Source organism: Streptomyces sp. NPDC043680 (genome assembly GCF_056436685.1).
In genome coordinates this window covers 1-54,847 of the sequence record NZ_JBWKCE010000008.1, presented here as the reverse complement: position 1 = coordinate 54,847, position 54,847 = coordinate 1, and the positions used below count along the sequence as shown (strand labels likewise).

Annotated in this window: 58 protein-coding genes, 1 tRNA gene and 2 pseudogenes (1 of these 61 cut by a window edge); 39 read left to right on the top strand and 22 right to left on the bottom strand. The window is 72.8% G+C overall.

Annotation, left to right across the window (positions count from 1 at the left end; all coding sequences use genetic code 11):
* Window positions 1–1,351, top strand: the 3' portion of a protein-coding gene (locus tag AC0666_RS18265; protein ID WP_478707928.1) for a VanW family protein. Its footprint begins 431 nt before the window's first position; 1,351 of the gene's 1,782 nt are visible here — the last part of the coding sequence; its start codon lies beyond the left edge, outside the window; it ends in the stop codon at window positions 1,349–1,351.
* A gap of 110 nt (window positions 1,352–1,461) precedes the next feature.
* On the opposite strand, the gene AC0666_RS18260 is transcribed toward AC0666_RS18265, so the two are convergent.
* Window positions 1,462–1,677 (bottom strand): acyl-CoA carboxylase subunit epsilon, encoded by a 216-nt coding sequence (locus AC0666_RS18260; RefSeq protein ID WP_468580803.1) that lies wholly within the window; start codon window positions 1,675–1,677, stop codon window positions 1,462–1,464.
* Window positions 1,674–2,918, bottom strand: coding sequence for a cytochrome P450 (locus AC0666_RS18255; protein ID WP_468969084.1), 1,245 nt, complete (start codon window positions 2,916–2,918; stop codon window positions 1,674–1,676). The genes AC0666_RS18260 and AC0666_RS18255 overlap by 4 nt, the downstream gene beginning before the upstream one ends.
* 206 nt (window positions 2,919–3,124) lie before the next feature.
* Here AC0666_RS18255 and AC0666_RS18250 point away from each other — a divergent pair, with 206 nt between their 5' ends.
* The 4 genes from AC0666_RS18250 to AC0666_RS18235 all read left to right on the top strand — a co-directional run bounded on the left by AC0666_RS18250 (window position 3,125) and on the right by AC0666_RS18235 (window position 6,961).
* Window positions 3,125–4,174: a type III polyketide synthase gene (locus AC0666_RS18250; protein WP_468969087.1), complete on the top strand. Its 1,050-nt coding sequence runs from the start codon at window positions 3,125–3,127 to the stop codon at window positions 4,172–4,174.
* Window positions 4,175–4,202: 28 nt separating this feature from the next.
* Window positions 4,203–5,420 carry a cytochrome P450 gene (locus AC0666_RS18245; protein ID WP_468580799.1) on the top strand — a complete coding sequence of 406 codons (1,218 nt, stop codon included), beginning with the start codon at window positions 4,203–4,205 and terminating at the stop codon, window positions 5,418–5,420.
* The gene (locus AC0666_RS18240) at window positions 5,417–5,953 is read left to right on the top strand and encodes a cupin domain-containing protein (protein ID WP_361716734.1); all 537 of its coding nucleotides are present in this window, start codon (window positions 5,417–5,419) and stop codon (window positions 5,951–5,953) included. Before AC0666_RS18245 ends, AC0666_RS18240 begins: the two co-directional genes overlap by 4 nt.
* Window positions 5,954–6,022: 69 nt before the next feature.
* On the top strand, window positions 6,023–6,961 hold the full coding sequence (locus AC0666_RS18235; protein WP_468969091.1) for a hypothetical protein: 939 nt from the start codon (window positions 6,023–6,025) through the stop codon (window positions 6,959–6,961).
* A gap of 4 nt (window positions 6,962–6,965) precedes the next feature.
* On the opposite strand, the gene AC0666_RS18230 is transcribed toward AC0666_RS18235, so the two are convergent.
* The 3 genes from AC0666_RS18230 to AC0666_RS18220 form a co-directional block, all read right to left on the bottom strand.
* Window positions 6,966–8,372: a DHA2 family efflux MFS transporter permease subunit gene (locus AC0666_RS18230; RefSeq protein ID WP_478707993.1), complete on the bottom strand. Its 1,407-nt coding sequence runs from the start codon at window positions 8,370–8,372 to the stop codon at window positions 6,966–6,968.
* Window positions 8,373–8,688: 316 nt separating this feature from the next.
* A complete protein-coding gene (locus AC0666_RS18225) occupies window positions 8,689–9,756 on the bottom strand; it encodes an NUDIX hydrolase (protein WP_478707927.1) in 1,068 nt (355 codons plus the stop codon).
* A gap of 101 nt (window positions 9,757–9,857) precedes the next feature.
* Window positions 9,858–10,493: a LysE/ArgO family amino acid transporter gene (locus AC0666_RS18220; RefSeq protein ID WP_478707926.1), complete on the bottom strand. Its 636-nt coding sequence runs from the start codon at window positions 10,491–10,493 to the stop codon at window positions 9,858–9,860.
* Between the two features lie 80 nt (window positions 10,494–10,573).
* On the opposite strand from AC0666_RS18220, the gene AC0666_RS18215 reads away from it, so the two are divergent.
* The 7 genes from AC0666_RS18215 (at window position 10,574) to AC0666_RS18185 (ending at window position 17,858) form a co-directional block, all read left to right on the top strand.
* Window positions 10,574–11,494, top strand: a complete 921-nt coding sequence (locus AC0666_RS18215; protein ID WP_468969100.1) for a LysR family transcriptional regulator ArgP — start codon at window positions 10,574–10,576, stop codon at window positions 11,492–11,494.
* A gap of 23 nt (window positions 11,495–11,517) precedes the next feature.
* A complete protein-coding gene (locus AC0666_RS18210; RefSeq protein WP_469155643.1) occupies window positions 11,518–11,913 on the top strand; it encodes a TOBE domain-containing protein in 396 nt (131 codons plus the stop codon).
* A 111-nt stretch (window positions 11,914–12,024) separates the two neighbouring features.
* Complete coding sequence (corA, locus tag AC0666_RS18205) at window positions 12,025–13,107, top strand: magnesium/cobalt transporter CorA (RefSeq protein WP_468969104.1); 1,083 nt, start codon at window positions 12,025–12,027, stop codon at window positions 13,105–13,107.
* A gap of 61 nt (window positions 13,108–13,168) precedes the next feature.
* Window positions 13,169–13,774, top strand: coding sequence for a GNAT family N-acetyltransferase (locus AC0666_RS18200; RefSeq protein WP_468969107.1), 606 nt, complete (start codon window positions 13,169–13,171; stop codon window positions 13,772–13,774).
* Window positions 13,775–13,938: 164 nt separating this feature from the next.
* Window positions 13,939–14,772, top strand: a complete 834-nt coding sequence (locus AC0666_RS18195) for a chitosanase (RefSeq protein WP_478707992.1) — start codon at window positions 13,939–13,941, stop codon at window positions 14,770–14,772.
* A gap of 292 nt (window positions 14,773–15,064) precedes the next feature.
* Window positions 15,065–15,418: a DUF805 domain-containing protein gene (locus AC0666_RS18190; RefSeq protein ID WP_468580786.1), complete on the top strand. Its 354-nt coding sequence runs from the start codon at window positions 15,065–15,067 to the stop codon at window positions 15,416–15,418.
* Between the two features lie 220 nt (window positions 15,419–15,638).
* Complete coding sequence (locus AC0666_RS18185; protein ID WP_468580785.1) at window positions 15,639–17,858, top strand: NADP-dependent isocitrate dehydrogenase; 2,220 nt, start codon at window positions 15,639–15,641, stop codon at window positions 17,856–17,858.
* A 98-nt stretch (window positions 17,859–17,956) separates the two neighbouring features.
* Here AC0666_RS18185 and AC0666_RS18180 read toward each other — a convergent pair whose 3' ends face one another.
* Window positions 17,957–18,415 (bottom strand): hypothetical protein, encoded by a 459-nt coding sequence (locus AC0666_RS18180; protein ID WP_468580783.1) that lies wholly within the window; start codon window positions 18,413–18,415, stop codon window positions 17,957–17,959.
* A gap of 253 nt (window positions 18,416–18,668) precedes the next feature.
* Between AC0666_RS18180 and AC0666_RS18175 the strand changes: the two genes are divergently transcribed.
* Window positions 18,669–20,384, top strand: coding sequence for a glycoside hydrolase family 71 protein (locus tag AC0666_RS18175; RefSeq protein WP_468969112.1), 1,716 nt, complete (start codon window positions 18,669–18,671; stop codon window positions 20,382–20,384).
* 105 nt (window positions 20,385–20,489) lie between these two features.
* Window positions 20,490–21,665, top strand: coding sequence for an aminotransferase class V-fold PLP-dependent enzyme (locus tag AC0666_RS18170; protein WP_468969115.1), 1,176 nt, complete (start codon window positions 20,490–20,492; stop codon window positions 21,663–21,665).
* Between the two features lie 4 nt (window positions 21,666–21,669).
* Here AC0666_RS18170 and cobF read toward each other — a convergent pair whose 3' ends face one another.
* Window positions 21,670–22,422, bottom strand: coding sequence for a precorrin-6A synthase (deacetylating) (gene cobF, locus AC0666_RS18165; RefSeq protein ID WP_468580780.1), 753 nt, complete (start codon window positions 22,420–22,422; stop codon window positions 21,670–21,672).
* Window positions 22,423–22,440: 18 nt separating this feature from the next.
* On the opposite strand from cobF, the gene AC0666_RS18160 reads away from it, so the two are divergent.
* Genes AC0666_RS18160 through AC0666_RS18145 form a run of 4 tightly spaced genes read left to right on the top strand, consistent with a single transcriptional unit; the run spans window position 22,441 to window position 25,767 of the window.
* Complete coding sequence (locus AC0666_RS18160) at window positions 22,441–23,196, top strand: (Fe-S)-binding protein (protein ID WP_478707925.1); 756 nt, start codon at window positions 22,441–22,443, stop codon at window positions 23,194–23,196.
* Complete coding sequence (locus tag AC0666_RS18155; RefSeq protein ID WP_478707924.1) at window positions 23,193–24,734, top strand: lactate utilization protein B; 1,542 nt, start codon at window positions 23,193–23,195, stop codon at window positions 24,732–24,734. Before AC0666_RS18160 ends, AC0666_RS18155 begins: the two co-directional genes overlap by 4 nt.
* A complete protein-coding gene (locus AC0666_RS18150) occupies window positions 24,731–25,372 on the top strand; it encodes a LutC/YkgG family protein (RefSeq protein WP_468969124.1) in 642 nt (213 codons plus the stop codon). The genes AC0666_RS18155 and AC0666_RS18150 overlap by 4 nt, the downstream gene beginning before the upstream one ends.
* A gap of 5 nt (window positions 25,373–25,377) precedes the next feature.
* Entirely contained in the window at window positions 25,378–25,767 is a 390-nt protein-coding gene (locus AC0666_RS18145; RefSeq protein ID WP_468580775.1) for a VOC family protein, read from the top strand.
* Between the two features lie 9 nt (window positions 25,768–25,776).
* On the opposite strand, the gene AC0666_RS18140 is transcribed toward AC0666_RS18145, so the two are convergent.
* Window positions 25,777–26,340 (bottom strand): DUF309 domain-containing protein, encoded by a 564-nt coding sequence (locus tag AC0666_RS18140; RefSeq protein WP_468969127.1) that lies wholly within the window; start codon window positions 26,338–26,340, stop codon window positions 25,777–25,779.
* 117 nt (window positions 26,341–26,457) lie between these two features.
* Between AC0666_RS18140 and AC0666_RS18135 the strand changes: the two genes are divergently transcribed.
* Window positions 26,458–26,534, top strand: a tRNA-Pro gene (locus AC0666_RS18135).
* Window positions 26,535–27,463: 929 nt separating this feature from the next.
* The gene (locus AC0666_RS18130; protein WP_478707923.1) at window positions 27,464–28,525 is read left to right on the top strand and encodes an NAD-dependent epimerase/dehydratase family protein; all 1,062 of its coding nucleotides are present in this window, start codon (window positions 27,464–27,466) and stop codon (window positions 28,523–28,525) included.
* 44 nt (window positions 28,526–28,569) lie between these two features.
* On the opposite strand, the gene AC0666_RS18125 is transcribed toward AC0666_RS18130, so the two are convergent.
* Together AC0666_RS18125 and AC0666_RS18120 are read right to left on the bottom strand one after the other, a co-directional pair.
* Window positions 28,570–29,688, bottom strand: a complete 1,119-nt coding sequence (locus AC0666_RS18125) for a sensor histidine kinase (protein WP_468969132.1) — start codon at window positions 29,686–29,688, stop codon at window positions 28,570–28,572.
* Window positions 29,685–30,425: a response regulator transcription factor gene (locus tag AC0666_RS18120; protein ID WP_468969133.1), complete on the bottom strand. Its 741-nt coding sequence runs from the start codon at window positions 30,423–30,425 to the stop codon at window positions 29,685–29,687. Before AC0666_RS18120 ends, AC0666_RS18125 begins: the two co-directional genes overlap by 4 nt.
* Window positions 30,426–30,541: 116 nt before the next feature.
* Between AC0666_RS18120 and AC0666_RS18115 the strand changes: the two genes are divergently transcribed.
* The 6 genes from AC0666_RS18115 to AC0666_RS18090 are packed head-to-tail and all read left to right on the top strand — an operon-like array spanning window position 30,542 to window position 35,969.
* Window positions 30,542–31,264, top strand: a complete 723-nt coding sequence (locus AC0666_RS18115; protein WP_468969136.1) for a glycosyltransferase family 2 protein — start codon at window positions 30,542–30,544, stop codon at window positions 31,262–31,264.
* A complete protein-coding gene (locus AC0666_RS18110) occupies window positions 31,261–31,890 on the top strand; it encodes a TIGR04282 family arsenosugar biosynthesis glycosyltransferase (RefSeq protein WP_478707922.1) in 630 nt (209 codons plus the stop codon). The genes AC0666_RS18115 and AC0666_RS18110 overlap by 4 nt, the downstream gene beginning before the upstream one ends.
* A complete protein-coding gene (locus AC0666_RS18105) occupies window positions 31,887–32,606 on the top strand; it encodes a class I SAM-dependent methyltransferase (RefSeq protein ID WP_468969142.1) in 720 nt (239 codons plus the stop codon). Before AC0666_RS18110 ends, AC0666_RS18105 begins: the two co-directional genes overlap by 4 nt.
* Entirely contained in the window at window positions 32,603–34,018 is a 1,416-nt protein-coding gene (locus tag AC0666_RS18100; RefSeq protein WP_468969145.1) for a glycosyltransferase family 87 protein, read from the top strand. The genes AC0666_RS18105 and AC0666_RS18100 overlap by 4 nt, the downstream gene beginning before the upstream one ends.
* A 32-nt stretch (window positions 34,019–34,050) precedes the next feature.
* On the top strand, window positions 34,051–35,418 hold the full coding sequence (locus tag AC0666_RS18095; protein WP_478707921.1) for a molybdopterin-dependent oxidoreductase: 1,368 nt from the start codon (window positions 34,051–34,053) through the stop codon (window positions 35,416–35,418).
* On the top strand, window positions 35,415–35,969 hold the full coding sequence (locus AC0666_RS18090; RefSeq protein ID WP_468969150.1) for a hypothetical protein: 555 nt from the start codon (window positions 35,415–35,417) through the stop codon (window positions 35,967–35,969). Before AC0666_RS18095 ends, AC0666_RS18090 begins: the two co-directional genes overlap by 4 nt.
* A gap of 6 nt (window positions 35,970–35,975) precedes the next feature.
* On the opposite strand, the gene AC0666_RS18085 is transcribed toward AC0666_RS18090, so the two are convergent.
* Complete coding sequence (locus tag AC0666_RS18085) at window positions 35,976–36,629, bottom strand: DUF1326 domain-containing protein (protein WP_468580760.1); 654 nt, start codon at window positions 36,627–36,629, stop codon at window positions 35,976–35,978.
* 217 nt (window positions 36,630–36,846) lie between these two features.
* Here AC0666_RS18085 and AC0666_RS18080 point away from each other — a divergent pair, with 217 nt between their 5' ends.
* The gene (locus tag AC0666_RS18080) at window positions 36,847–37,659 is read left to right on the top strand and encodes a DUF2182 domain-containing protein (protein WP_468969153.1); all 813 of its coding nucleotides are present in this window, start codon (window positions 36,847–36,849) and stop codon (window positions 37,657–37,659) included.
* Window positions 37,660–37,788: 129 nt separating this feature from the next.
* Here AC0666_RS18080 and AC0666_RS18075 read toward each other — a convergent pair whose 3' ends face one another.
* Complete coding sequence (locus AC0666_RS18075) at window positions 37,789–38,193, bottom strand: MerR family transcriptional regulator (protein ID WP_468969597.1); 405 nt, start codon at window positions 38,191–38,193, stop codon at window positions 37,789–37,791.
* Between the two features lie 418 nt (window positions 38,194–38,611).
* Here AC0666_RS18075 and AC0666_RS18070 point away from each other — a divergent pair, with 418 nt between their 5' ends.
* From AC0666_RS18070 to AC0666_RS18050, 5 genes and pseudogenes are all read left to right on the top strand, one after another.
* Window positions 38,612–40,123 (top strand): SulP family inorganic anion transporter, encoded by a 1,512-nt coding sequence (locus tag AC0666_RS18070; RefSeq protein WP_478707920.1) that lies wholly within the window; start codon window positions 38,612–38,614, stop codon window positions 40,121–40,123.
* Window positions 40,124–40,339: 216 nt separating this feature from the next.
* Complete coding sequence (locus AC0666_RS18065) at window positions 40,340–40,522, top strand: hypothetical protein (RefSeq protein ID WP_468969158.1); 183 nt, start codon at window positions 40,340–40,342, stop codon at window positions 40,520–40,522.
* 35 nt (window positions 40,523–40,557) lie between these two features.
* Window positions 40,558–40,716: pseudogene (locus tag AC0666_RS18060) on the top strand (TfoX/Sxy family protein); the annotation flags it as partial.
* A gap of 329 nt (window positions 40,717–41,045) precedes the next feature.
* Window positions 41,046–41,606, top strand: a complete 561-nt coding sequence (locus AC0666_RS18055; protein WP_478707919.1) for a DM13 domain-containing protein — start codon at window positions 41,046–41,048, stop codon at window positions 41,604–41,606.
* Window positions 41,555–41,878: a DNA-3-methyladenine glycosylase I gene (locus tag AC0666_RS18050; protein ID WP_478707918.1), complete on the top strand. Its 324-nt coding sequence runs from the start codon at window positions 41,555–41,557 to the stop codon at window positions 41,876–41,878. The genes AC0666_RS18055 and AC0666_RS18050 overlap by 52 nt, the downstream gene beginning before the upstream one ends.
* A gap of 44 nt (window positions 41,879–41,922) precedes the next feature.
* On the opposite strand, the gene AC0666_RS18045 is transcribed toward AC0666_RS18050, so the two are convergent.
* The 6 genes and pseudogenes from AC0666_RS18045 to AC0666_RS18020 all read right to left on the bottom strand — a co-directional run.
* On the bottom strand, window positions 41,923–42,681 hold the full coding sequence (locus AC0666_RS18045; protein ID WP_468969163.1) for an MBL fold metallo-hydrolase: 759 nt from the start codon (window positions 42,679–42,681) through the stop codon (window positions 41,923–41,925).
* Window positions 42,682–42,755: 74 nt separating this feature from the next.
* Window positions 42,756–43,733, bottom strand: a complete 978-nt coding sequence (locus AC0666_RS18040) for a GlxA family transcriptional regulator (protein WP_478707917.1) — start codon at window positions 43,731–43,733, stop codon at window positions 42,756–42,758.
* A 165-nt stretch (window positions 43,734–43,898) separates the two neighbouring features.
* Window positions 43,899–44,126, bottom strand: a complete 228-nt coding sequence (locus AC0666_RS18035; protein WP_478707916.1) for a hypothetical protein — start codon at window positions 44,124–44,126, stop codon at window positions 43,899–43,901.
* A complete protein-coding gene (locus AC0666_RS18030) occupies window positions 44,126–44,419 on the bottom strand; it encodes a phosphatase PAP2 family protein (protein WP_478707915.1) in 294 nt (97 codons plus the stop codon). Before AC0666_RS18030 ends, AC0666_RS18035 begins: the two co-directional genes overlap by 1 nt.
* On the bottom strand, window positions 44,377–44,811 hold the full coding sequence (locus AC0666_RS18025; protein ID WP_478707914.1) for a hypothetical protein: 435 nt from the start codon (window positions 44,809–44,811) through the stop codon (window positions 44,377–44,379). Before AC0666_RS18025 ends, AC0666_RS18030 begins: the two co-directional genes overlap by 43 nt.
* 313 nt (window positions 44,812–45,124) lie before the next feature.
* A pseudogene (locus tag AC0666_RS18020) lies at window positions 45,125–45,537 on the bottom strand (DNA cytosine methyltransferase); the annotation flags it as partial.
* Window positions 45,538–46,004: 467 nt separating this feature from the next.
* Here AC0666_RS18020 and AC0666_RS18015 point away from each other — a divergent pair.
* The 5 genes from AC0666_RS18015 (at window position 46,005) to AC0666_RS17995 (ending at window position 49,772) form a co-directional block, all read left to right on the top strand.
* Window positions 46,005–47,642 (top strand): sensor histidine kinase, encoded by a 1,638-nt coding sequence (locus AC0666_RS18015; protein WP_478707913.1) that lies wholly within the window; start codon window positions 46,005–46,007, stop codon window positions 47,640–47,642.
* On the top strand, window positions 47,639–48,046 hold the full coding sequence (locus AC0666_RS18010) for a roadblock/LC7 domain-containing protein (RefSeq protein ID WP_356848723.1): 408 nt from the start codon (window positions 47,639–47,641) through the stop codon (window positions 48,044–48,046). Before AC0666_RS18015 ends, AC0666_RS18010 begins: the two co-directional genes overlap by 4 nt.
* Window positions 48,043–48,402: a DUF742 domain-containing protein gene (locus AC0666_RS18005; protein WP_468580750.1), complete on the top strand. Its 360-nt coding sequence runs from the start codon at window positions 48,043–48,045 to the stop codon at window positions 48,400–48,402. The genes AC0666_RS18010 and AC0666_RS18005 overlap by 4 nt, the downstream gene beginning before the upstream one ends.
* A complete protein-coding gene (locus tag AC0666_RS18000) occupies window positions 48,383–49,003 on the top strand; it encodes a GTP-binding protein (RefSeq protein ID WP_361716803.1) in 621 nt (206 codons plus the stop codon). Before AC0666_RS18005 ends, AC0666_RS18000 begins: the two co-directional genes overlap by 20 nt.
* A 214-nt stretch (window positions 49,004–49,217) precedes the next feature.
* Complete coding sequence (locus tag AC0666_RS17995; RefSeq protein ID WP_478707912.1) at window positions 49,218–49,772, top strand: DUF6434 domain-containing protein; 555 nt, start codon at window positions 49,218–49,220, stop codon at window positions 49,770–49,772.
* A 22-nt stretch (window positions 49,773–49,794) separates the two neighbouring features.
* On the opposite strand, the gene AC0666_RS17990 is transcribed toward AC0666_RS17995, so the two are convergent.
* Entirely contained in the window at window positions 49,795–51,027 is a 1,233-nt protein-coding gene (locus AC0666_RS17990) for an MFS transporter (RefSeq protein WP_478707911.1), read from the bottom strand.
* 54 nt (window positions 51,028–51,081) lie between these two features.
* Between AC0666_RS17990 and AC0666_RS17985 the strand changes: the two genes are divergently transcribed.
* A complete protein-coding gene (locus AC0666_RS17985; protein WP_478707910.1) occupies window positions 51,082–51,837 on the top strand; it encodes a helix-turn-helix domain-containing protein in 756 nt (251 codons plus the stop codon).
* 6 nt (window positions 51,838–51,843) lie between these two features.
* Here AC0666_RS17985 and AC0666_RS17980 read toward each other — a convergent pair whose 3' ends face one another.
* Complete coding sequence (locus AC0666_RS17980; protein ID WP_468969192.1) at window positions 51,844–52,413, bottom strand: dihydrofolate reductase family protein; 570 nt, start codon at window positions 52,411–52,413, stop codon at window positions 51,844–51,846.
* A gap of 27 nt (window positions 52,414–52,440) precedes the next feature.
* Between AC0666_RS17980 and AC0666_RS17975 the strand changes: the two genes are divergently transcribed.
* Complete coding sequence (locus AC0666_RS17975; protein WP_468969195.1) at window positions 52,441–53,496, top strand: enoyl-CoA hydratase/isomerase family protein; 1,056 nt, start codon at window positions 52,441–52,443, stop codon at window positions 53,494–53,496.
* Window positions 53,497–53,589: 93 nt separating this feature from the next.
* Here AC0666_RS17975 and AC0666_RS17970 read toward each other — a convergent pair whose 3' ends face one another.
* On the bottom strand, window positions 53,590–54,513 hold the full coding sequence (locus AC0666_RS17970) for an SDR family oxidoreductase (RefSeq protein ID WP_478707909.1): 924 nt from the start codon (window positions 54,511–54,513) through the stop codon (window positions 53,590–53,592).
* Between the two features lie 85 nt (window positions 54,514–54,598).
* Window positions 54,599–54,847, bottom strand: a 249-nt coding sequence (locus tag AC0666_RS17965; protein ID WP_478707908.1) for a putative Ig domain-containing protein, incomplete at its 5' end; no start/stop codon positions are given.

Below are 54,847 nucleotides of genomic sequence, written 5' to 3'. Positions count from 1 at the left end.
CCGGCTCGCCGCCGGACGCCCGGCCCGCGACGGCTCCCTCACCTTCGAGGACGGCGCCGCCAAGGCGACCGCGCCGGTCACCGGTGTCTCCGTACGCGCCGACCGGGTGGCGGACACCGTCCGCGCCGCCTACCTGCGCCCGCAGAGCGGCCCGGTCACCGTGCCGGTGGAGCAGCAGGCCCCGGCCGTGGGCCCGCAGGAGACCGACCGGGCCCTCAAGGAGTTCGGCGAGCCGGCCATGTCCGGCCCGGTCGGCCTGACCCTGGGCGGCCGGCGGATCACCCTGTCCCCGGCGGTACTGGGCCGGCACCTGGAGGTCGAGCCCGACGACCACGGCCGCCTCGTGCCGCGGCTCGACTCCAAGGGGCTGCTGGCCGACCCCGCAGTCGCCCGGCAGGTCGACCGGGTCACCCGGCCCTCGCGCGGCGCCACCTTCCGCATCGGCTCCGCCAATCAGGCGGTGGTCGCCGAGGACGGGCGCACCGGAGTGCAGGTCAGCGACAAGGCCCTCGGCAAGGCCGTCCTGCCGCTGCTGACGCGGTCGGGCGCCGCCCGTACCGCCCAGCTCCCCGTGACGACGGTCCAGCCGAAGCTGACGGCGGAGAACGCGCGCCGCCTCGGCATCAAGGAGAAGGTGTCCTCCTTCACCGTCAACTTCCCGGCCGCGCCGTACCGCACCACCAACATCGCGCGCGCCGTCCAGCTGATCAACGGCTCCGTCGTCCTCCCGGGCGAGACCTGGAGCTTCAACAAGACGGTCGGCGAGCGCACCAAGGAGAACGGCTTCGTCGACGGGATCATGATCAACGACGGCCAGTACGTGAAGTCGCCCGGCGGCGGTGTCTCGGCAGTCGCCACGACCATGTACAACGCCGCGTTCTTCGCGGGCGTCAAGCCGCTGGAGCACGGAGCCCACTCGTTCTACATCGAGCGCTACCCCGAGGGCCGCGAGGCCACCGTCGCCTGGGGCACGCTCGACCTGCGCTGGCAGAACGACTCCGGCCACGCGATCTACGTCCAGGCCCGGTCCACCGACACCTCGGTGACCATCACCCTGCTCGGCACGAAGAAGTACGAAGAGATACGGGCCACCAAGGGGCCGCGCACCAAGGTCACCCCGCCGGGCAAGCGCACGGGCTCCGGTCCCACCTGCGAGGTGCAGACTCCCCTCGAAGGGTTCGACGTCACCGTCGATCGGATCTTCCTCCAGGGCGGCCGGGAGGTGAAGCGGGAGACCTACCCCACGCACTACACCCCGCGCGACGAGGTCGCCTGCGACGCGCAGACGCCGCAGGCCTCTCCCGCTCCCACGCCCCCGGCAGCACCGACCCAGGCGCCGGCCGGAGCCTGACCCGGGGCCCGGCCCGTCCGGCCGGAGGCCTGCGCACCACGCGGCGCCCTGCACTCGCGCAGTTGCTGCGCGAGCGCAGGGCGCCGCTGTAACCGTCGGCGGTGCTCCCGCTAGTGCCTGTGAGATCCCGGCCGGGCACGCCAGGAGTGGGCGGGAAAGCGGATCAGGGCGGGCAGGTTCCGGTCCCAGTGGGCGCGGTGGTGCCGGGAGGAGCGCTCACCGCCGTGGGTGGTGCGCGCCATCACGAACAGGGCGGCCGTGAGGGCCGCCAGTTCCATGTGGTCCGGGCTGCCCTTCACGACCTTGATCCGGTGCCGGCCTATCACCAGGTCACCGGCAGGGACTTGGGCCCGCGGATCAGGGCGCCCGGCTGCCACTCGATCCGCTCCGGCGGCACGGCCAGCGCCAGCCTGGGGTAGCGGTCGATCAGCGTACTGACCATGAGCTCGGACTCCATCCGGGCCAGCATCGAGCCGACGCAGTGGTGGGGGCCGTTACCGAAGGCCATGTGGGCGATGGGGCCGCGGTCGAAGTCCAGCTTGTCCGGGTCCGGGAACACGTCGGGGTCGCGGTTGGCCGCGAGGTACGAGGAGTAGACGGTCTCCCCGGCGCGCACGGTCACGCCGCCGATCTCGACGTCCCGGGTGGCGACCCTCGGCAGACCCACTCCGCTGCGGTGCGGGATGTAGCGCAGCAGCTCGTCGACGGCCTGCGGGATCATGTCGGGCTCGGCGCGCAGCCGTGCGAGGTGCTGCGGGTGGGTCAGCAGCAGGAACACCATGTTGGCGCTGTTGTTGCGGACCGCGTGCGCGCCGCTCACCAGGATGGCGGTGGCCAGCGAGACGGCTTCCGCCTCGGTGATCTCGCCGGCGTCGGCGGCGTCGACGAGCACCCCGGCGAGGTCGTCGCTCCGGTGCTCGCGGCGGTGGGCGAGCAGCTCGACGACGCACTCGCGGACGGTCTTGAGGGCGTCGGTGCTCTTCGCGGGGGCCGGACCCGGGGTCATGATCACGTTTGCCCAGGAGGTCATGTCCCTGCGCATGTCCTGCGGCATCCCCAGCAGGTCCGCGACGGCCGCCAGCGGCAGGGGGCCGTGCAGGTGCTCGACCAGGTCCGCCGGGGCCCCCTGCTGCTCCATCCCGTCCAGCAGGCTGTCGACGGTCCGCTGCACCGACGGCCGCAGCTTCTGCATGCTCTTGCCCGTGAACGCCCGCGCCACCACCCGGCGCATGTCGTTCAGGCGCGGCGGGTCGGCGTAGTTCAAGGAGGCCTGCTGCGAGGCGATCGCGTGCGGGGAGGAGGCGGTGATCGTTTTGCCGACCAGCTCCTGCCTGCTGAACCGGGGGTCGGTGGTGGCCGCCTTGACATCGGCATAGCGCGCCATCAGCCAGGCGCTGCCCTCGCCGTACGGCAGCCGGATCCGGGCGGCCCGTTTCTCGCGCAGCCGGTCCTGGAGGAAGGGGTCGAACTCCAGGGCCTCAAGGTCCTCCAGGCTCCAGAAGTGCACCGTTTCGTCCGAGGCCGGATCCATCTCCGGCTTGAGGGCCGTATGCGGGTCTGACGTCATGGTTCATCTCCCTGCGTGGATGTCACCCCCCGGAGCGCGATTTCGCGGGGAAATCGGCTGATTCATCCCTTCCCTCCCGCCGCTCGCTCCGCAGCCTCCGCCGGGCAGCGTCACCGGATTGGCGCATGTCCCCCAACGCCGTAGTCCCGCGCGCGCATCGGCCGCAGGTCGATGAGGCTGTGTCAGACACGAAAGGAGAGCCACCCATGGCGACTCTGTGCAGGCCAACGGTGTGCGTGCCCGAGCACGTGATCACGATGGAGCAGACCCTCGATCTGGCGCGGTCCGTGCACGCGGATCATCCACAGCTCGACCTGGCGCTGCGGCTGATCCGGAACACCGGCGTCGCGAAGCGGCACATCGTGCGTCCCATCGAGGAAACCCTCAAGCACCCCGGTTTCGAATCGCGCAACGCCGTCTACGAGACCGAGGCCAAGGCGCGGGTCCCGGCGGTGGTGCGACAGGCGCTGGAGGACGCGCAGCTGAGGGCGCAGGACATCGACATGATCATCTACGTGTCGTGCACCGGCTTCATGATGCCGTCGCTGACCGCGTGGATGATCAACACGCTGGGCTTCCGCACGGACACCAAGCAGCTGCCCATCGCCCAGCTGGGCTGCGCTGCGGGCGGAGCGGCGGTCAACCGGGCCCACGACTTCTGCACCGCCTACCCGGAGGCGAACGCGCTGATCGTCTCCTGCGAGTTCTGCTCCCTGTGCTACCAGCCGAGCGACCTGGAGGTCGGCAACCTGCTGTCCAACGGCCTGTTCGGCGACGGCGTGGGGGCGGCGGTCGTGCGCGGCAAGGGCGGCACCGGGATGGAGCTGCACCGCAACAGCTCGTACATCATCCCCCAGACGGAGGACTGGATCATGTACGACGTCAAGTCCACCGGATTCCACTTCAAGCTCGACCGGCGGGTCCCCGGCACCATGGAGCCCCTCGCCCCGTCCCTCAAGGACCTGGCCAAGGCCCACGGGTGGGACGCGGCAGCCCTGGATTTCTACATCATCCACGCGGGTGGACCACGCATCCTGGACGACCTGAGCAAGTACCTCGGTGTGGCACCCGAGGCATTCCGCTTCAGTCGGGCCACACTGACCGAGTACGGCAACATCGCCAGCGCCGTGGTCCTGGACGCACTGCGCCGACTCTTCGACGAGAACGGCACCGCCGATGCCGCGCGGGGCCTGCTGGCCGGCTTCGGCCCGGGAATCACCGCAGAAATCTCACTGGGCAGCTGGACCTCGGAATGAGGGACCGGGTGAGGGAGGAATCCGAAGAATGCTGAAGGACGGCCCCGCAACCGCAAGGCCACCCGTCACGCACTGGCCCACCCCGGCCCTGGACGGGGTCGACTTCGACCCCGTCCTGGCCGAGCTGATGCGGGCGGGGCCGGTTACGCGCATCAAACTTCCGAACGGAAGCGGCTGGGCGTGGCTCATCTGCCGCTTCGAAGACGTACGGATGGTGGCCAACGATCCCCGGTTCAGCCGAAAGCTGGTCGTCGAGCACGACGTCACCCGGCTGGCCCCCCACTTCATTCCGGCGCCGGGTGCGGTGGGCTTCGAGGACCCGCCCGACCACACCCGGCTGCGCCGCACCGTCGCCGCCGCCTTCACCACCAGCGGCGTCGAGCGTCTGCGCACCCGGGCGCAGGAGATGCTCGACGGTCTCGTCGACGGGATCCTGCGCGACGGCCCCCCGGTCGACCTGACCGAGCGTCTGCTCGCCCCCTTCCCGCTCGCCGTGGTCTGCGAACTGATGGGCGTACCCGAGGACGACCGGCCCATGGTCCACGAATGGACCACGCTGATCCTCTCCTCGGCCCAGGGAGCACAGCGCAGCGAGCAGGCCAAGAACGACATGTGCGCCTACCTCGGCGGACGGCTGCGCGCCGGGGACACCGCCGGCGGCGAGAGCGTCATCGGCCTCCTGGTCAAGGCCGTCGAGGCCGGTGAGGTCACCGAGGAGGAGGCCACCGGGTTGGCGCTGCTCATCCAGATCGGCGGAGAGGCCGTCACCAACAACGTGGGCAACATGGTCTACATCCTGCTCACCCGGCCGGACCTGCTGGAACACATGCGGAGCAACCCCGGCGTGCGCCCGTCGGCGCTCAACGAACTGCTCCGCTACATCCCCCACCGCAACGCGGTCGGGCTCTCCCGGATCGCCCTTGAGGACGTCACGGTCGCCGGACACCTCATCCGGAAGGGCGAAGCGGTGTACGTCTCCTACCTCGCCGCCAACCGCGACCCGGACGTCTTCCCCGACCCCCACGAACTGCACCTCGACCGCAGCCCCAACCCGCACGTCTCCTTCGGATACGGGCCCCACTTCTGCCCCGGCAACATGCTGGCCCGCCTCGAATCCGAACTCATGGTGGACGCGCTGCTCGACCGCTTCACGGACCTGCGGTTCGCCGTCCCGGCGAGCGAACTGCGCTGGCGGCCGGGAGCACTCATCCGCGGGCCGGAAGGTCTGCCCGTGACCTGGTCATGACCGCGCACATCGCCCGCGACGGGCTGCTCGTCCCACCGGGTCACGGCCGCACCCTGCACACCGAAGCCCAGCAGGTCACCTTCAAGGTCACCGGGGAGCACTCCACGGTGGCCTCCAGCTTCGAGGTCGTCGTACCGCCCGGGTTCGACGTCGGAGCACACCTGCACACACGCAGTGAGGAGCTGTTCTACGTCCTGGAAGGCGAACTCGACGTCATGGCCTTCGAACCGCGCGTCCGCAGCGGGGACGACTGGCGGCACTGGGAGGCACTCGACGGGCGCCGGGTCGTCCGCGCCACTCCCGGCACCGTCATCGTGGTCCCGCCGGGCTGCCCGCACGCGTTCGCCAACCGCACCGGCGAACCCGCGCGGATGTTCTTCCAGGCCTCCCCGCCCCCCGACCACGAGCGGTACTTCGAAGAGCTGCTGGAGCTGCTCGACGCGGGGACCACCCCCGACCCCCTGGCGATCTCGCAACTGCGGGCCCGCTACGACATCGAACAGCTCACGCCGCTGCGCCACGGGCTGTCCTGACCACCACCCACGCACCACGCACGAAGCACCACATCCACACCCCCCACACCATTGCTCGGGAGACAATCGATGCTGCGCACTCGCCGCACACTCCGCACCGCCACCTACACCCTGGCCGGCACCCTCGCCGCCGCCTCGCTCGCGGCGGGCCCGGCCCAGGCCGCCGAACCCCTGCCGTCCCACTGGTGCTACGTCAACGGCGTCGAGGCCCGGCCCGGCCAGGAGGTGAGGGGCACCGACGGCGACGACACGATCCTGTGCGAGAACGACGTCGAGAACGCGATCATCTACGGCGGGGCCGGCAACGACAACATCCGGGTCAAGGGCATGCTCATCGACTCCCAGGTACTCGGCGGCGAGGGCGAGGACACGCTCCAGGTCAACAACCTCTACCCGCGCAACGGCAACTCGTCGGTGCGCGGCGGTGCGGGCGACGACACCATCATCACCGCCCTCGTCGTGGGCACGGCGGCGCACGGAGCCACCGTCTACGGCGACCACGGCAACGACTCGATCACCACCGGCAGTGTGCTCGGCGAGCCCGGCGAGTACCAGCGCGGCGGCGGCCAGGTCTTCGGCAACGACGGCAGCGACCTGATCCGCACGGGCAACGTCGACCTCGGCGGCCGGGTCCTCGGCGGCAGCGAGAACGACGTCATCGAGCCCAAGTCGGTGGGCGCGGAGTCCGCGGGCATCGTCCAGGGCGGTCCCGGCAACGACACGGTCCGCGGCCAGAACGACAGCGTCCTGACGATCGGACCCGGCTACGGCCAGGTCGACGGCGGACTCGGGACCAACTCCTGCAAGCTGAAGCACTTCTCCACCGGCGACCGCGTCCGCAGCTCGGTCGCGAACTGCCCGCTGGCAGCCCCGGCGACCGACGCCGCCCCCGCGGCGCCGTCCGGTGCCAAGCCCGCGAAGCCGGCTACGCCGTCGAAGCCCGCGAAGCCGGCTGCACCCTCGAAGCCGGCCGCTCACTCGCGCCCGGCGCAGCCCTCCCACCCGTAGCCCGTCAGGCTCCTGACGGCCGGCCGCCCCGGCCCCCCGCTGCACCGCGGGTGTGCTCCATCGACAGGCCGGCGGGAAGCAGGAACCAGGTCAGCACGGCCCCGGCGGTGAAGATGGCCGCCGAGGCCGTGAAGACCGTGTGGTAGCTCTCCAGGACAGCCCGCGCCACGAGTTCCGGCGCGGGCTGTCTGCCTGCCAGGGCGCGGCCGACGGTGCCGGCGGCCAGCGTGCTCATGAGCGCGGTGCCGACCGAGCCGCCGATCTGCCGCATGGCGTTGACCGTCGCGGAACCGACGCCCGCGTCGCGCGGGTCGATGCCCGCCGTGCCGAGGTTCATGGCGGCTGCCGTGATCAGGCCCATGCCCAGGCCCGTCGCGACCTGCCCGGGCAGGACGTCGACCACGTACGGCCCGGTGGCGGACAGCCGGCTCATCCACGCCATCCCGCAGGCCGCGAGCAGCATGCCGACGACGATGCGCGGCCGCCCGCCCACCTTGCCCAGCAGCCCCAGGTTGCTGCCGATCGCGCTGAGCATCGTGCAGCCGGACATCGGCATGAAGGCCAGGCCGGTCCTGGCGGGGCTGTAGCCGCGGGTGTGCTGCAGGTAGTACGTCAGGAAGAGGAACACCCCGAACATGCCGACGCCGGTGACGAACACGGACGCCAGCGCCGTCGCCCGGACCCGGTCGAGCACGATCCGCAGCGGCAGCAGCGGGTGCGGGCTCTGGCGCTGCCACCAGGTGAACGCCACGAGCAGGCCGGCCCCGGTGCTCAACAGGCCCAGCGTGTGCACCGACTGCCAGCCGCGCGGGCCGGCCGTGGCAAGACCGTAGACCAGGCAGAACAGCCCCGACGAGGCGAGCACCGTGCCGGGCAGGTCCAGCCGCGGCGGGGCGGCGGCAGCCTGCCGGCGCAGGAGCAGCAGCCCGCCGGCGACGGCGACGGCAGCGAAGAGCACGTTGACGTACAACGTCGAGCGCCAGCCCAGATGCTCGGTCAGCACGCCGCCCAGCAACAGCCCCACGGCCCCCCCGGAGGCGGCCAGCGACCCGAACACCCCGAAGGCCTTGCCGCGTTCGGCGGGTGCGGAGAACGTGGTGGTGAGCAGCGAGAGCGCGGCCGGGGCCAGCAGGGCCGCGAACACGCCCTGCAGCGCCCGGGCCGTGACGAGGATCCCGAAGGTGGCCGCGGCGCCGCCGACGGCGGAGGACACGGCGAATCCGAGCTGGCCCACGAGGAAGGCCCGGCGGCGTCCGATCAGGTCGGCGAGCCGCCCGCCGAACAGCAGGAGGCTGCCGAAGGCGATGGCGTACGAGGTCACCACCCACTGGCGCTGCTGGTCGGAGAAGCCGAGACCGGCCTGGATGGAGGGCAGCGCGATGTTCACGATGGTGGCGTCGAGGACGACCATGAGCTGGGCGAGGCCGATGACGGCGAGGATCCACCAGCGGCGCGGATCAGGCGGCGCCGCGGCGGGCGCGGGGGCTGCGGACGTGGTGCCGGCGCCAGGGGCCGGTCCGGTCGGTTCTGCGGACACGGTGGGACTCCATGGGTTCCGCTCGATGGGGCAGGGGACGTCTGACTCGACGATGCGTGAGACGGGCCCCGCGCCTGCGCACCACGCCACGAGGGCGTCCGGATGGACCAGTGCAGTGACCTTCCTTCCCCGGCCCCGCGGGGATCAGGGCGCTGCGGTTCCACGGCTGTAGGGCTCCAAAGCTCCACGGCTAGAGGGCTCCACGGCTCCCGGTCCCCACCGCGCGGCCGGCGTGCAGTTCCAGCGGACCCGTGCCCCGGGCGCGGGCGCGCAGGCAGGCCGTGATCTGCCGGCGCAGCGAGGGTTTGACCACGCCCCGCAGGTGCCCGGGGTCCACCGCCCGCCAGCGGAGCAGCTCGGTGGGGTTCAGGCGGATCCGGGCCAGGGTCGGCGCGTCCAGGACCCCGCCGTCGTACAGGAAGCGGATCCGCGCCGGGTAGCCGGGCTTGTGGGCCCAGTTGACGCCGAGCAGCCGGCCTGGTTCGAGGTCCAGGCCGAGTTCCTCGCGCACCTCGCGACGGGCCGCGGCGCGCGGGGTCTCGCCGAGATCGCTGTCGACGCCCCCGCCCGGCAGGTTCCAGCGGCCCGGCTTACCGTACGCGGGCTCCACCAGCACGACCGCGCCCGCCGCGTCGGTGCACAGCACGCTCGCGGCGGTGACGGCCTTGGGGCGGGCGGCCCGGTGGCTCGCGGAGTCGAAGGCACCGGCGTGTTCGAGGGCTGCCCGGCGCGCGGGGTCCAAGCCGGCCGGGGAGCCGGGCTGGGGGACGCCCTCCACGAGGTGCGCGACCGAGCCGGCGTACAGGGCGCTCAGGGCGGCGCGCAACCGCGGCGCGAGCCGGGCGGGCAGGACCGCGTACGCCTCGTCCGGCGCGAGCCAGTCGGCGGAGGCGACCTTGCCCTCCGTGCAGGAGAGCGCGGCGATCTGCGCGGGTGGGAGCGGCCCCACCAGGTGGACGTGCTCGATCCGGGCCCGCCCGAGCGGCCCCGGCCCGCGCGAGTCCACCGCGAGCAGCCGGCCGACCGGGACGCTGAGGTGCAGCTCCTCCTCCAGCACACGGGCCAGCCCCGTCTCCGGGGTCTCGGTCTCGTCGACCGGGCCGCCGGGAAGCCGGCGGTCCGCCCGGCCCGAGGGCGTCAGGACGAGCACCCGCCCGCGGAGGTCGAGGACGACCGCGGTGGCCGCGACGAGCGGGCCGGGCCGGGCGGAGCGGTACGCGTGTACGGCGTCGGCGTCGGCGAAGGGGCGGTCGGACACGGCGGCTCCCGGGGGTCGTGCGGGGGACGGCTTGCGCGGATGCGGTGTGCCGTACTCCCCGGGCATGACACCGCGCCGGCCCCGCTGGAGGCGGCGCGGTGTCATGCCCGGGCCAGGAGCATCCCGCCCATGGTGACCATGGTCCCCGCGACGAGCCCGTCCAGCACGCGCCAGGCCGAAGGACGCGCCAGCAGGCCGCTGAGCAGCCGGGCCCCGTAGCCGAGGGAGCCGAACCAGGTCAGGCTGGCCAGCCCGGCGCCGATCCCGAAAGCCCAGCGCAGGTCGCCGCGGTCGGCGGCGAGGGAGCCGAGCAGCAGGACGGTGTCCAGGTAGACGTGCGGGTTGAGCCAGGTCATGGCCAGGCAGGTCAGAACGGCGCGGCGGCGGGAGGCGGCCCCGCTTCCCGCCCCGCTTCCCCCGGTGTCGAGGGCTGCGCCGGGCACGGGCCGCAGCACGCGCCGGGCGGCGAGCACTCCGTAGCAGACCAGGAACCCGCCGCCGGCGATCCCGACCACGGTCAGGGCCGCGGGCCAGGCGGTGACGAAGGCGCCGACGCCGGCGACGCCGAGGGCGATGAGGACCGCGTCGGAGAGGGCGCAGATGGCGACCACGGCGAGGACGGCGTGCCGGCGTGCGCCCTGGCGGAGGACGAAGGCGTTCTGCGCGCCGATGGCGACGATGAGGGAAAGGCCGGTGCCGAAGCCGGCGAGGGCCGCCGTGAAGATGCCGTGGGTCATGGCTCCGACCGTAGACAGGCAGGCTGGTTCAGTACAGCTAAAGATTTTTACGTACCATTAGCTCCCGTGATGGTGACGTGATGGACGACCTTCCCCTGGACCAGGTGCGGACCCTGCTGGCCGTGGTGGACGAGGGCACCTTCGATGCCGCTGCCGCGGCCCTGCACGTGACGCCGTCGGCGGTCAGCCAGCGCGTGAAGGCACTGGAGCAGCGGACCGGGCGGGTCCTGCTGATGCGGACGAAGCCGGTCCGCGCGACGGAGTCCGGGCAGGTGGTGGTGCGGTTCGCCCGACAGCTGGCCCGACTGGAGCGGGACGCCCGGGCCGAGCTGGGCATGGCGCAGGACGGGGGCGGCCCGGTACGGCTGCCGATCGCCGTGAACGCGGATTCCTTGGCGACGTGGTTCCTGCCGGCGCTGACCCGGGTGCCGCAGGATCCGCCGGTCGCCTTCGAGCTGCGCCGGGAGGACGAGTCGCATACGACGGCGCTGCTGCGGGAGGGCCGGGTGATGGCGGCCGTCACCTCCTCGCCGGACCCGGTGGCGGGCTGCAGCGTACGGCGGCTGGGCCTGGCGCGGTACCTGCCCGTGGCGAGCCCCGGCTTCGCGGCCCGCTACCTGGGGGAGGGGACGGAGCTGGAGTGGGGGCTGCGGAAGGCGCCGGTCATCGTCTTCGACCGGCGGGACGTGCTGCAGGACTCCTTCGTCCGGTCGCTGACGGGGGACCCGGAGGCGGCGGCCTCGCCCCTGCGCCACCACGTGCCGACGTCGGAGGGCTTCCGTGATGCGGTGGCGGCGGGTCTCGGCTGGGGCCTCGTACCGCAGCCGCAGGCGGAACCGCTGCTGCGGGCGGGCGCCCTGGTGCTGCTGGTGCCGGGCCGGCCGCTGGACGTACCGCTGTACTGGCAGCAGTGGAAGCTGGACTCGCCCGCACTGTCGAGGGCGGCGCAGGTGATCGCGCAGGCCGCGGCCGAGGCGCTCCGCCAGGACGACTCCGGCTGACAGGGCACCACTAGGCTTCCCCCATGGAGTCCTACACGATCGGTCAGGCGGCGCGGCTGCTCGGGGTGAGCGTCGACACGGCTCGGCGCTGGGCCGATGCGGAAAGGTTCCCCACCCGCCGCGAGGGTACGCGGCGCATGGTGGACGGGCCCGACCTGGCCGCGTTCTGCGTGGAAGCCGCGCAGGAAGGCGCAGCCGAGGCCGAGGAGCCCCCGTACACCTCGGCGCGCAACGCCTTCCCGGGGATCGTCACCGCGGTGAAGCTCGGCACCGTCGACGCCCAGGTGGAGATCCAGGCCGGACCGCACCGCATCGTGTCGCTGCTCACGCGGGAGGCGGTGGAGGAGCTCGGCCTGGAGGTGGGGGCGCGGGCCGTCGCCCGGGTGAAGTCGACCAGCGTGTTCATCGACCGCGTCTGACCCGGTCTCAGCGCCGAAGCGCCGGTCCGGGGCGCGGGGCCCGTCCCGGAGCCGCGGGGCGGCGGTGGCAGACTGGCCACTGATCCGCCGAAGGGGAGTACGCCGTTGTCCATGTTCAGCACCTTGCGCCGGGCCGTGCGCCGCGGCTACCGGCGGGCCGTCGACCTCAGCCACCCGGCCCGCTCCCCGCTCGGAAGTGCCGTCGTCAACTGCGTCGTCTACCAGGACGGCGTACGCCAGGACGGCTGCGCCGAGGCGGAGGAGGCATTGCGGCGGGTCCGCAAGACGGGCTGCGGCTTCGTCTGGATCGGCCTGCACGAACCCTCGCAGGAGGAGCTCGCCGGTCTCGCCGAGCTGTTCGGCCTGCACCCGCTCGCCGTCGAGGACGCCGTGAACGCGCACCAGCGTCCCAAGGTGGAGCGGTACGACGACATACTCTTCTCCGTCTTCAAGACCGTCCGCTACGTCGAGCACGAGGAGCTGACCGCCACCAGCGAGGTGGTGGAGACCGGCGAGCTGATGGCCTTCACCGGTGACGACTTCGTCATCACCATCCGGCACGGCGGACGCGGCACCCTGGGACCGGTCCGCGAGAGCCTGGAGGCCGCCCCGGAGCAACTGGCCAAGGGGCCGGCGTCGGTGCTGCACGCCATAGCCGACCACGTCGTCGACGACTACATGGCCGTGACGGACGCCGTGCAGAACGACATCGACGCCGTCGAGACGGCCGTGTTCAGCGAGCACGGGGGCCGGGGCGACGCGGGCCGGATCTACCAGCTCAAGCGGGAACTCCTGGAGCTGCGCCGGGCGGTGGCACCACTCGGCCGACCGCTCCAGCAGCTGGCCACGACGCCGATAGCGGTCATCCCGCAGGAGATCCGCGCCTACTTCCGCGACGTGGCCGACCACCTGAACCGGGCCACCGACCAGATCAACGCCTACGACGCGCTCCTCGACTCCATCCTGCAGGCCCATCTCGCGCAGGTGACCGTCGCGCAGAACGAGGACATGCGCAAGATCACGGCCTGGGCGGCCATCGTCGCCGTCCCCACCATGGTCTGCGGGATCTACGGCATGAACTTCGACCACATGCCCGAGCTGCACTGGACCTACGGCTACCCCCTGGTCGTCGGCGTGATGGCCGTCGCCTGCTTCGTCATCCACCGGGGCTTCAGGAGAAACGGCTGGCTCTGACCCGTGCGGCTGCCCTAGGGTCCGCCCTTTGGCGATCACCACAGAACGGGCAGGTCACGGTATGGAGCAGGCAGCGGCGCAGCACGCAGCGGGACAGTTGGCGGGCGAGCGCGTACGGCTGGAGCCGCTGGAGCAGCGGCACCACGACGGGCTGTGCGAGGCGATACGCGACGGCAGCCTCTGGGAGCTGGCGGTGACCATGGTCCCGCACCCGGACGAGGTGCGCGGCTTCATCGACGACGCGGTCGCGGCGCGCGCCGCGGGCACCCAACTCACGTACGCCACCGTGGACTCGGCCACCGGCCGGATCGCCGGCTCGACCCGGCTCATGGCGATCGACCGGGTGAACCGCCGTCTGGAGATCGGCTGGACCTTCCTCGGCCGGGCCTGGCAACGGACGGGTGTGAACGCGGAGGCCAAACTGCTGATGCTTGCGCATGCGTTCGAGGTGCTGGGGATGAACCGGGTCGAACTGCTGACGGACGTGCGCAACAGCGCCTCGCGGGCGGCGATCGCCCGGCTCGGCGCGACCCAGGAGGGGGTGCTGCGCCACCACATGGTCATGCGGGACGGCTGGATCCGCGACACGGTGGTGTTCAGCCTGACCCGTCCCGAATGGCCTGAGGCGAAGGCCGCGCTGACGGCCCGTCTGGCCGCCCACCGGTAGCAAGGGGGCGGGGTGCCCACGGGCCTTGAGCCGTCCGGAGTTCTGGTAGTAAAGCTTCCTAACGAAGTCGGGTACACCTCAACTCCGCGCCTCAACTCCCCCATGGAGGCCCTGTGTTCACCCCGTTCACCCCCCACCGCAAGAGGAAGGCGATCGGTGCCGCGCTGCTCGGCACGGCCCTTCTCGCCGTGCCGGTCGCGGCTCACGCCACCGCGGCGCCCGGCCCTTCTCGCGCCGCCTCCGCCCCTGCTCCCGCCGCCGCTTCCGCGGCCGCAGCGGCGGTGGCGGCCGTCGGGCTCGACGATCCGGCGAAGAAGGACATCGCCATGCAGATCGTCTCCAGCGCCGAGAACTCCTCGCTGGACTGGAAGGCCCAGTACAAGTACATCGAGGACATAGGCGACGGCCGCGGCTACACCGCCGGGATCATCGGCTTCTGCTCGGGCACCGGCGACATGCTCGACCTCGTCGAGTACTACACCCAGGTCAAGCCGGGGAACGTCCTGGCCAAGTACCTGCCGGCCCTGCGCGAGGTCGACGGCACCGACTCGCACGCCGGCCTCGACCCGAACTTCACCAAGGACTGGGCCAAGGCGGCGCAGGACGCGGAGTTCAGGAAGGCCCAGGACCACGAGCGGGACCGGGTCTACTTCAACCCCGCCGTGAAGCAGGGCAGGTCGGACGGGGTCGGCGTGCTGGGCCAGTTCATCTACTACGACGCCATCGTCATGCACGGCGACGGCGGCGACTCCACCAGCTTCCGCAACATCCGCAAGCGCGCGCTGTCCAAGGCCAAGCCGCCGTCTCAGGGCGGCAACGAGACCACCTGGCTGAACGCCTTCCTGGACGCCCGCGTCTGGGCGATGAAGCAGGAGGGGGCGCACAGCGATACCAGCCGGGTCGACACCGCCCAGCGGGTCTTCCTGAAGAAGGGCAACCTGGCCCTCAACACCCCGCTCGACTGGAAGGTGTACGGCGACTCCTTCCACATCGGCTGACCGCTCGCCGGGACGGCCCGGGCGGCTTCCCCTCCCCGCCCGGGCCGCTGCGAGATCGCGGTGCCGTAACGATGTGCAGGCCAACTCGCCCCGGATCGTCACCCGGTGTGATCCCGCAGGCTCCATGGGTGCCAACGAGCGCCCGTTCCCGGTGTTTTTGCCCGCAGAGTCCGAACAAAGCGGCGCTTTTGGTGCCTTGAGAAGTGGCTTGACCACGACGTAAGCGGGGCATAAGTTCTGCCCCGGCTTGCTCCAGCAGGACGGGCCGACGAACCGTCCTCAGGGGGGACACATGCACTACTACACCGACGTCCTGAAGAAGTACGCCGTCTTCTCCGGCCGCGCCCGCCGGCAGGAGTTCTGGATGTTCTTCCTGTGCAACCTCGTTGTCTCGATCGTCATCGGGATCATCGACGGCGCCATCGGCGCGAACGGCATCCTCTCCGGCCTGTACAGCCTCGCCCTTCTCCTTCCGCTTCTCGGCCTGGCGGCCCGGCGGCTGCACGACACGGACAAGTCGGCTTGGTGGCTGCTGCTCTACCTGATCCCGTTCCTCGGCTGGATCGTGCTGATCGTCTTCTGGGCCTCCGAGGGCCAGCCGCAGCCGAACCAGTACGGCCCGAACCCGAAGGCCGTCCAGGCCTGAACCGGCCCGTACGCCTGAGCGCCAGAGCGCCGTCCCCGGCGGGAAACCGCCCGGGGCGGCGCTCTCGCCGTTCCCGGGCGCGCGCGGAGTCCCGCAGGCCGGGTGACATGCGTCTCGTCCGGCTTGCGGCAGGGGCTGTCCGGACCGGCCCGATCACGAGATATCTTGATGTCGAGCAATGTTGCAGACGAGAGACGCAGACTGTGGAGCGGAGCAACCGGTGACTGACTCGACCATCATCTACACGCACACTGACGAGGCCCCCGCCCTCGCGACGTATTCCTTCCTGCCTGTGGTCCAGGCGTACGCGTCGACGGCCGGTGTGAATGTCGAGACCCGTGACATCTCCCTGGCCGGTCGGATCATCGCGAGCTTCCCCGAGCACCTCCAGGAGGGCCAGCGGATCGCCGATGCCCTGGCCGAGCTCGGCGAACTGGCGAAGACGCCGGAAGCCAACATCATCAAGCTGCCCAACATCTCGGCCTCGATCCCGCAGCTGAAGGCCGCGGTCGCCGAGCTCCAGAGCCAGGGCTACGCCCTCCCGGACTACCCGGACGACCCGAAGACCGACGAGGAGCGCGAGATCCGCGCGCGCTACGACAAGGTCAAGGGCAGCGCCGTCAACCCGGTCCTGCGCGAGGGCAACTCCGACCGCCGCGCCCCCGCCTCGGTCAAGAACTACGCCAAGGCCCACCCGCACCGCATGGGCGCCTGGACCCCCGAGTCGAAGACGAACGTCGCCACCATGGGCGCCGACGACTTCCGCTCCACCGAGAAGTCCACCGTGATCGCCGAGGCCGGCACGCTGCGCATCGAGCACGTCGCCGCCGACGGCGCCACCACGGTCCTGCGCGAGTCCGTACCGGTCCTCGCCGGCGAGGTCGTGGACGCGTCCGTCATGCACGTCGACGCGCTGCGCACCTTCCTGAACGACCAGATCGAGCGCGCCAAGGCCGAGGGCGTCCTGTTCTCCGTGCACCTCAAGGCCACGATGATGAAGGTCTCCGACCCGATCGTCTTCGGCCACGTGGTCCGCGCCTTCCTCCCGAAGACCTTCGCCCGCTACGGCGAGACCCTGGCCGCCGCCGGCCTGTCCCCGAACGACGGCCTCGGCGCCATCCTGAACGGCCTGGGCGCCCTCGCCGACGGTGACGCGATCAAGGCCTCCATCGACGCCGAGATCGCCGAGGGCCCGGCCCTCGCCATGGTCGACTCGGACAAGGGCATCACCAACCTGCACGTCCCGAGCGACGTCATCGTCGACGCCTCCATGCCGGCGATGATCCGCACCTCCGGCCACATGTGGGGTCCGGACGGCCAGGAGGCCGACACCCTCGCCGTCCTGCCCGACAGCAGCTACGCGGGCGTCTACCAGGCCGTCATCGAGGACTGCCGTGCCCACGGCGCCTTCGACCCGTCCACGATGGGCTCGGTGCCGAACGTCGGCCTCATGGCGCAGAAGGCCGAGGAGTACGGCAGCCACGACAAGACCTTCGAGATCGCCGCCGCGGGCACCGTCCGCCTCGTCGACGCCGCGGGCAACGTGGTCCTGGAGCAGGAGGTCGCCGCCGGCGACATCTTCCGCGCCTGCCAGACCAAGGACCTCCCGATCCAGGACTGGGTCAAGCTCGCCGTCACCCGCGCCCGCGCGACCGGCAGCCCGGCCGTCTTCTGGCTCGACGAGGACCGCGCGCACGACGCGCAGCTGATCGCCAAGGTGAAGACGTACCTCGCCGAGCACGACACCGAGGGCCTCACCATCAAGATCCTCTCCCCGGTCGAGGCCACGGCCTACTCCCTGGAGCGGATCCGCCGCGGCGAGGACACCATCTCGGTGACCGGCAATGTGCTCCGCGACTACCTGACCGACCTCTTCCCCATCCTGGAGCTGGGCACCAGCGCCAAGATGCTGTCGGTCGTCCCGCTGATGGCGGGCGGCGGCCTCTTCGAGACCGGCGCCGGCGGCTCCGCCCCGAAGCACGTCCAGCAGCTCGTCAAGGAGAACTACCTGCGCTGGGACAGCCTGGGCGAGTTCTTCGCACTGGCCGCCAGCTTCGAGCACCTGGCGACCACCACGGGCAACGCCCGCGCCCAGGTCCTGGCCGACACCCTCGACCGCGCGACCGGCACCTTCCTCAACGAGGACAAGTCGCCGACCCGTCGCCTCGGCGGTATCGACAACCGCGGCAGCCACTTCTACCTCGCCCTGTACTGGGCGCAGGAGCTGGCCCAGCAGAACGACGACGCCGCGCTGGCGTCGGCCTTCGAGCCGCTGGCCAAGACGCTGAGCGAGCAGGAGGAGACCATCGTCGGCGAGCTGAACGCGGTGCAGGGCTCCCCGGCCGACATCGGCGGCTACTACCAGCCCGACCCGGCCAAGGCCGCGGCGGTCATGCGCCCGTCCGCGACCCTCAACCAGGCGATCGCGTCCCTCGCCTGAGGTCGCTGCGTTGCGAGGTTCCGCCCCGGTCGGCCCTGCCGACCGGGGCGGACCCGTATGCCGCCGGGGCGGTCGGCGGGCCGTCGGCGGGCGGTCGGTCAGAGCCGGTGGACGTGCTCGCCGTCGACCGCGAGCGGGCACCGGCCGGCGGCCAGGATGCGCAGTCCCGGGGCCACGGAGAGCAGGCCGCGCACCCAGGACAGCGTGTCGGCGCTGAGGTGGTCGCTGCCGTCCAGGACCAGCAGCATGTCCCGCTCGGCGAGCCAGGACACCGGGTTGGGCCTGCGGCACGGCTGCACCGGCATCCCGGCCACCGTGCCCAGTTCTGCCGTCAGCTCGTAGACGCCGAACGGGCGGTCCAGCGTGACCACCGCCGCGCCGTCACAGAAGTTGGACGAAAGGCGCCGGGCGATGTCCCGTACCAGCAGGCTCCGCGGCTCCCGGAACCGGCCGGTGATCGTCAGCACCCGTCCGCGCCGGACGGCCGTGAGCAGCCTGGACAGCTCGGCGGACGTCGTCGGCAGCGTGCCGGTCCGGCCCGGATCCCTCATCGGCACGCTGCCCCCCATTGCATACGTGTCCCATGCGCGGCCAAGGGTTCGTTCGCGCCGCGTAGCGATGATTATGCGCCAGTTACGGCGTACGGCCAGGGGATCGGCGGATTCCGGAACGAGCGGCCTGCGTAGTTCTCCTGGGCCGCCCGCGGTACGCGCCGCGGCCCTTCCGGGGAAGAACGGTTGTCCGGAGGCCGGTCATCGGCTCTACTGCTGTGCAGCCCCGCACTCGGGGCATATTCCGGGGAGGGACAGGATGACAGGGGACCGGCGAGCGGACCGACGGGCCGCACTGCGGGCCGGGGGCCCGCGGCGGCCCTCCTCGCACCGGCGGCGCCGCGGGTTCCGGGGCCGGCCGCTGCTGACCCTGCTGGTCTCCGCGTTCCTGCTCGTCGGTGTCTGCGCCGCCACCGGCGTCGCCTGGGACCCCTTCGCACCGGGCTCCCGGCAGGACGCTTCGGCGCCCGGCATCGGCGAACCGTGGCCCGCCACGACCGCCGACGGCTCCACCGCGCCCACTCCGCTTCCGGGCAACAGCCCCGACGGCACCGGGCAGGACAAGGGCGAAGCCCCCGGGCCGGCGGACGCCGCCGACCGCCGGCCCCCCGGCGCGCTGCCCTTCGACATGCCCCCGCCGGCCGCCCTGCACACCGGGGCCGCGGGCAGGAAGCTGGTGTTCGCCCACTACTTCACCCCGTACCCGCTCTCGCTGGACAACGCGAGCGCCGACAGCGACTACTACGCGCGCAACTACCTGAACCCGGCCGGCGAGAACGGGAAGCACGAACGGTACGGCGGCCTGCTGCGCGACCGGCCGCTGCCCGTCCCTCCCCGAGAAGGCAACTGGGAACTGGCCAACCTCCGGCAGGAAGTGCGCACGGCCCGCGCCGCCGGGCTCGACGGGTTCACCCTCGACCTGCTCTCCTTCTCCGGTCAGAACTGGCAGCGGGCCACACTCCTGATGGAGGCCGCCCACACGGTCGACCCGGAGTTCAAGATCATGCTGATGCCGGACATGACCTCCCTGAAGGCCGACGACCCGGGCGTCCTCGCCGACGCCCTCGCGGCCCTCGGGAAGTCCCCCGCCGCGCACCGGCTCGCCGACGGCCGGCTCGTCGTGTCCCCCTTCAAGGCGGAGGCCGAGAGCGCCGCGTGGTGGTCGCGGGTCATCGACCTCCTGAGGTCCCGGCACGGCATCCGCACCGCCTTCGTCCCGCTGTTCCTCGACTTCGCCGCCCACCACGCGGCGTTCGCCCCGATCAGCCACGGATTCTCCGAATGGGGCTCCCGCAGCTACGTCGGCCAGGAGGGCGCCACGGCCGACGTGCGGCGCGCCCACGGCATGGGCAAGATCTGGATGCAGCCGGTCTCCGTCCAGGACGCCCGCCCCAACCAGGGCATCTACGACGAGGCCGGGAACACCGCCACCCTGCGCTCGACGTGGACGCACGCCATCGAGGACGGCGCCGACTGGGTCCAGCTCACCACCTGGAACGACTACTCCGAGGGCAGCCAGTTCGCCCCCTCCCTGCACAACGGCTCCACCTACCTGGACCTGTCCTCCTACTACCTGACCCGGTTCAAGACGGGCAGCTGGCCCGAGATCGTCCGCGACACGCTGTACCTCACCGCCCGCACCCAGTTCGTCGCCGCCGACCCCACCGGAACCCAGTCGCTGGTGATGTCCCTGCGCAAGGGCAGCGCCGCGCCCCGCGACACGGTGGAGGTGCTCAGTTTCCTGACGGCGCCGGCGAGCATCCGGACGAAGGCGGGCCCGGCCGAGGACACCCACGAGGCACCGGCCGGGCTGCACTCCGAACTCCTGCCGCTGCGGCCGGGCACGAGTTCGGCGGCGGTGGTCCGCGACGGCAGGGCGGGCGCGGAGGCGGAGCTGCCGTACCCCGCGGACCGGACGGTGGAGGTCCAGGACCTCCAGTACTACGCCGTGACCAGCGGCCGGGACGCACCCTAGGGGCCGGGGCCGCGGTACCGGCCACCTCGGCGGGATTGGCCCTTCCCGGCCGTCCGGGCCGGCCCGCACCATCCGGGTAACCGCACACCACCCCTCGGAGGACCCGTGACCGACCCGAACGCCGTCCCCGCCGCACCGCTGCACCCGGCTGTCCCCGCCGTGTTCCCGGGGGGACCCGGGCTGTTCCGGCTGGATCCGGAGATCGCCCACCTCAACCACGGGTCCTTCGGCGCCGTACCGGTGCCCGTGCAGGAGGCCCAGGCCGCGCTCCAGGCGGAACTGCACGCCGACCCGGACGCCTTCTTCATCGGCGCCGCCGACCGGATCGCCGCCGCCCGCGGCCGGGTCGCCGCCCACCTGGGCGCCGAGCCCGACGGGATCGCCTTCATCGCCAACGCCACCGAGGGCGCGAACCTCGCCCTGGACGCCGTCGGGCTCGCCGCGGGCGACGAGATCCTGGTCACCGACCACGGCTACGGCACCGTCGTCGCCGCGGCCGCCCGCCGCGCGCCGGTCACCACCGTGGCCCTGGACCCCCTGCTGCCCGACGAGGACGCCGTACGGGAGAAGGTACTGGCCGCCCTGACACCCCGTACGAAGGTGGCGCTGCTCGACCACGTCAGCTCGCCCACCGCCCGGATCATCGCCTCCCCGCGGCTGCTCGCCGAGCTCGCCGCCCGCGGGGTCACCACCGTCGTCGACGGCGCGCACGCCCCCGGCATGCTGCCCGACCCGCTCGCCGTCGGCGCCGACTTCTGGTTCGGGAACCTGCACAAGTGGGGCTACGCGCCCGCGGGCAGCGCCGTCCTCGCCGTCGCCCCCGCCCACCGCGCCCGGGTCCGCGCCCTCGTCCCCTCCTGGGAGGACGAGCACGGCTTCCCCCGGTCCGTCGAGAACCGGGCCACCGCCGACTACACCGGCTGGCTCGCGGCCCCCGAGGGCCTGGACCTCCTCCACCGGCTCGGCGCCGCCGCGGTACGGGCCCACAACAGCGCCCTCGCCGCCCACGGCGCGGCCCTGCTCGCCGAGATCCCGGGGCTCACCCCGCTCCCGTACACGGGGGACCTCGCCATGCGCGCCCTGCGGCTGCCGCCGGGGACCGCCGAGACCCAGCAGGACGCGCGGGCGCTGCGCGAGCGGATCGCGGCGGAGCAGGGCATCCGGGTGCTGGTCTGGCCGTGGCCGGGCGGCGGCGGGATCCGCGTCTGCGGGCAGATCTACAACCGCCCCGAGGAGTACGAACGCCTCGCCGCCGCCCTGCCGGCCCATCTCAAGCGGTGACCGCTCAGCCGCGCCGCAGCAGGTAGGTGTCCATGATCCAGCCCTTGCGGGCGCGTGCCTCGGTCCGGAGCTCCTCGATGCGGCCCGCGACCTCCGCCAGCTTGCCCTGGACCAGGATCTCGTCCGGCGTGCCGACGTAGGCACCCCAGTAGATGTAGAGGTCCTGGTCGAGGTGGGCGGTGAAGGCGTGCCGCGCGTCCAGCATCACCACCACGTCGTCCACGTCCTGCGGCCAGCCCTCGGCCAGCCGGCGCCCGGTGGTGATCTGGACCGGCCGGCCGACCCGGTTCAGGTTGGTCCGGTGCCGGGCCAGCAGCGAGGAGATGCTGCTGATGCCCGGCACCACCTCGTGCTCGAACGCCACCCGGCCGCGCTCCAGCACCTCGTCGAGGATGGCGAGGGTGGAGTCGTACAGCGAGGGGTCGCCCCACACCAGGAACGCGCCGGTCTCGCCGTCGGCCAGATCGTCGGCGATGAACCGCTCGAAGATCTCGGCCCGCGCGCTGCGCCAGCCGTCCACCGTCGGGGCGTACTGCGCCGGGGTGCGGTCCCGGTCGGGGTCGCGGCCCTCCACGAGCCGGTGGCCGGGGCGGGCGTGCGCGTCGAGCATCGCGCGCCGCAGCCCGGTCAGATCCGCCTTCTCCTCCCCCTTCTCCAGGATGAGGAATGCGTCCGCCGCGCCGATCGCCTTGACCGCCTGGAGGGTCAGGTGGTCCGGGTCGCCCGCGCCTATGCCGATCACTGAGAACTTCTTCACCCGGCTATTCTGCCCGTCATGCGTGCCGCCCTGTTCGTCACCTGCGTCAACGACGCGCTGTACCCGCGGACCGGCATCGCCGTCGTCCGGCTGCTGGAGCGGCTCGGCGTCCGGGTGGACTTCCCCGCGGCCCAGAGCTGCTGCGGCCAGCCCCAGTACAACACCGGCTACCGGCGCGAGAGCGAACCGCTGCTGCGGCGCACGGCGGAGGCCTTCGTGGGCTACCCGTACGTGGTCACCCCGTCCGGTTCCTGCGCCGCGATGATCCGGGCCCACTACCCGCGGATCGGCCGGGAGGCGGAGCGGGAGGGGCGCGGAGGGGAGCTGGCGGCGCTGGCCGAGGACCTCGTACCGCGGGTGTACGAGCTGACCGAATTCCTGGTGGACGTGCTCGAGGTGACCGACGTCGGCGCGTACTTCCCGCACACGGTCACCTACCACCCCTCGTGCCACGGCCTTCGGACGCTCGGCCTCGGCGACCGGCCCCGGCGCTTGCTCGCCGCCGTCAAGGGGCTCGAACTGCTGGAACTGCCCGGCGCCGAGGAGTGCTGCGGCTTCGGCGGCACCTTCGCCGTGAAGAACCCCGACGTCTCGGCGGCCATGGGAACCGACAAGACCGGCCACGCGGCGTCCACGGGGGCGCAGGTGCTGTGCGGGGCCGACAACTCCTGCCTCGCCCACCTCGACGGCGTCCTGCGCCGCCAGGGCACCCCGCTGCGGGTCCTCCACCTCGCCGAGATCCTGGCCTCGACGCAGGAGGAACCGCTGACATGACGGGCACCTTCCTCGGCATGCCGGCCTTTCCGGCCGACCCCGCCGACCCCACCGGGTCCCGCGCCCCGACCGACCTCGCTGGACCCGCCTTTCCGGCCTTTCCGGCGGCCGCGCGGGAGGCCGTACAGGACCGGGTGCTCCGCGCCAACCTGCGGCACGCCACCCGCACCATCCGCGACAAACGCGCCCGTGCCGTCGCCGAGCTGGCGGACTGGGACCGGCTGCGGGCGGCCGGCAAGGCCGTCAAGGACCACACGCTGCGCCATCTCGACCGCCACCTCATCCAGTTGGAGGAGGCGGTCACCGCCGCCGGCGGCACCGTCCACTGGGCGGCCGACGCGGCCGAGGCCAACCGGATCGTCACGGACCTGGTCCTGGCCACGGGCGAGCGGGAGGTCGTCAAGGTCAAGTCCATGGCGACCCAGGAGATCGGCCTCAACGAGGCGCTGGAGGCCGCCGGGATCGCCGCGTACGAGACGGACCTCGCCGAACTCATCGTCCAGCTCGGCCACGACCGTCCCTCGCACATCCTGGTCCCGGCCATCCACCGCAACCGCGGCGAGATCCGGGACGTCTTCGCCGCGGAGATGGCCGGCTGGGGCCGGCCCGCACCCGAGGGACTGGGGGAGGAGCCGCACGAACTCGCCGAAGCGGCCCGCCTGCACCTGCGCGAGAAGTTCCTGCGCGCCAAAGTCGCCGTCTCCGGAGCCAACTTCATGGTCGCGGAGACCGGCACGATGGTCGTCTTCGAGTCGGAGGGCAACGGCAGGATGTGCCTGACGCTGCCCGAGACCCTGATCTCCGTGGTGGGCATCGAGAAGGTGGTGCCGACCTTCCGCGACCTGGAGATCTTCCTGCAGACACTGCCGCGCTCCTCCACCGCCGAGCGGATGAACCCGTACACGACGATGTGGACCGGCACGACGGACGGCGACGGCCCCTCCGCCTTCCACCTCGTCCTCCTCGACAACGGGCGCACCGACACCCTCGCCGACGAGGTCGGCCGGCAGGCTCTGCGCTGCATCCGCTGCTCCGCCTGCCTCAACGTGTGCCCGGTCTACGAACGCGCCGGCGGCCACGCCTACGGCTCCGTCTACCCCGGCCCCATCGGCGCGATCCTGAGCCCCCAACTGCGGGGCGCCGGCAGCGCGATCGACGCCTCGCTGCCCTACGCGTCCACCCTGTGCGGAGCCTGCTACGAGGTCTGCCCGGTCGCCATCGACATCCCCGAGGTGCTCCTGCACCTGCGCGAGCGGGTGGCCCAGGGCGGCCGGGTCACCCGCGAGGGCGTCCGCGTACGGATCCGCCCGGCGCGGGGGCACACCGCGGAGCGGGCCGCCATGCGCGCGGCCCGACTGCTGCTGGACCGGCCCGGCGCGCTGCGCGCGGGGGAGCGGCTGCTGGCCCGCGCCCGGCGGCTGCGCCCCGGGCGGCTGCCGGGACCGGGGCACGCCTGGACCGACAGCCGCGAGCTGCCGGAGCTCCCGCAGGAGCCCTTCCGGGACTGGTGGGCACGGGAGCGGGGAGGACGGGCATGAGCAGCAGGGACCGCATCCTCGGCCGGATCCGGCGGGCCACGGCGGGCGACCGGGACCCCGGGGCCGCCGTCCCCCGTGACTACCTCCGGGTCCACGCCGAGCGCACTCCTGCCGAGCGGGTGGACCTGCTCGCCGTGAACCTGACGGAGTACCGGGCGAAGGTCCACCGGACGGACGAGGACGGCCTCGCGGCGCTCCTGGCGCGGCTGCTGGCCGAGCGGGGCGCGCAGAGCGTCCTGGTACCGGCCGGCCTGCCCCCGTCCTGGCTCGCGGCGGCGGACCAGAACCGGGTCGCGGACCGGGCCGCCTCGACCCCGTACGAACTGGACGCCGTGGACAGCGTGGTGACCGGCTGCGCCCTGGCCGTCGCGGAGACCGGCACCCTCGTCCTCGACGGCGGACCGGGGCAGGGAAGGCGCCGCATCAGCCTGATCCCGGACCACCACATCTGCGTGGTCCGCGTCCCCGGCCAGGTGGTCGACGCGATCCCGCAGGCGCTGCCCCTGCTGGACCCACGCCGTCCGCTGACCTGGATCTCCGGCCCTTCGGCGACCAGCGACATCGAACTCGACCGGGTGGAGGGCGTGCACGGCCCGCGCACCCTGGAGGTCGTGCTGCTGGCCGGGTCCGCACAATAGGGGCCATGTCCGCACACATCGCTCTGACCGCCCTCGTCGTCCACGACTACGACGAGGCCATCGACTTCTACACCCGCGCCCTCGGCTTCGACCTCGTCGAGGACACCCCCCGCCCGGACGGCTCGCGCTGGGTGGTGGTCCGGCCGCGCGGGGCCCGCGAGGCGGCCCTCCTGCTCGCCCGCGCCAAGGACGAGGCCCAGCGGGCCAGGGTCGGCGACCAGACGGGCGGCCGCGTCGGCTTCTTCCTCCACACCGGCGACTTCGCCGGGGACCACGCCCGCATGACCGCCGAGGGCGTCCGCTTCCTGGAGGAGCCGCGCCACGAGCCGTACGGTTCGGTGGCGGTCTTCGAGGACCTCTACGGCAACCGCTGGGACCTCCTCCAGCCGGCCTGACCCGGCGCCTCAGGCAGGGCCGCCGCCGTCCCGGGCGGCCCGGAGGCGGGGTGCCTCAGCCGCGGCGTCGACGCCCTGGCCGCGCTCCACCCGCCCGGCCAGCTCCCGGGCCCACCGCACCAGACCGGGCACGTCGATCCCGTACGGGACCTGCGCGGGCGCGCCGGCCCCGGTGGGCTCCTCGCCCCCGCGGGCTCCAGTGGGCCCGCCGGCCTCCACCACGGCCCGCCCGGCCAGGGCTTCGGCGCCGCGGCGCAGCAGCCGCGCCCCGCCCACCGTGTTGCCGCGGGCGGCGTGTGTCAGCCCGACGGCCAGCTGCGCGAGCCCGCGCCACAGCGGGGCCGCGGCTTGCGGCCCGGACTTCCAGGCGTCCTCGAACACCTCGTGCGCATGGAACGGCATCCCCGCGTCCAGCAGCCGTTGCGCCTCTGCCACCGTCTCCGCGGGCGTCCGCACCACCCCTTCGGGCTGCCGCTCCACGCCGGGCTCCCCGTAAGGCAGCGGCCGCCCCAGCCCGTCCCGCGGCCGCGCGCTCCGCGCCCGCCCCTCACTGTCCCGATCCCGTGCGTTCACCCGGCCATCCTCCCCCCGGGCGGCCGGCGGTGCATGCACACCCTCCGGTGTGGGGTAATGTTCTGCATGTGCCGCCGGGCAGGAAGATCCTCAGGGAAAAGCCGGCCGGAAGCACAACGGGACGTGGCGCAGCTTGGTAGCGCACTTGACTGGGGGTCAAGGGGTCGCAGGTTCAAATCCTGTCGTCCCGACCATGCTTCATGCAGGTCGGAGGCCGTTCTCTCATATGAGAGGGCGGCCTTTCGTGCGTCCGGGGCCATGGTGGTCGCAATGTGGTCGCGCGTCCGGTCCGTGGCCCGGAGGCTGTGGCGCTGTCCCCGGTGACGGCGGGGTAGCGGAGTCGGCGGAGGGGCTCGCGGAGCTGGTGGATGTGGTCGCGTGGTGGTCGCAGCCACGCCGGGCGGCGCGTTTCGGGGCTGGCGTTCTGGGCTCCGGTGAGGGTGCGGTCGAGGGTGTCGACGGCTGCGGGCTGTCTGCCGGGTGAGGTGGCTGTAGATGTTCGCGGTGGTCGACGGGGTGGAGTGCCGCAGCGTCTTGGGACCACGGTGAGTGGAACGAGCCCGGTGAACAGATCGCAAGGATCCCTGCGTGTGCGGGGCTTTGTCCGTGCGTGGTGCCGGAGAGCGGTGGCGACACGCGGCGGGACCGCGACCCATCCGCGGCTCGACCGGGTCTTCGGTGTCGTGATGACGAGCCGGTTGTTGTCGATGGCGGACAGGGTGCAGCGCACGTAGAGGACGCCTTCCGTGAGGTGGACGTCGTCCCGCTGCAGTCCGAGGGCTTCGCCCTTGCGCATGCCGGTGCCGATGAGGAACTCGGCCGGGCGCCCCTGCAGCCGCAGCGTCGGTAGATCCGGCCGCGGCCGATGACGGTACGCATGGCCGTCGCCTCCGGGAGGCGAGAGCGGGGGTGGATGCTTCCCGCGTGCGGCCACGGGCGGCCACTCCGCCCTTCAGGCTGTCCCGACCAGCGGGTTTCCCTTGTTGGTGTCCAGGGGTCTTCGCGGACCAAGTGTGAGGCTTGCTCCGGCTCGCGATCCTGGGGCCCGGGCGAGGGTGACGGAAGTCTTACGGTCCGGTGCGGGAGCCGTCGTCGACGGGTGGGGTTCCGTAGCGTGCCGGGCATGCGAGTACTCGTCACAGGAGGAGCCGGGTTCATCGGCTCGCACGTGGTAGCCGTCCTGGCAGCCGAGGGACACACGCCGGTGGTTCTGGACGCGTTGTTGCCGACTGCCCATCCGCATGCCCCCGAGGTGCCGGATGCCGAGTTCGTCCGGGGCGATCTCCGGGACGCGGAGACGGTCACGCGTGTTCTGCGCGGCGTGGACGCCGTGTGTCATCAGGCCGCGATGGTGGGCCTGGGGAAGGACTTCGCGGACGCGCCGGAGTACGTCGCCTGCAACGACTTGGGGACGGCGGTGCTGCTGGCCGGGATGGCCGCGGCCGGCGTGCGGCGGTTCGTGCAGGCCGGGTCGATGGTGGTCTACGGGGAGGGGCGGTACGAATGCCGCGAGCACGGAGTGGTGCGGCCGGGACCGCGGGCGGCCGCGGACCTGGAGGCGGGCCGGTTCGAGCCCTGTTGCCCGTGCTGCGGGGCCGAGCTCGCCCCCGGGCTGGTGGACGAAGACGCGCCGGTGGATCCGCGGAACGTCTACGCGACGACGAAGCTCGCGCAGGAGCACCTGGCCGCCGCCTGGGCGCGGTCGACCGGTGGTACGGCCGTGTCCCTGCGGTACCACAACGTGTACGGGCCGGGTATGCCGCGGGACACCCCGTACGCGGGTGTCGCGTCCTTCTTCCGGTCCGCGCTGGCCCGGGGTGAGGCCCCGCGGGTGTTCGAAGACGGTGCGCAGCGGCGGGACTTCGTGCACGTACGGGACGTGGCACGGGCGAACGTGGCCGCCCTGGCTGGTCTCGAAGGCCTGCAGGGGGGCGGGCACACGGCGTACAACGTGGGCAGCGGTGATCCGCACACCGTGGGGCAGATGGCCGCCGCGCTCGCGGCGGAGCACGGCGGCCCGGCGCCCGTGGTAACGGGGGAGTTCCGGCTGGGCGACGTCCGGCACATCACGGCGGACTCGTCGCGGCTGCGGCGTGAGCTGGGCTGGCGTCCCGAGGTGGGGTTCGCCGCAGGCATGGCCGAGTTCGCCCGGGCCGGGCAGCGGGCCTCGGCCCGGGTCGGATAGGCCGGCCGGTGCCGGTGGCCGGCGCGGGTGCCGCGGAGTGCGGGTCAGGCGTTGGCGCCTGCGAGGGGCAGGGTGACCTCGAAGCGGCAGCCGCCGGGCACGTTGTCGACCCGTGCCCGCCCGGCGTGGGCCTCGACGATGCCCCGTACGATCGCCAGCCCGAGTCCGGCGCCGGCGGGAGGCGTGCGGGCCGGGCTGCCGCGCCAGCCGGTGTCGAAGACCTTCGGCAGGTCTTCCTCGGGGATGCCGCCGCAGCCGTCGGTGACGGACAGCACGGCGGTGCCCTCCTGCCGTTCGACGCTCACGGCCACGGTGCCGTCGGCGGGGGTGTGGCGGATTGCGTTGACGAGGAGGTTGGCCAGGACCCGGGTCATCTCCTTGCCGTCCACCTCGACCGGGACGTGGGCGATGTCATCGCCGCACAGCCGTACGCCGCGCTCGCGGGCGAGCGGGTCGGCGCCGAGGAGGGCGTCGGCCGCCAGGTCCTGGAGGGAGACGCGGCTCGGGGCCAGCTCAAGGGCCCCGGCGTGGATGCGGGACAGCTCGAAGAGGTCGCCGACCATGGAGTCGAGACGTTCGACCTCCGTGCGGATCTGCCGGTGGTAGCGGGAGGGGTCGTCGGCCACCCCGTCCTCCAGGGCCTCGGCCATGGCCCGCAACCCGGCCAGCGGGGTGCGCAGGTCGTGGGAGATCCAGGCGACGAGCTCGCGGCGGGAGGCCTCCAGGGCGCGCTCGCGCTCCCGGGAGGCCGCGAGTTTGGCGCTGGTGACGGCAAGTTCGCGGGTGACGGCGGCCAGTTCCGCCGTGGCCCGGGCCGGGGGCGCGGCGAAGCTGCCGCCCTCACCGAAGTCCCGGGCCGCGCGGGCGAGCTCGCGGCCGCGGGCCACGACCCATCGTCCGAGTAGCACCGCAGTGGCCAGGGACACGACGGCGGCCATGGCGACCACGAGGGTGACGACGCTCAGGTCGTGCGGCGAGAGGAACATGGCCCGGGCGACGGCGAGGGTGCCGGCGAGCATGGCGGTGACGGCGACGGCGGCGACGACGGCCAGGGACACGGCGACGGACCGGTGCCGCAGCAGGCGCAGCGCGACCGCGCCGAGCAGGCCGGCGCAGGCCGCGCCCCCGAACGCGAACGCCGCGATCAGCAGGGCGTCCTTCATCGGGTGCCTTCCTCTCCGCCCGCCTCGAAGCGGTACCCGACGCCCCAGACGGTCTGGATGAGCCGGGGGGCGGCGGGGTCGACCTCGATCTTGGCGCGCAGGCGGCGTACGTGGACGGTGACGGTGGACAGGTCGCCGAAGTCCCAGCCCCACACCTCCCGCATCAGCTCTTCACGCCCGTGGACCCGGCCGGGGTGGCTGAGGAAGTGCGCGAGCAGTTCGAACTCCCGCAGTGTGAGCGTGAGTTCCTGTCCGTTCTTGACGGCCCGGCGGGTCTGCGGGTCGAGCCGGATGCCCGCGCCCGTCAGCCGTCCCCTTCCGGGGGTCGGCGGCGCCGCGGCCCGGCTGCGGCGCAGGACGGACTCGACACGCAGGACCAGCTCGCGCGGGCTGAAGGGCTTGGTGACGTAGTCGTCCGCACCGAGCTCCAGGCCGGCGATCCGGTCGTCCTCGTCACCGCGCGCCGTCAGCATGATCACCGGGATGGGCCGCTCGGCGCGCAGCCGCCGGCACACCTCCAGGCCGTCGATGCCGGGCAGCATGAGGTCGAGCACGACCAGGTCCGGGTCGTGCCGGGCGGCGGAGTCCAGGGCGGCGGGGCCGTCGACGGCGTGGTGGACGCTGTGGCCTGCCCGGCGCAGGTAGCCGGCGACGACCTCGGCGACGGTCGGGTCGTCATCGACGACGAGGACACGGGTGGGCGGGGTGGGCGGGGGAGTGCTCGTGGCCGTGCTCATGACGGCAAGCCTCCCACCGCCGGGCCGTCCCCGTCCCCGGCGGGTCCGCTCCGGACGGCCGATGTCCGTGTTTCGTAAGGAGTCGATGTCCGCTATGTCCCTGCGGAATTCCTACGGTGGCAGTCGTGACCGAAAACTCCGTGGACGTCGTCCTGCCCTGTCTGAACGAGGCCGAGGCCCTCCCCTGGGTGCTCGCCCGCATCCCCGCCGGCTGGCGGGCCCTGGTCGTGGACAACGGTTCCACCGACGGATCCGCCGACATCGCCCGCTCCCTGGGCGCCACCGTCGTACCCGAGTCCCGGCGCGGCTTCGGCGCCGCCTGCCATGCCGGACTCATGGCCGCCGAGGCCGAGTACGTCTGTTTCTGCGACTGCGACGCCTCCCTCGACCCCGGCCTGCTGAGCGGATTCGTCCGGGCGGTGGCCGCGGGTGAGGCCGACCTCGTACTCGGCCGTCGCCGCCCTCAGGGCCGGGGCGCCTGGCCCGCGCACGCCCGGGCGGGCAACCTCGCCCTCTCCCGGATGCTGCGCCGCCGCACCGGCCTGCGCCTGTACGACCTCGGCCCCTTGCGGGCGATGCGCCGGGAGCGGCTCGTGGGCCTGGAGCTGACCGACCGGCGCTCCGGCTACCCGCTGCAGATGGTCGTCCGCGCATCCGACGCGGGCTGGCGAGTGCGCGAGGAGGACGTGCCCTACCTGCCGCGCCGCGGTAGGTCCAAGGTCACCGGCACCTGGCGGGGCACCTGGCACGCGGTCCGCGACATGCGTGCGGTGCTCGCCGAGCCCCCGTACGTCCCCGCTGCCGCCGGCCGTGACGAGCGGGCCGGAGGCGCACGGTGACCAGCTTGCTCGTGATCGCCAAAGCGCCTGTGCCCGGCCGGGTCAAGACCCGGCTCACCCCGCCGTTCACGCCCCAGCAGGCGGCGGCCCTGGCCGAGGCCGCGCTCGCCGACACCCTGGCGGCCGTCCTGGCCACCCCGGCAGAGCGGCACGTCCTCGTCCTGGACGGGGCTCCGGGGTCGTGGCTGCCGCCCGGCTTCGAGGTCGTACCGCAGCGCGGCCGGGGTCTCGACGAACGGCTCGCGGCCGCGTTCGCCGACTGCGCCGGCCCGGCGCTGCTGATCGGCATGGACACCCCCCAGGTCACCACGGAACTCCTGGTGCCCGCACTGGTGTTCGACGCGTGCGACGCCTGGTTCGGGCTGGCCGCTGACGGCGGGTTCTGGGCCCTGGGCCTGGCGGATCCGGACCCGGCGCTGCTGCGCGGCGTACCCATGTCCGTACCCGAGACCGGGGCGGTGCAGTACGAGCGGCTGCGGGCGGCCAGCCTGCGCACCGGCCTGCTGCCGCGGCTGCGGGACGTGGACACCGCCGCCGACGCCGCCGAGGTGGCCGCCCTGGCACCGGCCGGCCGGTTCGGCACGCTCCACCGGCGGCTCAGCGCCCGGACGGCGGTGGCACGATGATCGCCCCCACCACCTCCCGGCCGCCCGCCACACCGGGCCGGCAATGGCGGGCCGACCCCTACAGCCTGGCCCTGCGCACCGGGCACGGCCCCCTCTTCCTGCGGCGCACGGACGGCTGGCTGCTGCCCCTGGACGTCGAACGCTGGTGCGCCGGGACCGACGCCGCCGACGAGACCGTGCTCGCCCGCTGCCGCGGAACCGTCCTCGACATCGGCTGCGGGCCCGGCCGGCTCGTAGCGGCCCTGGCCGAACGCGGCCACCGCGCCCTCGGCATCGACGTGACCCCGGCCGCCGTGACCCGGACCGTGCGCCGCGGCGGAACGGCCCTGTGCCGCTCCGTCTTCGACCCCCTGCCCGCCGAACGCCGCTGGGACACCACCCTGCTGATCGACGGCAACATCGGCATCGGCGGAGATCCCGTCGCCCTCCTGGCGCGCACCGCGGACCTGCTCGCCCCCGGTGGCCGCCTGCTCGCCGAGGCCGCGCCCGTCGAGGTGGACGAGCGGTGCGAGGTGCGCCTCGACGACGGCCGCGGCACGCTCGGCACCCCCTTCCCGTGGGCCCGGGTCGGCCGCCGGGCCCTGCTGCGCCACGCCGAGGCCACCGGCTGGCGCCCCGTCGGCAGCTGGACGGCGGCCAGCCGGTACTTCGCCGAATTCGTCCCCGGGACACCGCGCGGCCCCGAGGCCCGCACCGCCCTGGGGGCCGCGCCGTGACCCGTCCGGCCGCCGGTCCCGTACGGGCCACTGCCGCCACCGCCGTCCTCGTCACCGCCCTGGTCACGGCGCTCGTCCTCACCGTGCGCAAGGACGGCTACTTCGCGGACCCGGCCGGCCTGTCCTGGCTGTACGCCGCCTGCTGCGTCCTGTTCGCGGCGGCCGTGTGGTCCCTGCGCCGGGTACCCGCCCGGCACGCTGCCGCCCTCGTCCTCGCCGGCGGTGTCGCCGTCGCCCTGACGGGACTGGTCGCGCCACCCCGCACCAGTACCGACTCGTACCGCTACGCGTGGGACGGCCGCGTGCAGGCGGCGGGCATCTCCCCCTACGACCACGCCCCGGCCGACGCCGCCCTCCTGCCGTACCGCGACACCTGGCTGTTCCCCACCGGCGAGGCGTGCGGCGAGCCGGACCTCGCCGCCGTGTCCGCAGGCGTCTGCACCCGCATCAACCGTCCCCGCGTCCACACCATCTACCCTCCGGCCGGCGAGCTGTACTTCCTCCTCCTCCACGCCCTCTCACCCGATGGAGTCCGTCACAAGGCCTTCCAGGTGGGCGGCGCCGTACTCGCCGTCGCCACCACCCTGGCGCTGCTGCGCCTCCTCCGCCGCCGTGGCGACCCCCGCACCGCGGCGTATTGGGCCTGGTGCCCCGCCGTCGCCGTCGAAGCCGTCAACAACGCCCATGCCGACGCCCTCGCCGTCCTGCTGTCCGTCGCCGCTCTCGGCCTGACGGTCCGCCACCGGGCCTGGGGCGGAGCACTGTTCGGTCTGGCCACGGCCGCCAAACTCCTGCCCGCCGTCCTGCTCCCCGGCGCCCTGTCCGGCGTACGCCGCGCCCGCGATGCCGCCGCCACCCTGCTCCCCGCCGCCGCGGTCCTCACCGCCCTGTACCTGCCGTACGTCCTGCTCTCCCACTCCTCCGTCCTCGGCTACCTCGCCGGGTACGCCGACGAAGAGGGCTACCAGGACGCCTCCGCCGGCAACCGCTACGCCCTGCTGCGCCTGCTGCTCCCTGGCTCCTGGGCCGTGCCCGCCGTCGTCGCGGGGATACTCGCCGTCAGCCTGTACGTCATCCGGCGGGGCGACCCCGAGCGCCCGTGGAGCGGCGCCCTCCTGGTCACCGGGACCGCGTTCCTCCTGACCACTCCCGGCTACTCCTGGTACGCCCTCCTCCTGATCGCCCTGGTGGCGCTCGACGGCCGCTGGGAATGGCTCGGCGTCGCCGTCGCGGGCGCGGCCGCCTACCTGACGGGCCGGGTCGTCCCCCACGCCGGCACGGCCGTGTACGCCGCCGCCGCGCTGGCCGTCCTCTGCGGCTGGGCGGCACGCAGGCGACCCCGCGGACGGCGCGGCACCCCGGACCGTACGGCCGGGCCGGACACGCTCTCCTCGCCGGGGAAGGCCCGGTGAACCCACGAAAGCAGAATCTGCGGAGGCATCCCATGGACGCGAACGGCGGAGGGTCGGCCGCATCCGGTGGTCCGGCGCGTGCGGGAACGGAACCCGACGACGGCAGCCCGACGCGGCTCGCCCGGCTGCGGTCGGCCGTGGTGTCGGGGTGGGCGGCAGGCCCGCCACGGGGCCCGTCCCGCCCGGAGTTCTGGCGCAGCCCGCTGCGCGGCCCGTGGCTGACCGCGGTGTTCGGGATCGTCCTGCTCTTCGGCATCACGATCGTTTTCGTCACCGGCCTGATGTCGTACGCCGCGTACGAGCCCGACCTCGCGGCGGTCAACGACCAGACCCCCGGCAAGGGATGGCTGGGCTTCTACTTCTCCTGGCCGACCTCTCCGTACTGGCTCTACCGGGTCACCCAGGGCGTGCACGTCACGCTCGGCGTCGTGCTCGTACCCGTGCTCCTGGCCAAGCTGTGGTCGGTGATCCCGAAGCTCTTCGCCTGGCCCCCCGTGCGGTCGGCCGCCCAGGCCGTCGAGCGGCTCTCGCTGCTCCTGCTGGTGGGAGGCGCCGGGTTCGAGTTCGCCACCGGCATCCTCAACACGCAGCTCCACTACATCTTCCCGGGCTCCTTCTACGCGCTGCACTTCTACGGGGCCTGGGTGTTCATCGGCGCCTTCGCGGTCCATGTGGTCTTCCGGCTGGGACGGGCCGTGCGGGCCCTGCGCGCCGGGCCGCGGCAGCCGGCGCCGGACAGCGAGGAGGCGGTCGGCCTCGTCTCGCCCCGCCCGGCCGCTCCCACGATCTCCCGGCGGGGCGCGCTGGGCATGGTCGGGCTGGGCTCCCTCGCGCTGCTCGTCGTGACCGCAGGGCAGAGCGTGGGCGGCTGGTTCCGCCGGACGGCCCTCCTGGCGCCGCACGGCCAGGAACCGGGCTCCGGCCCGAACGGATTCCAGATCAACAAGACCGCCGCCTCCGTCGGCATCCGCCCCAGCGACATCGGTCCCGCCTGGCGGCTGACCGTGCGCGGCGGGGGCCACCAGATCGACCTCACCTACGCCCAACTGCTCGACCTGCCACAGAACGAAGCGCTGCTGCCCATCGCCTGCGTGGAGGGCTGGTCGACCGTCGACCAGCACTGGAACGGTGTCCGCCTCACCGATCTGGCCGCGCTCGTGGGCCTGGGCACGCACGCGCCACGGGTCCTGGTCCAGTCCGTCCAGCGGGGCGGGTCGTTCAGCTCGGTCGTGTTGAGCGCCAACCAGGTCCGGGACGCGCGCTCGCTGCTGGCCGTACGGGTCAACGGGGCGGTCCTGTCCCCCGACCACGGCTACCCGGCCCGGGTGATCGTCCCCGGGGCGCCCGGTGTCCACAACACCAAGTGGGTCACCCGCCTCACCTTCGGAGAACCGTCATGAAGCCTCCCACCACCGAGACCGCCCCGGCCGGCTTCCGGCACCGCTACGGCTCCTCCCCGCTCCACCTGCTCCTCGTTCTCGCCTCGTTCGCCCTGGCCTGCTACGCGGGCCGGCGCCTGCTGGAAGGGGACACCCTCGGCGTGGCCTTGTGGTTCGTCGGGGCCGCGCTCCTGCACGACCTCGTCCTCCTGCCCCTGTACGCGGTGACGGACCTGGCCGTCCTGAGGCTCCTCGGGCACGGTGCGGAGGAGGGGGCGCGCATGCCGCGGGTCGGCGTCAACCACGTCCGGGTGCCCGCCTTCGTCTCGGGCCTCCTGCTGCTCGTGTACTGGCCGCTGGTACTCGGGCAGGTCGGTCACTACACGAGTAGTACGGGCCTGCCGGCGGACGTGTTCCCGGGACGGTGGCTGCTGATCACCGCCTGCCTGTTCGCTGCCTCGGCGGTCGTCCTCGCCGTGAGGCTGTGGAGCGGTGGCAGGGACGCACGCAAGGCCCGGGCCCGGGCCCGCAGAGCGCGGAAGGCCGGTCCGCCGCCGGGTGGGGCCGGCTGAGGGTGTTCAGGCGGGGCCGGACCAGTCGAAGGTGATGGTTTTGCTGGACTGACCGGTGCGGTTCCAGGAGAAGCCGAAGGCGTCGGTCCGGTCGGTGGTGGCGCGGCCCCAGGTGGCGAGCTGGCCGGGTCCGGTTTCGCAGCCGGGGAGGTTGGTCGACTGCACGCGGGCGCCGTCCGGAGTGGTCGGGCCGGCGAGTGCCTCGGCGCGGGCGTCGAGCATCCCGGGAACGCTGGCCCGCCAGGTGGCCAGGTCCTCGTCGATCTCCACTTCGATGGGTGCGAAGTCCATGCCGCGGACCTCGAAGGCGCCCATGGTCACCAGCTGCGCGGGCCAGCTGCCCGCCTGCCCGCTGAAAATCATGTGCAGGGCTTGGCGCTGCCCGTCGTCGGCCCGCTCGTCGAAGACGAACGCCGCGTACGAGTCCGAGTGCTCCGCCCAGACGTTGCCGACGAAGGAACCGAGCATCACCACGTTCAGGCCGTCCAGCCGGACGTCGCCGTAGGTGCCCTCGCGTATGTGCCAGACCAGGATGCCTTCGCAGTCACCGGTGGTCGGTGGCTGGGCGAACGAGCACGGGCACGGAATGTTGCACTTGCACACGTCGAACCAGTCGCCCGCCAGACGCCAGGCCGGCACGGTCTCTGCCGCCTGTGTCATCGCTCTCACTCCTCCCACAGCCATGTGCGCGGGTCGCGGGAGGGAGCCGAGGGGTCGGACCCGGATCCGCGTTCATCCGGCCGCGCCCCGCGACCGGAACGGGTCGATTCCCCTCCTCACCTCCATCGTGCGCCCGGGCTGCCGGGGATACCAGGGGCGAGGGGGTTGCCGTCCCCGGGATCCGTGCTGTGCTGGAAGGGTCCGATGGGAGTGCGTCATGCGTACGGTTCAGCGGCCGGACGCCAGGGAGCATCCGGTGCGGGCGGGAGGGCTGCTGCCGGTCCGGGAGCTCGCCGTGGCCTGGTCGCTGATCGTCCTGATCGCGGCCCTGGCCTGGGTGCTCACCGTGGGCCAGGCCCGGGGCACGGAGGTCGGGCCCGGCACCATGGGGATGGCGCTGCCGCTGTTCCTCCTGCTGTGGCTGGCCATGATGTCGGCGATGATGCTGCCCTCCGTCGCCCCCGTCGCGCTGACCTGGGCCAGGGGGATCGCACGGCAGTCCAGCGGTGCCGCCCGGGCGCTGCGCACCACGGAGTTCCTCGCCGGCTATCTGATCGCGTGGACGGCGTTCGGGCTGCTCGCGTACGGCGGGCTGGCGCTCACCGGCACCCTGGTCGATCGGGACCCGGGCATCGGGAAGTGGATCGGGGTGTCCGCCTTCGCGCTGGCCGGGCTGTACCAGCTGGGCCCGCTCAAGGACATCTGCCTGCGGCACTGCCGCAGCCCGATGGCCCAGCTGATGCAGTACGCCTCGTATCGGCCGCGGATGCGCGACCTGAGGGTGGGGCTGCACCACGGCGCGTACTGCGTCGGCTGCTGCTGGGCGCTGATGGTCGTGCTGATCCCGCTGGGCGTCATGAACGTCGCGGCGATGGCGGCGGTGGCGGCGCTGATCTTCCTGGAGAAGCTCTGGTACCGGGGGCAGCAGCTGGCCCGGCCGGCCGGCGCCGTGTTCCTGGGACTGGCCCTGCTGGCGCCCTTCCAGGACTGGCTGCTGCCGGGCCTGCAGAGCGTGATGACGCCGATGTGACGGGCCCGTTCCACCGGCGGTTCGTTCAACATCCGTCCTGCTGGTGGTGCCCCTGCCCTGCGCCGCTGGCCGCCTGCTGGATCACCGAACCCCGGCCGGGGCGCGCTGACCCCCGCCTGCCGGGACGGTTCACGCAGGCCGAGGCGTCAAGTCCTCGGTCTGGGCGAGCCGGGTGCGCAGGGTGCCTTCGAAGTCCTCGGCGCGGGCGAGCTGGACGCGGAGCTTGTCGACCTGCTCGGCGGCGGCCTGCTGGTAGCTCCGCACGCGCTCCAGCAGGGCTTCCCGATCGTTGGTGTCGAGGTCGGTGCCGCTGTCGAGGCGGTCGGTGGCGTCCAGCAGATCGCGCATCTGGTCGAGGGTGAAGCCGAGGGGCTTCATCCGGCGGACGACCATGAGCCGGGCGACGTCGGCTTCGGTGTAGAGGCGGAAGCCGCCCTGGGAGCGGGCGGAGGGGGCGACGAGTCCGGTCTCCTCGTAGTGGCGGATCGTTCGCAGGGACAACTCGGTTCGTGCGGCAACCTCACCGATCTGCATGTGCTTGTCCGCCACGTCCGTGCTCCTCCGGCCCTTCTCGACGTCGGCGGTTTCGACCCTGCTGGCCACCACCGATCCCTACCCTAACGTTAGGGTAGGGTTGTTGCTGGTGAGGCGGTGTTCCGTGTTCACGATTGCCGTGCCGGGGCCGATGGCGCCTCCGGGAAAGATCCGATTCTTGCAGGAGATGCGCGTGCGCGAGCCCATGCCGCCCGGCGCCGCCGCCTGCCCGCCGTAACGCCTTACCGCAGGACGTGAACCGGGCCGCGCCTGCGCGGGCTCAGTTCCGCCTGCCCCTCGACTTCTGGCTCCGTACCCCTCGAAGCCGCCCGCGGGATGTCGGGCCGGCTCTTCCGCGTCCTTCGCGCACCCCGGCCTGCTGTCAGGGTGTGCCCGAGCACGACAGGTTCCGTCTTCCTTGTCTTCTGCTGCCACAGCCGGGTCCCCGGCCGCGCGCCTGCGCGGTCTGAAGCCCGATTGGTTCTCCGATCCGAAGGTCTGGCGCACCGAGGTCCTCGGGGGCCTGGTCGTCGCGCTCGCGTTGATCCCCGAAGCGATCTCGTTCTCGGTCATCGCCGGTGTCGACCCGGCCATAGGCCTGTTCGCCTCGTTCACCATGGCGGTGACCATCGCGATCGTGGGCGGCCGGCGGGCGATGATCTCCGCCGCCACCGGTGCCGTGGCCTTGGTGATCGCTCCGCTGAACCGGGAGCACGGCTTCGGCTACCTCGTCGCAGCCGTCATCCTCGCCGGCGTCTTCCAGGTGGCCCTGGGTGCGCTGGGGGTGGCGAAGCTGATGCGGTTCATCCCGCGCTCGGTGATGGTCGGGTTCGTCAACTCCCTCGCCATCCTGGTCTTCATGGCGCAGGTCCCGGAGATGCGGAACGTCCCCTGGCCGGCCTATCCGCTGGTCATCGCCGGTCTGGCGTTGATGGTGTTCTTCCCGAAGATCACCACCGTGATCCCCGCCCCGCTCGTGTCGATCGTCATCCTGACCGTCGTCACGGTCGCGGCCGGGATCGCCGTCCCGACGGTGGGCGACAAGGGCGAGCTGCCGTCGTCCTTGCCGGTGCCCGGTCTGCCGGACGTGCCGTACACCCTGGACACCCTGGTCACGATCGCCCCGTACGCCTTCGCCGTGGCGCTGGTCGGGCTCATGGAGTCGCTGATGACGGCGAAGCTCGTCGACGAGATCACCGACACCCACTCCGACAAGACCCGCGAGTCCATCGGCCAGGGCGTGGCCAACATCGTCACCGGCTTCTTCGGCGGCATGGGCGGCTGCGCCATGATCGGCCAAACGATGATCAACGTGAAGGTCTCCGGCGCGCGCACCCGTCTGTCGACCTTCCTCGCCGGGGCCTTCCTGATGGTGCTGTGCATCCTCTTCGGGCCGCTCGTCTCCGACATCCCCATGGCGGCCCTGATCTCGGTGATGGTCATGGTGTCGTTCGCGACCTTCGACTGGCACTCCGTCGCCCCCAAGACCCTCCGGCGGATGCCCGCCGGGGAGATCGCCGTCATGGTGATCACCGTCGCCTGCGTTGTGGCGACGCACAACCTCGCCATCGGCGTCGTCGTCGGCTCGGTCACCGCCGTCATCGTCTTCGCCAAGCGCGTCGCCCACCTCGCCGAGGTCACCGCGGTGGTCGACCCCGACGGCGCCACCGTCGTCTACCGGGTCACCGGCGAGCTGTTCTTCGCCTCCTCCAACGACCTCGTCGGCCGGTTCCACTACGCCACCGATCCGGACCGGGTCGTCATCGACCTGTCCGCGGCCCACGTCTGGGACGCCTCCTCCGTCGCCGCCCTCGACGCCATCGAGTACAAGTACGCGCAGCGCGGCAAGACGGTCGAGATCACCGGACTGAACGGCCCCAGCGCCACCCTCCACAGCAAGCTGAGCGGCGAACTCGCCGCCGGCCACTGACGAGCATCCGGGAACCCGGTCCCGGCCCCGGCTCCCGAGCCTGGGCCGGGGCATTGCCTGAGACCGCCACGGCTTCGGTGGTGTGGGTAGCGAGTGCAGCAGCCGGGGGCCCTGGCGGCAGTGGGAGCGGCTCGCGACGGCTCGCGTCGGGTTGCCGGTGCCAGGCGGCGATGGGTCCATGGAGGGGACACCGGAACGGGGCGAGGCGGGTGGCGCATGGGCACCGACGTGACGGCGGAGCGGGTGATCCCCTTGCCGTGCGAGCGAGTCGCGGCCTACCGCGTACGGGGTGACGCTTCCGGCCTGTATGGTCTCGCGGCGCCGCTCATGGGGCGCAAGGTGCGATCCTCGCTGGTCGAGGATCTACAGGACCTGGAGCGGAAGCTGATCGAGGCTTAGTCCGGCTTGGCGGCGGACGGGAAGGGTGGCACGCGATGGCGTACGACGAAGGGCTGGCCGAGCGAATCCGGGGCCATCTGGGGGAGGACATGGCCATCACGGAGAAGCGCATGTTCGGCTGCCCTGTGTTCTTGTGCCACGGCAACATGGCCGTGGGCGTGACCGGCGACGACCTGATGGTCCGCGTCGGCCCAGAGGCCGCAGCAGTCGCCCTTGCCCGCCCCGGTGCGAGGATCTTCGACTTCACGGGCCGGCCGATGCGCGGCTGGCGTCGTGTACGCCTCCGCCTTCGTGGACGACGGCCCCCTGGCCGAGTGGATCGACCAGGGCCGGGCCTTCGCCGCCGGCCTGCCGGCGAAATGAGGATCGCCCACCACGTCCCCACCACCAGGCTGCGTTCGCTCTGAGCGTGCCCGGCCCGACGACGTAAGCCTTTCGTCATCGGGTCGGGGCTGTCGGACGAAGGCTCGATCACTTTGAATTGCGGATGAAGGTGAAGAGAAGGCCTGGAAGGAGGGGCGTCGTGGGGAGCCTCACGAGGAAGCAGTGGTGGGCCGCGGTTGTCGTGGCGTGTCTGGCGGTGGTGTCGGCCGGGCTGGTGTGGTTCAAGCCGTGGGCCCTGTGGGTGGATGAGACGGTGCACGAGGCGCTGCCCGCTTCGAACGCGGCCTCGAAGACGCTGGCGACGGGTGCGTCGGAGTCCGCGTCGGTTGCTCCTTCCCCTTCGGGGCCGGTCACCGTGGCGCAGGGCACCTTCATCAGCCACGAGCACGCCACGACCGGCACGGTGAAGATCATCCGGCTCGCGGACGGCACCCACACGCTCCGCCTCGAAGGACTGGATACGAGCAGCGGGCCCGATGTGCGTGTCTGGCTGAGTGACGCGCCCGTCAAGGAGGGCAAGGCGGGCTGGGACCTCTTCGACGACGGACAGTACGTGAACCTCGCCAAGTTGAAGGCCAACAAGGGAGACCAGAACTACCCGCTGCCCTCGGACCTCGACTGGTCGAAGTACTCGAGCGTCAGCATCTGGTGCGACCGGTTCGACGTCTCCTTCGGCGCCGCGGCGCTCGCTCGCACCTGACCGCCGAACAGCCGCCCACCCACGACGCCCTGGAGCGCACTGCTGCTCCAGGGCATCTTTGTGCCGCCTTCTCGTCCCGGCTGTTGCGGCCACCGCGTCGTGGACACCGTCCGTCCCCGCTCGGCCCTGAGAAGCGGGGCTGGAAGTTCGTCGGACCCACCACCGCGTTCCCGTTCATGCAGGCCGTGGGGCTGGTCGACGACCACGGGGCCGAGTGCGTCATGCGCTCACGGGTCGAGGCGCAGCGGTCGGCCTTCTCGCGGCCCTGCTGAAGCCGTTGCCGGAGGGCTCGCGGGGAAGAGGCGGTGCAGCCCGGTCAGGCTGTTTCGTCTGCCGTACGGGCGCGGAGTCGTCCGGCTGCTTCGAGTCGGGACAGCCGCCGGTGTTCACGGGAGGCCCAGCGGCGGACGCGGTCGGGGGCGAGGGGCGTGCCGTGGCCGACGTGAAGCCTGGTGGGGTTCAGGTCGAGCATCTTCCGCAGGCTGTCGAGGTTGCGCAGAGGGTCGTCGTGGAAGGGCGGGTTGGCCGGCCGTCCGCGGACGAGGCCGAAGAAGGAGTTGGCGATCAGGTCGCCCGCGACGAGGTCTCCCTGCTCGGTGAGGACGGAGATCGATCCGGCGGTGTGTCCGGGGGTGGGCATGATGCGGGCCGCGATCCCGAAGTCCTCCAAGTCGGTCTCGCCGGTCACGAGCACGTTGGGTTCGAACGGCTCGACCCGCATGTGCAGGTTCTTGTTCCTGGCCATGAGGCGGCCCATCGGACCGGTGGGCAGGTACGGTTCCCGGGCCCGGCCGGCGCGGAACGGGCCCAGGTCGGCGAAGTGGCCCGCCACCGGTGCCCCGGTGAGGCGGTGCAGTTCGGCGGCGGAGCCGAAGTGGTCGATGTGGCCGTGCGTGACGACGATCAGCGACACGTCGGCGGGGTCGACACCGTGCGCGGCGACCTGCTCGTGGATCCTCCGGCCGCTGCCGGGTGTTCCCGCATCGACGATGACGGGCCGGCGGCCCAGCAGCAGGTACGCGTTGATGTTGTGCCGGCCCATGACGGGGATCGGGACGACCTTGGTTCGGGACACGGTTCTCTCCTGGGGCATGGCTGTCCTCCGCCGCGCGGTGGTTCGCGGGCGGTCGGGGGATGGAGGTGTTGGGCTCAGCGGAAGCGGCGTCGGTATTCGGCCGGGGTGGTACCGAGGCGGCGGCGGAAGGCGCGGTGCAGGCTCTCGACCGAGCCGAGGCCGCTGAGGGCGGCGATATCGGGCAGGCCGTGGCTGCTGTCCTGGAGCAGCCGACGGGCGGCCTCCAGCCGGACGGACTCGACGTAGGCGGCCGGGGTGGTGCCGGTGCGCCGGTGGAACAGCCGGGAGAAGTGGCGCACGCTCAGGTGCAGCCGCGTGGCCAGCGAGTCGGCGGACAGGTCCTCGGTGAGGTGTTCGCCGATCCACGTGCGCAGGTCGTCGATCCGGTCGCCGGGGTCGGCTGGAAGCGCCAGCGGGACGCTGAACTGGCTCTGGCTGCCTGCGCGTTTGACGTACATGACCATCGTGCGGGCGGTGGCCAGGGCGAGATCCGGACCGTGGTCCTCGCTGACCATGGCCAGCGCCATGTCCATCCCCGAGGCGATGCCGGCGCAGGTCCACAGGCGGCCCTGCCGGATGAAGATCGGGTCCGGATCGACGGTGACCCGCGGGTGGTCGGCGGCCAGCCGCGCGGCCGTCCGCCAGTGGGTCGTGGCGGACAGGCCGTCGAGCAGGCCGGCGGCGGCCAGCAGGTGCGCGCCTGAGCAGACGGACGCCAACCGGTGGGTACCGGACGCCGCTTCCGGTAGCCAGTCGATGATTCCGCCGTCGAGCACCGGCTCCACACCGTGGTCGTCCACGCGAACGGCACCCGACACGAGCAGGGTGTCCACGTTGCCCTTGACCTCGTCCAGCGCCAGGTCGGCCATCAGCCGGATCCCGCTGGCGGTGGCCACCGGCTCGCCGTCGGCGGTCGCGATGCGGACGGTGTACCCGGGGCGGCCGGTTCCGGCGACCCGGGTGGCGACCGAGAACACCTCGGCTGGACCTGTGACGTTGAGCAGTTCGACGCCGGGGAAGGCAGCGATGACGACCCTGTGCGGTGCGAGCATGGCTCGATCATGTCGTCCCGCCACCAGGGCCGCAATGACCATGTTCTGTCAGATCGGGACACGCCCCGTGAGCGTGCCGGAAGCCGACGGGGAGGTGCCGGCCGGCACCTGCCCCCGGTCTCGCAGTGGAGCGGGGCTGTGGAGAGCCCCGCTCCACGGCGGTTGTCACGCGGTGCGGAGCCTGGTGCTGAAGACCTGGCCGGCGACCTTGTCGCCGAGGGCGAGGCCGTCGGTGGCGTCCCACGGGTAGTGGACGCTGAGCCAGATCCGGCTGTCCGCGTCCTCCTCGGCGGCGGCGCTGAAGCTGGTGAAGTGGCGCTGCTTGACGGGGGCCAGGGGCTCGTCGGTGGTGAGGTCGAAGGCGATGTTGTCGCTGCCGAAGTAGCGCTTCATCACGCCCCCGCCCAGGCCGCGGTGAAGGAGGCGTGGCCGGAGACATGGGCGGTGAAGCACGGGTTGACGTTGACGCCGTCGTTGTTCTTCAGGAGCGGCTTCCACCGGGCGTCCAGGCCGCCCTCGCGGATCGCTGAGACGGGCCGCCGCAGGTCGATGGGGGTGGAGAACTTCGCGTCGCGGACGGCTATACCGGTGTCGGCGAGGATGATCGAGACGAGTGCGAAGAGGCGGGCGTTGGCGTACGTGCTCAGGCCCCGGGTCCTGGAGACCTCGCGGGTGGCCTGGAGCATGTGGCCCGGGGGCTTGTACGTGCCGTCGTTGCCATTGGCCCAGACCGGGCGGCGTTCAGTTGGTCCGGCGCGCGGTTGATCAACGGCGTGGCTGCCGTGGGAGCGGCCGCGCCGCCCCTGCGGACCGCGTCGACCTGGGCCTTGTACTCGGGGCCGGTCACGAGGTTCTGGTACGTGCCGTACTGCGCGAGCGTGGTGGGCCGGAACTGCGAGCCGGAGCTCGGCGAGAAGGGCTTGACCTGGCCCCAGAACGGGTTGACGGCGTCCCCGTCCCCCTGGCACTTGGGGTCGACCATGTCGGGGTGGCTGGTCGGCCGCCAGGAACCCGGCGTGTCGTCGCCCGTGTAGGCCTGCTTGTCGTACGAGCCGTCCCCGGCGCGGGCGTTCGTCATCTGGTTGACGATCCCGCTGACGACGGTCGCGTCCAGGACGTCGAAGCCGGTCGGTTCGCTGCCGAACCGCTCACGGAAGCGCTGGCCGTCGTCCCATGGGGTCGGGTGGGACCAACCTGGCCGCCTGCCACGCTTGCGTGATGCTCCCGGAGACCAGCTGCGAGCACAACAACAGCCTGCTCGACCGGGCTCTGCTCGTCGGCACCCCGGAAGACCCGGCGATCGGCTTCTTTTCCCACCTGCTCACCCCGTGAGCACCGGGTGGTGAGATCGGGGCGGGGGGACGCGGCGCTCTCCCGCCCCGTTTCGGGGCTCAGGGGTGGTCCGGCCTTTCGGGCGATGGTGCAAGGTGACCCAGGGCGGCTCGGATCGCGAGGCCGAGGGCCCGGCCCACCGGAGGCGGGGAGGCATGGCCCACCTGGCGGTAGCGAGCCGTCTTGCGGCCGGCGAAGGACCGGTCTTCGGGAAAGCCCTGTAGTCGTGCCGCCTGCTCGACGGTCAGGCCACCATGCCCTTGACGCCGAGCGAGTGGTCCCACGGGAACTCCGGCCCGGGGAGATCGTCGGCCACGGTGCCGCCGCTCACGCGCATGCGGGCCCACGAACGCTTAGAGCCGGTCGGCCCCAGATCGGCCCCACCGCGGTTCCAGGAGCCCCCGACCAGGGTCGGCGCCACCTTGTCGGCCTGCGCGGCCCAAGCGGCCGCGTGAGGCCAGCCGCGCGTGGCCCGCCGGGGAGGCTACCCCGCCCACCACTGGTGACATTCCGTCGCCGAGGTTCAGCAGCGGTCGGAGTCCTGAGCGCTCATGATCGCATCTCGTGCGTGGGGATGGCCGGGTGCGACGTGTCAGGCGTAATTCGGGCCTCATGCCACGCTGTTGTCGACGAACACGGCTTTTCGCCTTCCGTTTTCGCGGTCGGCTGCTTCCGTCGCCGCCCCTGTGGGTACGGGTGGGATTCGGCCGATCCGTGGGCGCCGGCGGGGCGGCACGGGTGGGGGGTCGTGGGGGTGTCGATCGGGTGGGGCGGGGGTCTGCGCCGGGTGGGCGGGATGCGGGTTTCGGCCACATCCCGAGCGGTCAACCACCCCTGGCTGTCCGGATCATGACCTGCTGTCAAGGGCCGTGCACGGAGACGCTAAGATTCCGGGCCGTTGTCATATGATCATTCGCTTTCGATCGTTTGAGGGTTCTGATGGTTCGCGTGGGATCGTCGCCCGGAAGTCCAGGGCCCACCTCACCCGTCGTTTGGGCGCTTCCCGCCCTCCTGACCGCCGTAGCCGCGGCCGTTGCCGTGGTGATGGTGTCCGCACCGGCGCGCACGCCCGTGGCGTGGGTCGGTGCCGTGGCCTTTGTCGCGGTTGCCCTTTCCTGCGGTGAGGCCGCCCGGCGCGGCAAGGCGGTGGCCGCGCTGCGGGCCACCGTCGCCGCGCACGAGGCGGCGCTGGCCCGGCAGCAGGCCGAGACCGTGCGCCTGGCCCAGGAGATGCTGCCCGATGTCGTGGAGCGGCTGCGCAAGGGCGAGTTCCCCGAGGAGGTGCTCGCCTCCCTGGAGGAGCCCGGCACCCACGGAGCGGGCCTGACCGCCGAGTTCAGGGACGCCCACCAGGCGGTCCTGCGCTCGGTGCTCGACGCCGTCGTCGCCGAGGAGGACCTGCGCGACTCGGCGCAGCGCGCCTTCGTGAACATCGCCCGCCGCGTCCAGGCCATCGTCCACCAACAGGCCCAGGAACTGCGGGACATGGAGGACCGGCACGGCCACGCCCCCGAGGTCTTCGGCGATCTGCTGCGGCTCGACCACGGCACGGCCCTGATCGGCCGCCTCGCGGACTCCATCGCCGTACTCGGCGGCGCCCGTCCCGGCCGCCAGTGGAGCAAGGCCGTACCGCTCTACAGCGTGCTGCGCGGCGCCATGTCGCGGATCATCGACTACCAGCGCGTCGAGCTCCACTCCGTCTCCCAGGTCGCCGTCGTCGGTCCGGCCGTCGAGCCGCTGATCCACGCGCTGGCCGAGCTGCTCGACAACGCCACCCGCTACTCCCCGCCGCAGACCAAGGTCCACCTGACCGCCGTCGACGTGAACTCGGGCATCGCCGTCGAGATCGAGGACGGCGGCGTCAGCATGAGCGAGGAGGCCCGCAAGCGGGCCGAGCGCATGCTCCGGCAGGCCCAGCAGGGCATCGACCTCGCCGACCTCGGCGAGACGCCGCGCCTCGGCCTCGCCGTGGTCGGCCGGCTCTCCCAGGCGTACGACTTCCAGGTCTCGCTGCGCTCCTCGGCGTACGGCGGCGTCCGCGCGGTCCTGGTCATCCCGCAGGGGCTGATCACCACCGCCTCCTCCGCCACCGGTGTCGCCCACGGCATCGGCACCTCCTCGGGGCCCCGGGCCGCCCTGCCGCCGGCCGCCGCCCCCGCCCGCGGGGAACCGGCCGCCCGGCCGCAGCAGCCGCGCCCCGTCACCGGCCCCTCGTACACCGCGGCAGCATCCGACGCAGCATCCGACGCAGCACCCGACGAGGTACCCGCCGTGACCGAGCGGACCCCGAACGGGCTGCCCCAGCGACGCCGCAAGACCCGCGCCGTCGCCCCGCAGGTGCCCGGGAACCTCGGCGCACCCGACCGGATCACGGCCGCCGCCGCGGCGACCGCCGCGGCCGCGGACCGGGCCGCCGCACCCGAACCCCGGCCGGAGGTACAGCCCGGGATGTGGCTGGCCGCCTTCCAGGACGGCCTGTCCTCGGACAGCAGCAAGACCGTCGCGAGCAGAAGCGGCGCAGCAAGCCAGAACACAGACGCCTCGCCGGCCTCGGCGAGCAAGGGGGAACAGCCATGAGCCAGCAGCAGACCAACATGGACTGGATGCTCAAGGACCTGGCCGAGAGCGTCCCGCAGACCCGCCATGTCATCGTCCTGTCCGCCGACGGCCTGCGCATGGCGCAGTACGGGGCGGAGACCGACACCGCCGACCGGCTCGCCGCGGCCTGCGCCGGACTGCAGAGTCTCGCGGGCGCCGTCGCCTCCGAACTTCCGGGCAGCAGCGGCCGGATGCGGCTCGTCGTGATCGAGATGGACGGCGGCTTCTTCTACCTGATGGCGGCCGGTGCCGGTGCCTACCTCGCCGTCCTGGCCGACGAAGGCGTCGACGCCGGCCTGATGGGCCAGCGCATGCGCGACCTCGTCGCCCGAATCGGAGAGCACCTCAGCAGTCCGCCGCGGCGCGAGGGGCAGACCGCGTGAGCGACCCGGGCCGGGACTGGGAAGACGGCACTCCCGAGCGGCTCTACGTGATCACCGGCGGGCGCAGCGGACCGTTACTGCCCGCCACCCTCGACCTGGTCACGCTGATCATCGCCAAGTCGGGGCCCAGGCCCGGGATGCAGCCGGAGCACGCGGCGATCATGAGGCTGTGCCAGTCACCGCTCTCGGTGGCCGAGATCTCCGCGTACCTCGGCCTGCCGGTCAGCGTGGTCACCGTACTCCTCGGTGACCTCCTCACCGCGGGCCACGTGCTCTCCCGCCCACCCGTCGCCCCCGCACAACTCCCGGACCTGGCACTGATTGAGGCAGTCATCGATGGACTTCGAAAGCTCTGAACTGCGCGCGGGGCCTCGGCGCGAGGACGCCCTGCCGGCCACGGCCGCCGCCGCGGTCAAGGTGGTGATCGTGGGCGGCTTCGGCGTCGGCAAGACGACCCTGGTCGGCTCGGTCAGCGAAATCCGCCCCCTGACCACCGAGGAGACGATGACCCAGGCCGGGGTCGGCGTCGACGACACGGCGGGCGTGGAACGCAAGACCTCCACCACCGTGGCCATGGACTTCGGCCGCATCAGCATCAACGACGAGCTGGTGCTGTACCTCTTCGGCACCCCCGGCCAGGAGCGCTTCTGGTTCCTGTGGCGCGGCCTGTTCGAAGGCGCGCTCGGCGCGGTGGTCCTGGTGGACACCCGCCGGCTGGAGGTCAGCTTCGACGTGATCGGCCGGCTGGAGGAGCGCGGCGTGCCGTTCGTCGTCGCCGTCAACTCCTTCCCCGACGCCCCCCAGTACCCCCTGGAGGAGCTGCGGGCCGCCCTCGACCTGCCGCCCTCCGTACCGCTCGTCCTGTGCGACGCCCGGCGCCGCGACTCCAGCCGTGACGTCCTGATGACGCTGATGCGCTACCTGCACTCCCTCGCCGCGACTCCGGAGGCCTTGTGAGCACCCCGTCCCCGTCCGCCCCGCCGCCGGGGTGCCCCGCGCACCGGCTCTACGGCCCCGAGGCCGAGGCCGACCCGATGGGCCTGTACGAGAAGCTGCGCGCCGAGTAGGGCGCGGTGGCCCCCGTCCTCTTGACGTCACGTCAGACGTCGTCGATTGTCCGGGGCGGCGCCGGTCCCGCCTTTCTCCCGGGACGCTCTTCTAGAATGGGAACGTGAGTGCGAATAACGAGGAATCGCGGCCTTCTCCGACTCCCGCCTTGACGGGAGCGGAGCTGCTCCGCTGGTATTGGACCCTGGCCGAACTGAAGGGGCTCGCCCGCGACATGGGGCTGCCCGCCGCAGGGGGCAAGCCCGCGCTGACGGCGAGGCTGGCCGCCGCGCTCGACGGTCTCCCTGCGCCGGAGCCGGTACGTCCCGCCCGGCGCGGCGGCCGCCGGCTCACGGCCCCCGTCGACGGCGACACCGTGATCCCGGAGGGCCAGCCGTGCAGTCAGGTGCTGCGGGAGTTCTTCGTACGGGAGATCGGCCCCGGCTTCCACTTCGACGCCTTCATGCGGGACTACGTCGCCGGCCATGCGGGCCACACCCTCGCCGAGGCCGTGGCCCACTGGCATGCCACCCGCGGCCTGGCCGCCGAACCGCGCGAGATCGGCGCCCAGTTCGAGCTCAACCGGTTCCTGCGCGACTGGCACACCCGCCACCCGGACGGCACCCGGCGCGAGGCCCTCGCGGCCTGGCGGGTCCACCGGGCCCGGCCCAGGAGCTGACCCCCGGGTCCCTGCGGTCGCCTCAGGCAGCCGGCTCCGGCTCCGGAAGGCGGCGGGACAGCGCCCAGGCGGCGAGCGGGAGCACGATCAGCGGGAGCAGGGCCGTGTGCAGGGAGGTGGCGTCCGCGGCCGCGCCGATGAGCGGGCTCGCCACGCCGCCGACGCTGACCGTGAGGCCGAGGGTGACCCCGCTCGCGGTACCCATGCGGGTCGGCAGGTAGTCCTGGCCCAGCGTGACCTGGAGGGACAGCGGCACGTACAGCGCGGCGGCGGCCAGCGCAGCGCAGACGTACACCAGCGGCAGCGGCAGGAACAGGATGCCGGCGACGGCGGGCACCGCAGCGGCGTAGGCCCGGCGGACGGAGGTGGTCCGGCCCCAGCGCGCGGCCAGCCGGCCGCCGAGCACGGTGCCGCCCGCACTGCCCGCGAAGAGGGCGAACAGGGCCGCCGCGGCGGCGGTTCCGCTCCCGCCGCGTTCGCGGACGTACAGGGCGATGAAGGTGCTCAGCCCGATGAAGGCCACCGAGCGGACCACCACGATCAGGGAGAGCCGCACGAAGGCCCGCCGGTCCTCGGGAACACCCGACGCGGGCTCCCGTACGGCGCCCGGTGCACCGGATCCGGCCGCCGCCGCTGCCGTCGCAGCCTCCGTCCCCCCGCGCGGCGCCCTCCGCGGGCGGTTCAGGACCGCGCCGAGCACGCAGGGGAGCGCCAGCAGCCGCCAGGCCGCCGGCCCGGACACCGACAGGGCCCCGGCGACCAGCAGCGGCGAGCACGCGAAGCCCACGGTCCCGCCCAGCGCGAACCAGCCCATCGCCGTGTGGCCGGCGCCGCCCAGGGAGGTGCGGACCAGCCGCGCCGCCGCCGGATGGTAGGCGGCGACGCCCAGCCCCGACAGGGCAACGGCCGCCACGGTGGCCGGGTAGCCGGCGTCGGCGCCGACCAGTGCGACGCCCAGCCCCGCCGCGGCCGTGCTCAGCGGGATCAGCCACGGCATCGGCCGCCGGTCCGTCAGCGCCCCGAACAGGGGCTGGACCACGGAGGACAGCAGCGAGGCGGCGAGCACGATGCCCGAGGCGGCCGCGTAGTCGTAGGCGCGCTCGGCGACCAGGTAGGGCACGAGCGCGGCGATCGCGCCCTGGTAGACGTCCACACAGGCGTGGCCCGCCGCGTAGGCCGCCGTGCGGCCCCGCCGGACCCGGTCGGCGCGCGCAGTCGAGGGCGGTTGGGACGGCGCGGTCTTCGATGAGTTCACCGATCGAGAATCCCCCGTCCCGCAGTGGGCCCGCTTCCGATAAATTGCCGGGCGATGCAGAAAATCCGCCACACCCCCCGGGCCGCCACCAGCATCCGCGAGCTCGACACCCACGTCGGGATCGACCCGCACCGGCACGACGACCACCAGATCGCCTACGCCGGTTCCGGAGTGCTGTCCGTCACCACCGATGCCGGGACCTGGGTGGCCCCGACCTCCCGCGCGCTGTGGATCCCGGCCGGGACGGTGCACGAGCACCGCGGGTACGGGCGCACCGACCTGCACTCCGTGGGCCTGCCCACCCACCACAACCCGCTGTCCCTCGACTCGCCCGCCGTGATCGCCGTCGGGCCGCTCCTGCGGGAGCTGATCCTCACCTACACCCGGACGCCCGACGACGGCAGCCCGCAGCGTCGCCGGCTGCTCGCGGTGCTGCTCGACCAGGTGCGGGTCTCGCCGCTCCAGCCGCTGCACCTGCCCGAGCCCCGAGACCCCCGGCTCGCGGCGGTGTGCGGGCTGCTGCACGCCGACCCGGCGGACCCGCGCGGGCTGGCCGCCCTCGGCGCCGCCTCGGCAGCCGGGGCCGGGGAACGGACGCTGAGCCGACTGTTCCGCGCCGAGCTGGGCATGACCTTCCCGCAGTGGCGCACCCAGCTGCGACTGCACCGGGCACTGCGGCTGCTGGCCGTCGGCACGCCCGTCACCGCCGTCGCGCACCGCTGCGGCTGGTCCTCCGCGAGCGCCTTCATCGACGTCTTCCGGCGGGCCTTCGGCCACACCCCCGGGGCCCATCCCCGGCACCTGCCGTAACGGGCCTCAGGGGCGCTCGTACGCGAGCCGGACCACACCGTTGCCGAAGGTGCGGGCGGCGTCGAGGCGCATCGGCGCCGGCGGCCCGGCGAACGGCGGGAACAGCGGGGTGCCGCGCCCGATCCGGACCGGGTGCACATAGATCCGGTACGCGTCCACCAGGTCGTGGCGCAGGAACGAGGCGGCCAGATCCGCCCCGCCCAGGGTCAGGTCGCCGCCCGGGGCCGCCTTCAGCGCCGCCACCTCCGACGGCACGACGTCCCGGACCAGTACGGAGTTCCAGCCGAGGTCGGCCTGGTCCAGGGTCCGCGAGTAGACGTACTTCGGCATGTCGCGCCAGATCCCCGCGAACTCGGCCGTCGGCCCCGTGACGCCGGGTTCCTGGTCGGCGGTCGGCCAGACGCCCGCCATCAGCTCGTACATGACACGACCGTGGATGAAGCCGCCCATCGCCCGCAGTTCGTCGTTCAGGTGCTGGTGCAGTTCGTCGTCGACGACGTGCCAGCCGATGTCCCGGCCGGGGCCCTCGAAGTACCCGTCGAGGGACATGGACATCACCAGCACGATCTTCCGCATGACCGGCCACGCTACATACTGGCCGGTGTGAAGAGCGAAGATGCCGCAGCCGACACGGTCCTGTTCACCGTCGAGGGCCGCACCGGGGTGATCACCCTCAACCGTCCCAGGGCCCTCAACGCCCTCACCCACCCCATGGTGCTGCGGATCGAGGAGGCCCTGACCGCCTGGGAGGACGACCCCGCCGTCGCCCAGGTCCTCATCCGCGGCGCCGGTGAACGCGGCCTGTGCGCGGGCGGCGACATCCGGGCCATCCACGACGACGCCAAGGCCGGCACGACCGCCTCCGCCGGCTTCTGGCGGGACGAGTACCGGCTCAATGCCCGGATCGCCCGCTACACCAAGCCGTACGTCGCCCTCATGGACGGCATCGTCATGGGCGGCGGCGTCGGCCTCTCCGCCCACGGCAGCGTCCGCATCGTCACCGAACGCTCCCGGGTCGCCATGCCGGAGACGGGCATCGGCTTCGTCCCGGACGTCGGCGGCACCCGTCTGCTGGGGCGCGCCCCCGGCCGGCTCGGCACGCACCTCGCGCTCACCGGCACGGCCGTGGGGGCTGCCGATGCACTGCTGTGCGGGCTCGCCGACCACTTCGTGCCCGCCGAGCGGCTCCCGGAGCTGACTGCCGCGCTCGCCTCGGCGCCCGCGGCCGAGCTGCTCCCGCGCTACGCCGCCGCGCCCGCCCCCGGCGAACTGGCCGACCGGCGGCCCTGGATCGACCGGTGCTACGCGGCGGACACCGTCGAGGCGATCGTGGAGCGACTGCTCGGGGAGGGCGACCCGGCCGCGAAGGAGACCGCAGAGACGATCCTGGCGAAGTCCCCGACCGCGCTCAAGGTCACCCTCACCGCCGTGCGCCGGGCCCGCACCCTGGGCTCGCTGGAGCAGGTGCTGGCCCAGGAGTACCGGGTCTCCTGTCACGCGCTGCGCTCGCCCGACCTGGTCGAGGGCATCCGGGCCCAGGTCATCGACAAGGACCGCGCCCCGCGCTGGTCGCCACCCGAGCTGGATGGGGTCACCGACGAGGAGGTGGCCCGCTTCTTCGCCCCGCTCGGGGCCGGCCGGGAACTCGGCCTGGATTGAGCCCGGGCGGCGGCTGGGGCGGGGCGGCCCGGGGCGGGGGGCGGGCCGGGCCGGCCGGGTGGGCCGGGTCTGGCCGGGCAAGGGCCGGCGGCCTCAGCGGTAGCCGTCGGGGGCGGCGGGCAGGCCCGGGTCCTGGATCTCGACCAGGTACCGCCAGGCGTCCGGGCGGCTGCCGTCGAGATCGGTGAACCCGTAGACGCGGGCGAGCTGCCCGCTGGAGAGCGACTGCCCGTTCCAGCGCGCCACCTCCGGGTCCGCGGCCAGCGCCGCGACCGCCCGCCCGACGTAGGAGGGGGTCTCGGAGATGCCGAAATGCGGGACCCGGTCCAGGGCGTCGCGCCAGTTGGCCTCCGTGACCCCGAAGGCGTCGAGCATCATCTCCGAGCGCAGCCAGCCCGGCGTCAGCGCCACTGCCGTCGCCCCGCGGGGACCGAGCTCGTGCCCGAGCGCGAACGCCATCCGCAGCACCGCCGACTTGGCGAGGTCGTAGAAGAACGACACCCGGTAGTGCGTCGCGTTGTACTCCTCCGTACCGTCCGTCATCTCCACCACCAGCCCGCCCGGCTCCCGCAGCAGCAGCGGCACCGCGTAGTGGCTGGTGATGGCATGGGTCTCCACCGCGAGCCGCAGCAGTCGCAGCCCCTTGTCCAGGTCGTGCTCCCAGACCGCGCTGTCCCACTCGAAGAGCCGCTCGCCACCCCAGACATCGTTCACCAGGAGGTGCAGGCGGCCCTGCTCCTCCTCGATCCGCCGCACCAGCGCCTCGACCTGCTCCGGCACCAGATGGTCCGTGACCACGGCGATCCCGCGTCCGCCCGCCGCCGTGACCAGCCCGGCGGTCTCCTCGACCGTCTCGGGTCGGTCGTACTCCGAACGGCTGCCGCGGGTGCTGCGCCCCGTCACGTACACCGTCGCGCCCTGCGCCCCGAGTTGGACCGCGATGCCGCGCCCCGCCCCCCGCGTCGCCCCGGCCACCAGGGCGACCCTGCCGTCGAGCCCGCGCTGTGCTTCCGCCATGCCCCGACCCTACGACGCAGGGCGCCGCCGGGCACGGACCGCGGGTGCCTGTCACGCCCCCTGCGCCCGTGCCCGGCGGCAGTCCTCAGAACCAGGTGAGGGTGAGGGGGAAGGTGGTGGTGGCGGTGGTGGGGGTGGTGTCGGTGGCGGTTGCGGTGATCTGGAGGGTTCCGGTGGCCCAGGGTTTGCCGGTGATGCGTCCGGTGGCGGGGTCGAGGGTGAGGCCGAAGGGGAGGCCGGTGGCGGTGTAGCGGACGGGGGGTTTGCCTCCGGTGGCGGTGAGCTGGATGGTGCAGCTCTGGTTGAACTTGCAGGCTTGCGGGCCGGGGTCGGC

Bases quoted from the DNA above. Each gene is read 5' to 3' on its own strand.
- AC0666_RS18255 (WP_468969084.1), bottom strand. From the start codon at position 2,918: ATGACGTCAGACCCGCATACGGCCCTCAAGCCGGAGATGGATCCGGCC.
- AC0666_RS18250 (WP_468969087.1), top strand. From the start codon at position 3,125: ATGGCGACTCTGTGCAGGCCAACGGTGTGCGTGCCCGAGCACGTGATC.
- AC0666_RS18245 (WP_468580799.1), top strand. From the start codon at position 4,203: ATGCTGAAGGACGGCCCCGCAACCGCAAGGCCACCCGTCACGCACTGG.
- AC0666_RS18240 (WP_361716734.1), top strand. From the start codon at position 5,417: ATGACCGCGCACATCGCCCGCGACGGGCTGCTCGTCCCACCGGGTCAC.
- AC0666_RS18235 (WP_468969091.1), top strand. From the start codon at position 6,023: ATGCTGCGCACTCGCCGCACACTCCGCACCGCCACCTACACCCTGGCC.
- AC0666_RS18230 (WP_478707993.1), bottom strand. From the start codon at position 8,372: ATGGTCGTCCTCGACGCCACCATCGTGAACATCGCGCTGCCCTCCATC.
- AC0666_RS18220 (WP_478707926.1), bottom strand. From the start codon at position 10,493: ATGACCCACGGCATCTTCACGGCGGCCCTCGCCGGCTTCGGCACCGGC.
- AC0666_RS18215 (WP_468969100.1), top strand. From the start codon at position 10,574: ATGGACGACCTTCCCCTGGACCAGGTGCGGACCCTGCTGGCCGTGGTG.
- AC0666_RS18210 (WP_469155643.1), top strand. From the start codon at position 11,518: ATGGAGTCCTACACGATCGGTCAGGCGGCGCGGCTGCTCGGGGTGAGC.
- corA (WP_468969104.1), top strand. From the start codon at position 12,025: ATGTTCAGCACCTTGCGCCGGGCCGTGCGCCGCGGCTACCGGCGGGCC.
- AC0666_RS18200 (WP_468969107.1), top strand. From the start codon at position 13,169: ATGGAGCAGGCAGCGGCGCAGCACGCAGCGGGACAGTTGGCGGGCGAG.
- AC0666_RS18190 (WP_468580786.1), top strand. From the start codon at position 15,065: ATGCACTACTACACCGACGTCCTGAAGAAGTACGCCGTCTTCTCCGGC.
- AC0666_RS18175 (WP_468969112.1), top strand. From the start codon at position 18,669: ATGACAGGGGACCGGCGAGCGGACCGACGGGCCGCACTGCGGGCCGGG.
- AC0666_RS18160 (WP_478707925.1), top strand. From the start codon at position 22,441: ATGCGTGCCGCCCTGTTCGTCACCTGCGTCAACGACGCGCTGTACCCG.
- AC0666_RS18155 (WP_478707924.1), top strand. From the start codon at position 23,193: ATGACGGGCACCTTCCTCGGCATGCCGGCCTTTCCGGCCGACCCCGCC.
- AC0666_RS18150 (WP_468969124.1), top strand. From the start codon at position 24,731: ATGAGCAGCAGGGACCGCATCCTCGGCCGGATCCGGCGGGCCACGGCG.
- AC0666_RS18145 (WP_468580775.1), top strand. From the start codon at position 25,378: ATGTCCGCACACATCGCTCTGACCGCCCTCGTCGTCCACGACTACGAC.
- AC0666_RS18130 (WP_478707923.1), top strand. From the start codon at position 27,464: ATGCGAGTACTCGTCACAGGAGGAGCCGGGTTCATCGGCTCGCACGTG.
- AC0666_RS18125 (WP_468969132.1), bottom strand. From the start codon at position 29,688: ATGAAGGACGCCCTGCTGATCGCGGCGTTCGCGTTCGGGGGCGCGGCC.
- AC0666_RS18120 (WP_468969133.1), bottom strand. From the start codon at position 30,425: ATGAGCACGGCCACGAGCACTCCCCCGCCCACCCCGCCCACCCGTGTC.
- AC0666_RS18105 (WP_468969142.1), top strand. From the start codon at position 31,887: ATGATCGCCCCCACCACCTCCCGGCCGCCCGCCACACCGGGCCGGCAA.
- AC0666_RS18095 (WP_478707921.1), top strand. From the start codon at position 34,051: ATGGACGCGAACGGCGGAGGGTCGGCCGCATCCGGTGGTCCGGCGCGT.
- AC0666_RS18090 (WP_468969150.1), top strand. From the start codon at position 35,415: ATGAAGCCTCCCACCACCGAGACCGCCCCGGCCGGCTTCCGGCACCGC.
- AC0666_RS18085 (WP_468580760.1), bottom strand. From the start codon at position 36,629: ATGACACAGGCGGCAGAGACCGTGCCGGCCTGGCGTCTGGCGGGCGAC.
- AC0666_RS18080 (WP_468969153.1), top strand. From the start codon at position 36,847: ATGCGTACGGTTCAGCGGCCGGACGCCAGGGAGCATCCGGTGCGGGCG.
- AC0666_RS18075 (WP_468969597.1), bottom strand. From the start codon at position 38,193: ATGCAGATCGGTGAGGTTGCCGCACGAACCGAGTTGTCCCTGCGAACG.
- AC0666_RS18065 (WP_468969158.1), top strand. From the start codon at position 40,340: ATGGGCACCGACGTGACGGCGGAGCGGGTGATCCCCTTGCCGTGCGAG.
- AC0666_RS18040 (WP_478707917.1), bottom strand. From the start codon at position 43,733: ATGCTCGCACCGCACAGGGTCGTCATCGCTGCCTTCCCCGGCGTCGAA.
- AC0666_RS18035 (WP_478707916.1), bottom strand. From the start codon at position 44,126: ATGAAGCGCTACTTCGGCAGCGACAACATCGCCTTCGACCTCACCACC.
- AC0666_RS18030 (WP_478707915.1), bottom strand. From the start codon at position 44,419: ATGCTCCAGGCCACCCGCGAGGTCTCCAGGACCCGGGGCCTGAGCACG.
- AC0666_RS18025 (WP_478707914.1), bottom strand. From the start codon at position 44,811: ATGACGAACGCCCGCGCCGGGGACGGCTCGTACGACAAGCAGGCCTAC.
- AC0666_RS18015 (WP_478707913.1), top strand. From the start codon at position 46,005: ATGGTTCGCGTGGGATCGTCGCCCGGAAGTCCAGGGCCCACCTCACCC.
- AC0666_RS18010 (WP_356848723.1), top strand. From the start codon at position 47,639: ATGAGCCAGCAGCAGACCAACATGGACTGGATGCTCAAGGACCTGGCC.
- AC0666_RS18000 (WP_361716803.1), top strand. From the start codon at position 48,383: ATGGACTTCGAAAGCTCTGAACTGCGCGCGGGGCCTCGGCGCGAGGAC.
- AC0666_RS17985 (WP_478707910.1), top strand. From the start codon at position 51,082: ATGCAGAAAATCCGCCACACCCCCCGGGCCGCCACCAGCATCCGCGAG.
- AC0666_RS17980 (WP_468969192.1), bottom strand. From the start codon at position 52,413: ATGCGGAAGATCGTGCTGGTGATGTCCATGTCCCTCGACGGGTACTTC.
- AC0666_RS17970 (WP_478707909.1), bottom strand. From the start codon at position 54,513: ATGGCGGAAGCACAGCGCGGGCTCGACGGCAGGGTCGCCCTGGTGGCC.